General features: G+C 65.3%; 47 protein-coding genes (1 of these 47 running past the window's edge). 30 read left to right on the top strand and 17 right to left on the bottom strand.

Features of this window, described 5'->3' with window-relative positions; translation table 11 throughout:
* Positions 1-3,051: the 5' portion of a trifunctional transcriptional regulator/proline dehydrogenase/L-glutamate gamma-semialdehyde dehydrogenase gene (gene putA / locus V2B31_RS08225; RefSeq protein WP_328277291.1), read on the bottom strand. 543 nt of this gene lie to the left of the window's left edge; the window shows 3,051 of its 3,594 coding nt (coding positions 1-3,051); the start codon lies at positions 3,049-3,051; its stop codon lies beyond the left edge, outside the window.
* A gap of 98 nt (positions 3,052-3,149) precedes the next feature.
* Between putA and V2B31_RS08220 the strand changes: the two genes are divergently transcribed.
* On the top strand, positions 3,150-3,632 hold the full coding sequence (locus V2B31_RS08220; protein WP_328277289.1) for an Lrp/AsnC family transcriptional regulator: 483 nt from the start codon (positions 3,150-3,152) through the stop codon (positions 3,630-3,632).
* Positions 3,633-3,719: 87 nt separating this feature from the next.
* On the opposite strand, the gene V2B31_RS08215 is transcribed toward V2B31_RS08220, so the two are convergent.
* The 8 genes from V2B31_RS08215 to V2B31_RS08180 all read right to left on the bottom strand — a co-directional run bounded on the left by V2B31_RS08215 (position 3,720) and on the right by V2B31_RS08180 (position 18,471).
* A complete protein-coding gene (locus V2B31_RS08215) occupies positions 3,720-4,943 on the bottom strand; it encodes an SGNH/GDSL hydrolase family protein (RefSeq protein ID WP_328277287.1) in 1,224 nt (407 codons plus the stop codon).
* Positions 4,944-5,179: 236 nt separating this feature from the next.
* Complete coding sequence (locus V2B31_RS08210; protein ID WP_328277286.1) at positions 5,180-8,086, bottom strand: TonB-dependent receptor; 2,907 nt, start codon at positions 8,084-8,086, stop codon at positions 5,180-5,182.
* Between the two features lie 123 nt (positions 8,087-8,209).
* Positions 8,210-9,694: a mannitol dehydrogenase family protein gene (locus V2B31_RS08205; protein WP_328277285.1), complete on the bottom strand. Its 1,485-nt coding sequence runs from the start codon at positions 9,692-9,694 to the stop codon at positions 8,210-8,212.
* Positions 9,691-11,106, bottom strand: a complete 1,416-nt coding sequence (gene uxaC / locus V2B31_RS08200) for a glucuronate isomerase (protein ID WP_328277284.1) — start codon at positions 11,104-11,106, stop codon at positions 9,691-9,693. The genes V2B31_RS08205 and uxaC overlap by 4 nt, the downstream gene beginning before the upstream one ends.
* On the bottom strand, positions 11,103-12,383 hold the full coding sequence (locus V2B31_RS08195) for an MFS transporter (protein WP_328277283.1): 1,281 nt from the start codon (positions 12,381-12,383) through the stop codon (positions 11,103-11,105). The genes uxaC and V2B31_RS08195 overlap by 4 nt, the downstream gene beginning before the upstream one ends.
* Before the next feature lie 129 nt (positions 12,384-12,512).
* Entirely contained in the window at positions 12,513-13,724 is a 1,212-nt protein-coding gene (gene manD / locus V2B31_RS08190; RefSeq protein WP_328277281.1) for a D-mannonate dehydratase ManD, read from the bottom strand.
* Positions 13,725-13,738: 14 nt separating this feature from the next.
* The gene (locus V2B31_RS08185; protein WP_328277279.1) at positions 13,739-16,099 is read right to left on the bottom strand and encodes a glycoside hydrolase family 3 N-terminal domain-containing protein; all 2,361 of its coding nucleotides are present in this window, start codon (positions 16,097-16,099) and stop codon (positions 13,739-13,741) included.
* Entirely contained in the window at positions 16,096-18,471 is a 2,376-nt protein-coding gene (locus V2B31_RS08180; protein WP_328277276.1) for a glycoside hydrolase family 3 N-terminal domain-containing protein, read from the bottom strand. Before V2B31_RS08180 ends, V2B31_RS08185 begins: the two co-directional genes overlap by 4 nt.
* 164 nt (positions 18,472-18,635) lie before the next feature.
* On the opposite strand from V2B31_RS08180, the gene V2B31_RS08175 reads away from it, so the two are divergent.
* Together V2B31_RS08175 and V2B31_RS08170 are read left to right on the top strand one after the other, a co-directional pair.
* Positions 18,636-20,756 (top strand): alpha-glucuronidase family glycosyl hydrolase, encoded by a 2,121-nt coding sequence (locus V2B31_RS08175; RefSeq protein WP_422247317.1) that lies wholly within the window; start codon positions 18,636-18,638, stop codon positions 20,754-20,756.
* A 75-nt stretch (positions 20,757-20,831) separates the two neighbouring features.
* Positions 20,832-21,902 carry a LacI family DNA-binding transcriptional regulator gene (locus tag V2B31_RS08170; protein ID WP_328277271.1) on the top strand — a complete coding sequence of 357 codons (1,071 nt, stop codon included), beginning with the start codon at positions 20,832-20,834 and terminating at the stop codon, positions 21,900-21,902.
* 60 nt (positions 21,903-21,962) lie between these two features.
* Here the strand turns inward: V2B31_RS08170 and purB are convergent, their stop codons facing one another.
* Positions 21,963-23,279 carry an adenylosuccinate lyase gene (gene purB, locus V2B31_RS08165; RefSeq protein WP_328277267.1) on the bottom strand — a complete coding sequence of 439 codons (1,317 nt, stop codon included), beginning with the start codon at positions 23,277-23,279 and terminating at the stop codon, positions 21,963-21,965.
* Between the two features lie 263 nt (positions 23,280-23,542).
* On the opposite strand from purB, the gene V2B31_RS08160 reads away from it, so the two are divergent.
* Positions 23,543-23,959 (top strand): EF-hand domain-containing protein, encoded by a 417-nt coding sequence (locus V2B31_RS08160; protein ID WP_328277264.1) that lies wholly within the window; start codon positions 23,543-23,545, stop codon positions 23,957-23,959.
* 109 nt (positions 23,960-24,068) lie between these two features.
* On the opposite strand, the gene V2B31_RS08155 is transcribed toward V2B31_RS08160, so the two are convergent.
* Positions 24,069-24,281: a hypothetical protein gene (locus V2B31_RS08155; RefSeq protein WP_328277357.1), complete on the bottom strand. Its 213-nt coding sequence runs from the start codon at positions 24,279-24,281 to the stop codon at positions 24,069-24,071.
* Between the two features lie 162 nt (positions 24,282-24,443).
* Between V2B31_RS08155 and V2B31_RS08150 the strand changes: the two genes are divergently transcribed.
* The 9 genes from V2B31_RS08150 (at position 24,444) to V2B31_RS08110 (ending at position 33,397) form a co-directional block, all read left to right on the top strand.
* Positions 24,444-25,586 carry a fumarylacetoacetate hydrolase family protein gene (locus V2B31_RS08150; protein ID WP_328277353.1) on the top strand — a complete coding sequence of 381 codons (1,143 nt, stop codon included), beginning with the start codon at positions 24,444-24,446 and terminating at the stop codon, positions 25,584-25,586.
* Positions 25,583-26,341, top strand: a complete 759-nt coding sequence (locus tag V2B31_RS08145; RefSeq protein ID WP_328277262.1) for an SDR family NAD(P)-dependent oxidoreductase — start codon at positions 25,583-25,585, stop codon at positions 26,339-26,341. The genes V2B31_RS08150 and V2B31_RS08145 overlap by 4 nt, the downstream gene beginning before the upstream one ends.
* Positions 26,310-27,218 (top strand): SMP-30/gluconolactonase/LRE family protein, encoded by a 909-nt coding sequence (locus tag V2B31_RS08140; RefSeq protein ID WP_422247315.1) that lies wholly within the window; start codon positions 26,310-26,312, stop codon positions 27,216-27,218. Before V2B31_RS08145 ends, V2B31_RS08140 begins: the two co-directional genes overlap by 32 nt.
* A 27-nt stretch (positions 27,219-27,245) precedes the next feature.
* A complete protein-coding gene (locus V2B31_RS08135) occupies positions 27,246-28,658 on the top strand; it encodes a sugar porter family MFS transporter (RefSeq protein WP_328277260.1) in 1,413 nt (470 codons plus the stop codon).
* Positions 28,659-28,672: 14 nt separating this feature from the next.
* Entirely contained in the window at positions 28,673-29,545 is an 873-nt protein-coding gene (locus V2B31_RS08130; RefSeq protein ID WP_328277258.1) for an aldose 1-epimerase, read from the top strand.
* A 34-nt stretch (positions 29,546-29,579) separates the two neighbouring features.
* A complete protein-coding gene (locus V2B31_RS08125; RefSeq protein WP_328277255.1) occupies positions 29,580-29,942 on the top strand; it encodes a lipopolysaccharide assembly protein LapA domain-containing protein in 363 nt (120 codons plus the stop codon).
* The gene (gene pyrF / locus V2B31_RS08120) at positions 29,939-30,613 is read left to right on the top strand and encodes an orotidine-5'-phosphate decarboxylase (RefSeq protein ID WP_328277253.1); all 675 of its coding nucleotides are present in this window, start codon (positions 29,939-29,941) and stop codon (positions 30,611-30,613) included. The genes V2B31_RS08125 and pyrF overlap by 4 nt, the downstream gene beginning before the upstream one ends.
* 134 nt (positions 30,614-30,747) lie before the next feature.
* Positions 30,748-31,407, top strand: a complete 660-nt coding sequence (locus V2B31_RS08115; RefSeq protein WP_328277252.1) for a hydrolase — start codon at positions 30,748-30,750, stop codon at positions 31,405-31,407.
* 58 nt (positions 31,408-31,465) lie between these two features.
* Positions 31,466-33,397, top strand: a complete 1,932-nt coding sequence (locus tag V2B31_RS08110; protein WP_328277250.1) for an amidohydrolase — start codon at positions 31,466-31,468, stop codon at positions 33,395-33,397.
* A gap of 9 nt (positions 33,398-33,406) precedes the next feature.
* Here V2B31_RS08110 and V2B31_RS08105 read toward each other — a convergent pair whose 3' ends face one another.
* Positions 33,407-34,144: a Crp/Fnr family transcriptional regulator gene (locus tag V2B31_RS08105; RefSeq protein WP_328277248.1), complete on the bottom strand. Its 738-nt coding sequence runs from the start codon at positions 34,142-34,144 to the stop codon at positions 33,407-33,409.
* Between the two features lie 179 nt (positions 34,145-34,323).
* On the opposite strand from V2B31_RS08105, the gene V2B31_RS08100 reads away from it, so the two are divergent.
* The 9 genes from V2B31_RS08100 (at position 34,324) to V2B31_RS08060 (ending at position 43,364) form a co-directional block, all read left to right on the top strand.
* A complete protein-coding gene (locus V2B31_RS08100) occupies positions 34,324-35,265 on the top strand; it encodes a hypothetical protein (protein ID WP_328277246.1) in 942 nt (313 codons plus the stop codon).
* Positions 35,262-35,915: a HesA/MoeB/ThiF family protein gene (locus tag V2B31_RS08095; RefSeq protein WP_328277244.1), complete on the top strand. Its 654-nt coding sequence runs from the start codon at positions 35,262-35,264 to the stop codon at positions 35,913-35,915. The genes V2B31_RS08100 and V2B31_RS08095 overlap by 4 nt, the downstream gene beginning before the upstream one ends.
* A 318-nt stretch (positions 35,916-36,233) precedes the next feature.
* Positions 36,234-36,899 carry an ABC transporter ATP-binding protein gene (locus V2B31_RS08090; RefSeq protein ID WP_328277242.1) on the top strand — a complete coding sequence of 222 codons (666 nt, stop codon included), beginning with the start codon at positions 36,234-36,236 and terminating at the stop codon, positions 36,897-36,899.
* The gene (locus V2B31_RS08085; RefSeq protein WP_328277240.1) at positions 36,896-38,179 is read left to right on the top strand and encodes an ABC transporter permease; all 1,284 of its coding nucleotides are present in this window, start codon (positions 36,896-36,898) and stop codon (positions 38,177-38,179) included. The genes V2B31_RS08090 and V2B31_RS08085 overlap by 4 nt, the downstream gene beginning before the upstream one ends.
* A 13-nt stretch (positions 38,180-38,192) precedes the next feature.
* Positions 38,193-38,684, top strand: coding sequence for a DUF3299 domain-containing protein (locus V2B31_RS08080; RefSeq protein ID WP_328277238.1), 492 nt, complete (start codon positions 38,193-38,195; stop codon positions 38,682-38,684).
* Between the two features lie 120 nt (positions 38,685-38,804).
* Complete coding sequence (locus V2B31_RS08075) at positions 38,805-40,043, top strand: alkaline phosphatase PhoX (protein ID WP_328277236.1); 1,239 nt, start codon at positions 38,805-38,807, stop codon at positions 40,041-40,043.
* A 140-nt stretch (positions 40,044-40,183) separates the two neighbouring features.
* On the top strand, positions 40,184-40,645 hold the full coding sequence (locus V2B31_RS08070; RefSeq protein ID WP_328277234.1) for a DUF3299 domain-containing protein: 462 nt from the start codon (positions 40,184-40,186) through the stop codon (positions 40,643-40,645).
* A 24-nt stretch (positions 40,646-40,669) separates the two neighbouring features.
* Positions 40,670-40,954 (top strand): hypothetical protein, encoded by a 285-nt coding sequence (locus V2B31_RS08065; protein ID WP_328277232.1) that lies wholly within the window; start codon positions 40,670-40,672, stop codon positions 40,952-40,954.
* Positions 40,955-41,213: 259 nt separating this feature from the next.
* Positions 41,214-43,364 (top strand): TonB-dependent receptor, encoded by a 2,151-nt coding sequence (locus V2B31_RS08060; protein WP_328277231.1) that lies wholly within the window; start codon positions 41,214-41,216, stop codon positions 43,362-43,364.
* Between the two features lie 68 nt (positions 43,365-43,432).
* Here the strand turns inward: V2B31_RS08060 and V2B31_RS08055 are convergent, their stop codons facing one another.
* The gene (locus tag V2B31_RS08055; protein ID WP_328277230.1) at positions 43,433-43,912 is read right to left on the bottom strand and encodes a MerC domain-containing protein; all 480 of its coding nucleotides are present in this window, start codon (positions 43,910-43,912) and stop codon (positions 43,433-43,435) included.
* Here V2B31_RS08055 and V2B31_RS08050 point away from each other — a divergent pair.
* Both V2B31_RS08050 and V2B31_RS08045 read left to right on the top strand, forming a co-directional pair.
* Positions 43,911-44,576, top strand: coding sequence for a DUF1826 domain-containing protein (locus V2B31_RS08050; protein WP_328277228.1), 666 nt, complete (start codon positions 43,911-43,913; stop codon positions 44,574-44,576). The two genes, V2B31_RS08055 and V2B31_RS08050, sit on opposite strands and share 2 nt — an antisense overlap.
* Positions 44,564-45,001, top strand: coding sequence for a Fur family transcriptional regulator (locus V2B31_RS08045; protein WP_328277226.1), 438 nt, complete (start codon positions 44,564-44,566; stop codon positions 44,999-45,001). The genes V2B31_RS08050 and V2B31_RS08045 overlap by 13 nt, the downstream gene beginning before the upstream one ends.
* Here the strand turns inward: V2B31_RS08045 and V2B31_RS08040 are convergent.
* From V2B31_RS08040 to V2B31_RS08030, 3 genes are read right to left on the bottom strand one after another with little or no spacing between them, the layout of a single operon-like run.
* A complete protein-coding gene (locus V2B31_RS08040; RefSeq protein ID WP_328277224.1) occupies positions 44,984-46,249 on the bottom strand; it encodes a DUF3526 domain-containing protein in 1,266 nt (421 codons plus the stop codon). The genes V2B31_RS08045 and V2B31_RS08040 overlap by 18 nt on opposite strands.
* Entirely contained in the window at positions 46,249-47,685 is a 1,437-nt protein-coding gene (locus V2B31_RS08035) for an ABC transporter permease (RefSeq protein WP_328277223.1), read from the bottom strand. The genes V2B31_RS08040 and V2B31_RS08035 overlap by 1 nt, the downstream gene beginning before the upstream one ends.
* The gene (locus V2B31_RS08030; RefSeq protein ID WP_328277349.1) at positions 47,682-48,389 is read right to left on the bottom strand and encodes an ABC transporter ATP-binding protein; all 708 of its coding nucleotides are present in this window, start codon (positions 48,387-48,389) and stop codon (positions 47,682-47,684) included. Before V2B31_RS08030 ends, V2B31_RS08035 begins: the two co-directional genes overlap by 4 nt.
* A gap of 171 nt (positions 48,390-48,560) precedes the next feature.
* Here V2B31_RS08030 and V2B31_RS08025 point away from each other — a divergent pair, with 171 nt between their 5' ends.
* From V2B31_RS08025 to V2B31_RS08015, 3 genes are all read left to right on the top strand, one after another.
* Entirely contained in the window at positions 48,561-50,648 is a 2,088-nt protein-coding gene (locus tag V2B31_RS08025) for a TonB-dependent siderophore receptor (protein ID WP_328277221.1), read from the top strand.
* The gene (locus V2B31_RS08020; protein WP_328277219.1) at positions 50,642-52,558 is read left to right on the top strand and encodes a TonB-dependent receptor domain-containing protein; all 1,917 of its coding nucleotides are present in this window, start codon (positions 50,642-50,644) and stop codon (positions 52,556-52,558) included. Before V2B31_RS08025 ends, V2B31_RS08020 begins: the two co-directional genes overlap by 7 nt.
* A 67-nt stretch (positions 52,559-52,625) precedes the next feature.
* Positions 52,626-53,591 carry an alpha/beta fold hydrolase gene (locus tag V2B31_RS08015; RefSeq protein ID WP_328277218.1) on the top strand — a complete coding sequence of 322 codons (966 nt, stop codon included), beginning with the start codon at positions 52,626-52,628 and terminating at the stop codon, positions 53,589-53,591.
* A gap of 697 nt (positions 53,592-54,288) precedes the next feature.
* Here the strand turns inward: V2B31_RS08015 and V2B31_RS08010 are convergent.
* Entirely contained in the window at positions 54,289-54,573 is a 285-nt protein-coding gene (locus tag V2B31_RS08010) for a hypothetical protein (protein WP_328277216.1), read from the bottom strand.
* A 158-nt stretch (positions 54,574-54,731) separates the two neighbouring features.
* Between V2B31_RS08010 and V2B31_RS08005 the strand changes: the two genes are divergently transcribed.
* From V2B31_RS08005 to V2B31_RS07995, 3 genes are read left to right on the top strand one after another with little or no spacing between them, the layout of a single operon-like run.
* The gene (locus V2B31_RS08005) at positions 54,732-55,268 is read left to right on the top strand and encodes a DUF3489 domain-containing protein (protein WP_328277215.1); all 537 of its coding nucleotides are present in this window, start codon (positions 54,732-54,734) and stop codon (positions 55,266-55,268) included.
* Positions 55,268-55,723, top strand: a complete 456-nt coding sequence (locus V2B31_RS08000; RefSeq protein ID WP_328277213.1) for a DUF2924 domain-containing protein — start codon at positions 55,268-55,270, stop codon at positions 55,721-55,723. The genes V2B31_RS08005 and V2B31_RS08000 overlap by 1 nt, the downstream gene beginning before the upstream one ends.
* Positions 55,707-57,368, top strand: a complete 1,662-nt coding sequence (locus tag V2B31_RS07995; protein WP_328277211.1) for a recombinase family protein — start codon at positions 55,707-55,709, stop codon at positions 57,366-57,368. Before V2B31_RS08000 ends, V2B31_RS07995 begins: the two co-directional genes overlap by 17 nt.
* Positions 57,369-57,671 lie beyond the last annotated feature (303 nt).

Below are 57,671 nucleotides of genomic sequence, written 5' to 3'. Positions count from 1 at the left end.
CGGCGGATCAGTCACCAGCCGGCCGAGATAGAGCGGCCCGCCCGCTTTCGGCCCGGTACCCGACAGGCCGCAGCCGCCGAAGGGCTGAACCCCCACGATCGCGCCGATGACGTTGCGGTTGACGTAAATGTTGCCGACCTTCACACGGTCGGTCACGCGCGCGATGGTTTCGTCGAGGCGGGTGTGGAGGCCGAACGTCAGGCCGTAGCCGGTGGCGTTGATGGCGTCGACCAGCGCGTCCATCCGCTCGCGGCGGAAGCGCAGGACGTGCAGCACCGGGCCGAATATCTCGCGATCGAGGTCGGCGATGCTGTCGATCTCGATAATGGTGGGGGGCACGAAGGTGCCATGCGCGGCTTGGGGCGGGAGCGGGCTTTGGTCGATCCGGCGGCCGAGCGCCTCCATTGCGGCGATGTGCCGGTTGATGCCGTCGCGCGCCTCCGCGCTGATGACCGGACCGATATCGACCTTCAGCGCGTCGGTGCGGCCGATGCGGAGTTCGGCGAGCGCGCCCTTCAGCATCGTGAGCGTGCGACCCGCAATTTCCTCCTGAAGGCAGAGGATGCGAAGCGCCGAGCAGCGCTGGCCGGCGCTGTCGAAGGCGGAGGCGATAACGTCCGCCACCACCTGTTCGGCAAGCGCGCTGCTGTCCACGATCATCGCGTTCTGGCCGCCGGTTTCGGCGATCAGCGGGATCGGCTTGCCGGCGGGCGAGAGGCGGGTGGCGAGTTGCTTCTGGATGAGGCGGGCGACCTCGGTCGAGCCGGTGAACATCACCGCCTGCGTTTCCGGCGCGGCGACGAGGGCCGCGCCGATGCGGCCATCACCGGGGATCAGGTGCAGGGCGTCGGCTGGGACGCCCGCTTCGTGCAGCAGGCGCACCGCTTCGGCGGCGATCAGCGGGGTTTCCTCGGCGGGCTTGGCGAGGACGGCGTTGCCCGCGACCAAAGCAGCGGCGACCTGTCCGGTGAAGATCGCCAGCGGGAAATTCCAGGGCGAGATGCAGGTGACGACGCCCAAGGGCCGCTGCGCCGGGCCGAAGGTGGCGCGGGCCTGGGCGGCGTAATAGCGCAGGAAGTCGATCGCTTCGCGCACTTCGGCGATGGCGTTGGGGAGGGATTTGCCGGCTTCGCGGACGACGAGGCCGAGGAGGACCGGCATGCGCGCCTGCATCGCGTCGGCGGCGCGATCGAGCGCGGCGGCGCGATCGGCGATGGGCACATCGGCCCAGCGCGCGGCGGCGGCGCGGGCGGCGGCGGCATGGGCCTGTTCGGGCGAGGCTTCGGCGACATGGCCGACGATGTCGCGATGATCGGCGGGGTTGAGGACGGGGCGAGACTCCCCTGCCCCGCCTGCCGGCGCGGCGGTCCATGTCAGCGTCGCGCTATAGCGAAGGGATTCACCGAGGTCGGCTAGCGTCGCTTCGTTGCTGAGGTCGAGGCCCGCGGAGTTGCGGCGGTCGGGATAAAGGTCGGCGGGCAGCGCGATCTGGTCATGCTGATCGCCGGGATGCGGCATGGCGCGGACGATCTCGGCCGGGTCGGCGACGAGGTCCGCGATGGACACTTCGGGATCGGCGATGCGGTTGACGAAGCTGGAGTTCGCGCCATTTTCCAGCAGGCGGCGGACCAGATAGGCGAGCAAAGTCTCATGCGTGCCGACCGGCGCATAGATGCGGCAGGGGCGGTCCAGCTTTTCCGCGCCGACCACCTGCTCGTAGAGCGGCTCGCCCATGCCGTGCAGGCATTGGAACTCATAGTCGCCGACTGCGAAATCGGGGCCGGCGAGATGATGGATGGTCGCGAGCGTCTGGGCATTATGGGTGGCGAATTGCGGAAAGACCGCGTCGCGCGCGCCTAGCAGCTTCTGCGCGCAGGCAATGTAAGCGATGTCGGTGTGGAGCTTGCGGGTATAGACCGGGAAGCCTTCGAGCCCGTCGACCTGCGCGCGCTTGATCTCCGCATCCCAATAGGCGCCCTTGACCAGGCGGACCATGATGCGGCGGTTCGCGCGGCGAGCAAGGTCCACGATCCAGTCGATGACGAAGGGGCAGCGCTTGCCATAGGCCTGCACCACGAAGCCGAGGCCGTTCCAGCCGGCGAGATCGGGGTGAAGCGCGAGGCTTTCAAGCAGGTCGAGCGAGAGTTCGAGCCGGTCGGCTTCTTCGGCGTCGATGTTGAAGCCGATGTCATAGCCTTTGGCGAGCGCGGCGAGTTTTTTGACGGCGGGGAGCAGTTCGCTCATGACGCGACCGGCCTGCGCACGGCTGTAGCGGGGGTGGAGGGCGGAGAGCTTGATCGAGATTCCGGGGCCGGCATAGATGCCGCGACCGCCGGACGCTTTGCCGATCGCGTGGATGGCGTTCTCATAATCGGCATAATAGCGCGCGGCGTCGGCGGCGGTGGTCGCGGCCTCGCCCAGCATGTCATAGCTGTAGGAAAAGCCCTTCGCTTCCATGTCGCGGGCGCGCTTGAGCGCTTCGCCGATCGTCTCGCCGGTGACGAACTGTTCGCCCATCATCCGCATGGCGAGATCGACGCCGCGCCGGATGACCGGCTCGCCCGCGCGGGCGACGAGGCGGGTGAGCGCGGCGGTGAGGCCGCGATCATCGACGCTGCCGACCAGCTTGCCGGTGACGACGAGGCCCCAGGTGGCGGCGTTGACGAAGAGCGACTTGTCGCCACCCAGATGCGATCCCCAGTCGCCGTCGGCGATCTTGTCGCGGATGAGCGCGTCGCGGGTGGCGGTGTCCGGGATGCGGAGCAGCGCTTCGGCAAGGCACATGAGCGCCACGCCCTCCTGGCTGGAGAGCGCATATTCCTGCACCAGTCCTTCCACGCCGCTGCCCTTGCGGTTGGCGCGAAGCGTGGTGACGAGGCTGGTGGCGGTTTCGGCGATCGCCGCGCGAACCTTGGCCGGCAGGCTGGCGGAGCGGATCAGCGGGGCCATCGCCGCCGCCTCGTCTCGGCGATAGGCAGCGGTGATCGCGGCGCGCAGCGGGGTGGGCTGGCGGATGGCGGGGGCGAAGGCGGCGAAAGGCTGGTCGGTCATGCCCCTAGTATAAGCCAGGAGCGAGTGGCGTTCCGACTTATTGCGATATGTAAGGGAGGCGAAATGACTTATTCTTATACCCATGCTAGGCAGAGCGGATGGATAAAGCGCCCGATCTCGATGAATATGACCGCCGCATCATTGCCGCGCTGGTGGAGGACGGGCGCATGACCGTCACCGATCTGGCGGCAGCGGTGGGGCTGTCCAAGACGCCCTGTCAGGTGCGGCTGCGGCGCTTGCAGGACAGTGGGGTGATCCGCGGCTTTCGCGCGATCGTCGATCCGGCGAAGATGGGCATGGATCATGTCGCCTTCACCGAGGTGAAGCTGAGCGACACGCGCGAGGCGGCGCTGGAGGAATTCAACGCGGCGGTGCGGCGCATCCCCGAGGTCGAGGAATGCCATATGCTGGCGAGCAATTTCGACTATCTGCTGAAGGTTCGGACGGCCGACATCCGCCGCTATCGCGCGGTGCTGGGCGAGAAGATCAGCGCCCTGCCCCATGTCGCGAGCACATCGACCTTCGTCGCGATGGAGACGGTGCTGGAGGCGGGGAGCCGGCGGGTGCGGGGCGGGAAATAGCGACGTCCGTTCGTTTCGAGCGAAGTCGAGAAACGGGTGAGGCAGCGCTTTCCGTTTCTCGACAGGCTCGAAACGAACGGAGGTTTGTTAGTCGAACAGGCCGAGCGGGATCGCGTCGCCCATCGCGTTGTAGCCGGCCGGCGATGGGTGGAGAGCGTCGCCGACATCATAGGCGGGCAGCAGCCGGTCGGGGCGTGCGGGGTCGCGGGTGATGCGGTCGAAATCCACCACGGCGTCGAAATGGCCGGGTTCGCGGATCCAGGCGTTGACCGCCTGCCGATCGGCCTCATTCTGCGCGTCGGCGTGATAATAGTCGTTGCCGACGAAGGGCATGATGGTCGCGCCGATGACCTTGATGCCCTTCGCGCGGGCGCGGGCGATGATCTGGCGGTAGGCGCCGATGATGCGGGCGACATGGGCTTCATGCGCTTCTTTGCTAACGGGAGCCTCGCGGGTCAGGGTGCCGAGATCGTTGATGCCTTCGAGCAGGATGAGGTGGGTGACGCCGGGCTGGCCGAGCACGTCGCGGTCGAGGCGGGCGAGCGCGTTGGGGCCAAGGCCGTCGTCCAGCAGCCGGTTGCCGCCGATCCCTTGATTGACGATCGCGACGCCGCGCCGCTTGCGGTCGGCCTGGAGCCGCTGCGCGAGGCGATCGGTCCAGCGGTCATTGCCGTTGGTGGTGGAGCCGCGCCCGTCGGTGATGGAGTCGCCGAGCGCGACGATCAGTTTTGCCGGAGCGCACCGCTCGACCTCCAGCCCCGACAGGTGGAACCAGTGGTCGAAATGGCCCGCGTCGGCCATGGTGGCGTCGGCCAGATGATCGCCGGGCAGATGCCAGGATGTCGCGCGCGATCCGGGGTGCGAGGTCTGTTCTGGTTCGCCGTCATAGCGGATCGAGACGGCGATGTTCGCCAGCGCCGCGACCGGCATCGCGACCGGATCGGAGAGATAATCCGCGCCGGGCGGGACGATCACGTCCGCCTTGCCGTCGAAGCGGAGCGGGATGAGGCTGGCGGGGTCGATGGCGGGCGATGCGCTGCCCAGCGCCCGCGCGATGCTGGCGCCGGCGATGCGCAGCGGCTGGACGCCCGCGAGATTGGAGACGCGGACGCGCAGCCGGTCGCCTGCTACCGAAGGCCGGATGATCTGGCGAAGCGTCTGGTCCTTGAGCGTGCCGGGGGGCAGGACGGCGTCGTTGACCGGCTTATATTGCGCAGACGCCCAAGCGGCGACCCATGTTGGGGCGCAATGCTTCGCCTGCGCGGGCGCGGCGGCGAGGAGGGCCAGGGGCAGGAAGAGCAACGATCGCATAGCGGTTCCCGAGTGGAAGGGGCTTGTGCCGTTAATAGAGACTGCCGCCCTGTTCCCCGGCGAAGGCCGGGGTCCAGTTCAGGCCGTGGAACTGGACCCCGGCCTTCGCCGGGGAACAGCATCGTTCCCTTCAACGACGTTTGTATTCAACAGGTTCGACCCCAAGGGGCTTTCTGTCCAGACAGAAAAAGGGCCGGCGTTGCGGCCGGCCCTTCAAGGTGTCCTCAGGGGGAGGATCAGAAGTTCGCCCGGATGCCGGCCAGAACCTGGCGGCCGGGGTAGAAGATCGAATAGGGCGCGTTGTCGTAGGCGAAGATGGTGCGGATCGGCTCGTTGGTGATGTTGAGCACGTCCACCGTCAGGCGCAGCGCCTTGTTGAAGAAGGGCAGCTGATAGCCGGCCGACAGATCGAGCTGGCCGCGCGCATCATTGCCGAGGAACGCGCTGCTGATGCCGTTCTGCGGTCCGTTCTGGCCGATCGACTTGTCGTTCCAGACATAGTTCAGGCTGACCGACAGGCCGTGATTTTCGTAGAAGCCCTGAAGATTGTAGGACCATTTCGGCACGCCGGTCGCGACGAGACCCGATGCCGACGACTGCTTCAAATAGGTGCCGTTGGCCGAGAAGCCTAGGCCCTTCACCAGGAAGTCGAGCGGCTGCACCCAGGTCGCTTCGACGCCCTGGATCTTGAGCGACTGAAGATTGACCGGACGGTTGACCGTGATCGGCAGGTTCTCGACCGCGAGTCCCGTGGCGCGGGCGCGGTCGTTGAGCGCATTCTGCTGGGTCGACTGGAGGCTGGCGAAGGGGATGTTCAACGATCCGAACGTCACCTGGCTCTGCTGCGTCAGCGTGAAGCCCTGGATATTCTTCTGGAAGCCGGTTACGCCGATATAGCCGATGCCGCCGGTATAATATTCGCCGCCGATGTCGAGATTGTTCGACGTGAAGGGCTGAAGGTCCGGGTTGCCGGCGGACGCGACCAGCGCCGACGGATCGGAGAAGGTGATGCCCGGCAGGATGTTGCCCGCTTCCGGCCGCGTCATCGTCCGCGAGGCGGAGAAGCGCAGCTTGAGATTGTCCATCGCGCTCCAGGTGACGTTCAGAGCGGGCAGGAAATTCTCATAGGTCGAGTTGGCGACGATATCGACGATGGTCGTGCCGACCTGGCTTGGACCTATGACATTCTGCTTCGTGCGGGCGTAGCGCATACCGGCGTTCACATCGAGGTCGCGGCCGAGCAGCGTGGTGCGCCCGTTGACCTCGAAATAGGCGCCCCAGACCTTTTCATCGACATCGCCGGTCGCGCCGCCGGTGACCGCGCCGCGCGCTTCGGGGGCGTTGTCGCGGAACTGGTTGTAGTTGGTCGCGTCGATGATCTTCTGGAAGTCCGGCACGACGAAGGCGGTGTAGCCGACATTGCGGTTCGCCAGATGGCCGAAATTATCGACCGGGAAGGGCAGCAGATATTGCGGCACCTGCGCATTGGTGATGGTGCCGGTCTGGCCCGCGCAGCTCGCGCCGCATACCGTCAGCTGATAGGCCGAGCTATTGTCGAAGGCGCGCACGAAGCGCTTGGCGCGGTCATAGGCAGCGCCGACCTTGAAGTTCAGATAGTCGTCGCCATAGACGAGGTCGAGATGCGCGCCCTGCGTTTCGGTGCGGCGGCGGACATTCTGGACATTCTGGCGATACCATTGCCAGCCGGCCGCCGGGCTGTTGAGATCGATATTGGTCGTGATCTGCGGATAATAACCGTCCGTGTTGTCATAATAGACGTCCACGCCCGACTGCGGCGTCGTCTGGAACGCCCAGGTCGGCTGCTCGCGGAAGAAGCGGCTCTTCGACATGTTGAGATTGGCGACGACCTTGAGCTTGTCGGTCGGCTGCCACGTCACGCTGGGGTTGATGTTCCAGAAATGGGTGGTCTGCTTGAAGCGGCTCGCCTCCAGAAAGAAGGAGGAGTTGGCGAAGGTGCCGCTGGTGACGACATTGTTTTCGTCCACGGTGAGGTCGATCGGGATCATGCCGCCGGTCGACTGCGGGCTGGTGCCGGGGCCGGAATTGCGGACCTGCCAGTTCATGTTGACGCGGGTGAAGTCGCGGGTGGACTTGGCCCAGATGCCGTCGATCGCGAAGTGCAGCGCATCGCTCGGGCGCCATTCGACCGAGGCGAGCGCCGAGATGCGCGAGCGGTCGCCGGTGGTGAGCGCATTGCGGGCGAGGCGCGGGATCAGCGCGGTGCTGAGTTGGTCGCGGGTCAGGCCCGAGGTCGCGACGACATCGACCGGCTGGCCGGCGACAAGGCCATGGCCGGCATTGCGGGGAACGACCGAGGCCCAGGTGAAATTATTGCCGCCCGGATCGCCCGCGCCCAGATTGCCGTCGGTCCAGCCGACCGTGTCGAAGCCGTCGACGCGGGTCTTGGTCTTGACGCCGGCGACGCCGAGCAGGATGCCGAACGTGTCGGTGGTGTGGCTGGCGACCAGCGCGCCGCGCGGGCTGACCTTGTCATTGGTGTCGGTATATTGGCCCTGCGCGACCACGGTGACATGGGTGCCGGGCTTGTCGAAGGGGCGCGCGTTGCGGAGGTTGACGGTGCCGGCGATGCCGCCCTCGATCGTCGATGCCGTCGCCGACTTGGCGAGATCGAGCCGGGTGAACAGTTCGGACGGGAAGAAGTCGAGATCGACTTCGCGGTTGCCGCCGCCGCCGCCGGTGGTGCCGCCGTCCGACGCGACCGCGATCTGCGATCCGTTCAGCAGCACCTTCGAGAAGCTGGGACCAAGGCCGCGAATCGCGACCTGCGTGCCTTCGCCGGTGATGTCGCGGTTGAGGCGGACGCCCGGCATCCGGTTCAGCGTTTCGGCAAGGTTGGTGGCGGGCAGCTTGCCGATATCCTCGGCAAAGATCGCGTCGCCGAAAGCGACGGCGTTCTTCTTGGCATTGGTCGCGCTTTGCAGCGAGCCGCGAATGCCGGTGACGACGATGTCAGCGACTTCCTCCTCGGGTGCGGCGGCCGATTGGGGCGCTGCATCCTGCGGAGCGGCGTCCTGCGCCATGGTGACCTGAGACAGGCCGAGCGAACCCAGGGCGGACGCCGCAAACAGGGCGGCGCGAAAGGCGTGAATCTGAGCAGACATGGAAAAACCCTCTCCGAACCAGCGCACAGGGCTTTGTTGCAAGCCGACTGTTACCGCTATCAGTAGTTTGGGAATAACGCCATTTAGTGCTTTGTCAACAATTGTGCGTGAAAAATGGTAGCGTTACATTTTTCTGTGACAATCCTGCCGCAGGGCACCAAGCGCGGCCAGCGCGCCCTGCTGTTCGAGGATCGTCAGCCAGTGAGCGAGCGTGTCGCGCAAGCCGCTGTTATCGGCCAGTCCCGGCGGGACGACCGGGGCGAAGCCGAGGATCGCGTCCACCCGCTCGGCGGCGGTCCAGGCGGGCGCGAGCCGCTGCACGATCGGGCCGGCAAGCGGGTCATCGACCATGTGAGTCGCGCCCCGATCATCGCGCCCCGCCTGCCAGCGTATCCAGGCCGCGACCGCCAGCGCCAGCGCGGCGATCCCCTGCCCGCGCGCCAACCGATCGGCGATGGGCGCGAGCAGGCGCTGGGGCAGCTTCTGCGATCCGTCCATTGCGATCTGGCGCGTGCGGTGGCGCAGGGTCGGATTGTCGAACCGGGCCATGAGTGCGCGGCGATAGGCGGCGATGTCGAGTTCAGGGGGTGGCGAAAGCGTCGTTTGCGCCTCGTCCCAGAGCGCTTCGACAAAGTGGCGCGCGTTGGGCAGCGCCAGCACCTCATGGACATGGGCGATGCCGGCGAGGCCGCCCAGATAGGCGATGCCGCTATGCGCGCCGTTGAGCAGGCGCAGCTTGGCTTCCTCCCAGGGCGCGACAGCGGCGGTCAGTTGAACGCCGGGACCGAAATCGGGGCGCGGGCCGCAGAAGCGGTCCTCTATCACCCATTGGGCGAAAGGTTCGGTCTTGACCATCGCCCGGTCCTCGACGCCGAACCGCGATGCGAGGGCCGCGATATCCTCATCGGTCGTGGCGGGCACGATGCGGTCGACCATCGTCTGCGGGAAAGCGCCTTCGGCCGCAATCCAGTCGGCCAGCGCGGCGTCATGGCGGCGGGCGAGCGCGATCACGGAGTCGCGCAGCCGCGCACCATTGTGCGGCAGATTGTCGCAGCTGATCGCGGTGAAGGGGGGCAGGCCGGCGGCGCGGCGGCGGGCGAGCGCGGCGACGATGAAGCCGGGGGCGGTCCGGGGCCGGTCGAGCGCGGCGAGGTCGGCGGCGAGCTGCGGATCATCCGCGATCAGCGCGCCGGTGGCGGGATCGAGCTTATAGCCCTTCTCGGTCACGGTCAGCGTCACGATATGGGTGTCGGGCGAGGCCATCGCGGCGATCAGCGCTTCGGGCTCTTCGGGCGCGACGATGACTTGGCGGACCGCACCGATGATGCGCGCCTGCTCGGCCGCGCCGTCGCGCACGAGCATCGTGTAGAGACCATCCTGCGGTGCCATCTGGTCGCGCACGGCGGGCGAGCGGAGCGAGGCGGCGACGATGCCCCAGCGCAGGTCGCCCGCATTCAGCGCATCGTCGAAAAAGGCCGCCTGATGCGCGCGGTGGAAGGCGCCGATGCCCAGATGGACGACGCCGCAGCGGACGGCGGCGCGGTCATAGCCGGGGCGGATCACATCGTCCGGCAGGTCCGCCAGCGTGGCGGCCGACAGTCTTTTCACAGCTTATAGGCTTTCTTCACCAGATCGTAGCTGAGCGCATGGGCAAGGTCATGGGCCTCGTCCTCCTCCAGCCGATGCTCGGCGACGAGGCGCGCGAGAAAGGCGCAATCCATGCGGCGCGCGACATCGTGCCGCGCCGGGATAGACAGGAAGGCGCGGGTGTCGTCGTTGAAGCCGACCGTGTTGTAGAAACCAGCGGTCTCGGTCGCGCGCTCGCGGAAGCGGCGCATCCCTTCGGGGCTGTCATGGAACCACCAGGGCGGGCCGAGCCGAAGCGCTGGATAATGACCCGCGAGCGGGGCGAGTTCGCGCGAATAGACGTCCTCGTCCAGGGTGAAGAGGATGAGGGTGAGGCGCCGATCGTTGCCGTAAAGGTCGAGCAAGGGCTTCAATGCCTGCACGAATTCGCCGGAAAGCGGGATGTCGCCGCCCTTGTCGCGGCCGAAGCGAGCGAGCACGGCGGCATTGTGGCTGCGATGGACGCCGGGGTGGAGCTGCATCACCATGCCGTCCTCGATCGACATGCGCGCCATTTCGGTCAGCATATGGCCGCGGAACAGGCGGGCGTCGGCGGCGCTCACCGGGCCGCTGATCGCGCGCACGTAGAGCGCCTCGATCTCGGCGGGGGGAAGGTGGGCGGTGAAGGCGTCGGGATGGCCGTGATCGGTCGAGGTCGCGCCGGCCGCGCGGAAATCGGCGCGGCGCTTCTCATGCGCGCGCAGATAGGCGGCGAAGCTGCCGGCATCCTCGCCCGCCATGGCGCAGAAGGCGCGGACGCGCTCCGGGAAGCCGGCGATGTCGGGGTCCATTACAGGGTCCGGGCGATAGGCGGTGACCACCCTCCCCGCCCAGCCCGATGCGCGGATTGCGCGATGATGGTCGAGCGGGTCGAGCGGGCCTTCGGTGGTGGCGATGACTTCGATGTTGAAGCGATCGAACAAAGCGCGCGGGCGGAAGGCGTTGGTCTTGAGCGCGGCGTCGATGATGACGTAATAATGGTCCGCCGTCGCCGGCTCCAGCCGCACGTCGATACCGAACGCTTCCGCGAACACCCAGTCGAGCCACAGGCGCGAAGGCGTGCCCCGGAACAGGTGGTAATGAGCGGCGAAGCGGTGCCAGATGGCGCGCGGGTCGGTCTCGGTCGAGCTGCCGTCTATGGTCGGCACGCCCAGCTCCTCCAGCTTCACCCCCTGGCTGTAGAGCATCCGGAACACATAATGGTCCGGCACGATCAGCAGCTCGGCCGGGTTTGCGAAGGGCTGGTCGTAGGCGAACCAGCGCGGGTCGGTGTGGCCGTGCGGGCTGACGATCGGCAAATCCTTGACCGTGGCGTAGAGCGCGCGGGCGATGGCGCGGGTGGTGGGATCGGACGGGAACAGGCGATCGGGATGGAGACGCAAAGGCGTGGTCATGCGGCGCTTTCGGCAAGGGGTATCGCCACCGGCTGATAGCGGGGCAGGAGAAGATGAATGACGGCGAGCGCGACCAGATAGGCGACCGACGCGACGGCGAAGATCGGACCGTAGCTGCCGATCGTTTCGAGGATGACGCCGGCGAATTTCGCCATCAGCATGCCGCCGACCGCGCCGGAGAGGCCGCCCAGGCCCACCACCGATCCCGCCATCCAGCGCGGAAAGACATCGCCCGGCAGCGCATAGAGATTGGCCGAGAAGCCCTGATGCCCGGCGCAGGCGAGGCCGATCAGGCCGACCGCGACCCACATCGACGGCGCGCTCGTCGCAAAGGCGATCGGCACGGCGCAGAGCGCGGCGAGCAGCATCGCGCTCTTGCGGGCGCGGTTGACGCTCCAGCCCCGGCCCATGAGGCGCGAGGAGGTCCAGCCGCCGGCGATCGAACCGACATCCGCCAGCAGATAGACGGCGATCAGCGGCGGACCGAAGTCCAGCATCTTGACGCCATATTGCTTGTTGAAGAAATCCGGCAGCCAGAAGAGGAAGGTCCACCAGACCGGGTCGATCAGGAAGCGACCGAGCATATAGGCCCAGGTCTGGCGATGGCGGAACAGCGTGGCCCATTTGACCGGGCGCTGGGGTTCGACGGGATCAGTCTCGATCCACGCCAGTTCTTCGGGCGTCAGGCTCTTCTTCTCGCGCGGGCGGCGGTAGAAAGCGAGCCAGGCGGCGAGCCAGACGAGAGTCAGCAGGCCAGTGAGGATGAAGGCCCAGCGCCAGCCGAGCGACACCGCGATGATCGGCACGATCAGCGGCGTCAGAATCGCGCCGACATTCGACCCGGCGTTGAAGATGCCGATCGCGAAGGCGCGCTCCTTCTTGGGGAACCATTCGTTGGTGGCGGCGATGGCGGCGGGGAAGGTTCCCGCCTCCCCGATGGCCAGCGGGATGCGGGCGAGCAGCATTCCGGCGGTCGAGGTGAAGAAAATGTGCGCGACGTGGCCGATCGTCCACAGCGTCACCGCAAGCGCATAGCCCGCCCGCGCGCCGATCCGGTCGATCAGCCGGCCGAAAAAGACATAGGCGATGCCGTAACCCGCCTGGAACCAGATGGCGAGATCGGCATAGCCGCTCTCGCTCCAGCCATAGCGCGCCTGCAGATCGGGCTTCAGCGTCGGCAGCACGAGGCGATCGACATAGCTCAGCACCACCGCCGCGAAGAGCAGGCCGCAGACGATCCAGCGGATTTTGCCGGAGGGTTTGGGGATGGTAGTCATTGCAAACCCACTCTTGTCATTCCCGCGCAGGCGGGAATCCATCTCCCACCTCGGCGGTTGGGGAGAAGGACGGAGATGGATCCCCGCCTTCGCGGGGATGACGATGATGTGGATGCCGCGTTCATCGGCTCACCAGTTGAACAGCGTGCCGTCCTCCAGCCGGTTCACCGGCAGGAAGGCGCGCTGATACTCGTAGCCGGCGGCCAGTTGCTCGTCGATGTCGACGCCCAGGCCCGGCGCGTCGCCCGGATGCATCATGCCGTCCTCGAACGTATAGGCATGGGGGAAGACCGCGTCGGTCTCGGGCGTGTGGCGCATATATTCCTGGACGCCAAAATTGGGCACGCTGATGTCGAAATGCAGTGCGGCCGCCATGCAGACCGGCGACAGGTCGGTCGCGCCATGGCAGCCGGTCTTGACCTGATAGAGGTCGGCGAGCGCGGCGATGCGGCGCAGGTGGGTGATGCCGCCGGCATGGACCACGGTGGCTCGGATATAGTCGATCAGCTGGTTCTGGATCAGATCCTTGGCGTCCCAGATCGAATTGAAGATTTCGCCCACCGCGAGCGGCGCGGTGGTGTGCTGGCGGATCAGCTTGAACGCCTCCTGATTCTCGGCGGGGGTCGCGTCCTCCAGCCAGAAGGGGCGGTAGGGTTCGAGATCCTTGCCCAGACGGCCGGCCTCGATCGGGGTCAGGCGGTGGTGGATGTCGTGCAGCAGATGCACATCCCAGCCCAGAGCCTCCCGCGCAGCCTTGAACAGTTCGGGGACGATGCGCAGATATTTGCTGGTGTTCCAGACATTTTCGGTCGGCAGGTCAGCGTCCGCCGGCTCGTAGAAATAGCGGTCCTTGCTGACGCCATAGGTGGACGCCATGCCCGGCACACCGCACTGGATGCGGATCGCCTTGTAGCCCTGCTTCTGGTAGTCGAGCGCAGCCTCGATCGTGTCCTCGATCGACGTGCCGTTGGCATGGCCATAGACCATCACGCCCTCGCGGCTCGCGCCGCCCAGCAGCTGATAAACCGGCAGGCCCGCGATCTTGCCCTTGATGTCCCACAGCGCCATGTCGACCGCCGCGATCGCGGTCATGGTGACAGGGCCGCGCCGCCAATAGGCGCCCTTGTAGAGATATTGCCAGATATCCTCGATCCGGTGCGCGTCCCGGCCGATGAGGCAGGGGACGACATGGTCGGTGAGGTAGCTGGCGACCGACAGTTCGCGGCCGTTGAGCGTCGCGTCGCCGACGCCGGTGGTGCCGTCGTCGCAGATGATCTTGAGGGTGACGAAATTGCGGCCGGGACAGGTGATGATGACCTTGGTGTCAACGATTTTAGGCATTTGGGAAATCCTGTTCAGATGACTTCGAGCGGGATGGTCTGCAGATTTTCGCTGTCCGGCCCGACCATGATGTCGAAGAGGCCGGGTTCGACCACCTCCTCCATGTCGAGATTCCAGAGCGAGAAGGCGGAAGGGCCGAGCGTGATGCGGACGGTTTTCGTTTCGCCGGGCGCGAGAGAGACGCGCTTGAACCCCTTCAATTGCTTGATCGGGCGGGTGACGCTGGCGGTCTGATCGCGGACGTAGAGCTGGACGACCTCGTCCCCTGCCCTCTGGCCGGTATTGCGCACGTCGACTTCGACCGTCACTTCGCCGCCTGTGCCGATGCGGGGAGAAGAAAGCCGTGGCTTTCCGAACTCGAATGTCGTGTAGCTGAGGCCATATCCGAAGGGGTAGAGCGGCGTTATGTCCTCGAACACATAGCCGCGCCGCGCCGAGGGTTTGCGGTTGTAAAAGACCGGCACCTGGCCCGCGTCGCGCGCGACGGTGACGGGCAGCTTGGCGCCGGGATTGACCTCGCCGAACAATATGTCGGCCATGGCCGTGCCGCCCTCCTGCCCCGGATACCAGCATTCGAGCAGCGCGTTCGCGCCCTCCGCGACAGTGGGGTAGCTGGGCGGGCGGCCGTTGATCGCGCAGACGATGACGGGCCTGCCGGTCGCCTTCATCGCGAGGAACAGGTCGTTCTGCTCACCCAAAAGGTCGAGGCTGGTGCGGTCGCCGAGATGGTTCTTGGCGAAGCCCTCGCGGCTGGTCTGTTCGGTGTCGCCGATGGCGAGGATGACGATGTCGGCCGACTTCGCCACCTCGACCGCCTCCGCGATCAGCGCGCGGTTTTTCGCCGGGTCGGCCAGCAGCACCTCATTAGCCGAGCGATCCTCGCTCTGGGTGATGAACACGCCCTGGGCATGGACGACCTCCGCCTTGCCCTTGAGCTTGACCTGCACCCCTTCGAGCAGCGAGACAGTCTGGCGCGGCACGCTCGAATAGCCGCCGAGGCGGGCGATGGCGGCGTTGGGACCGATCACCGCCACCCGCTTCTGCGCGCCGGGGGTGAGCGGCAAGGTGCCGTCATTTTTGAGCAGCACGATCGAGCGATGCGCGGCCTTGAGCGCCAGCGCGCGGGCTTCCTTGTTGCCGGTGAGCGCCGCATGATCCTTGCGCGGCCAGGGATTTTCGAACAGGCCCGCGCGGAATTTCAGCGTCAACATGCGTGTGCAGGCGATGTCGACCGCTTCTTGAGGGACTTTTCCGCTGCGGACCTGTTCCACGAGCGTCCGATAGCTGGTCCCGTCGGGCAGCTCGCAATCCACTCCGGCGCGAAGAGCCGCGCGCGCGGCTGCCTGCGGGTCGGGCTGGACATGGTGGATGGTGTCGAGTTCGTGGACCGCGCCATAGTCGCTGACCACCGCGCCGTCGAAACCCCATTCGCCGCGCAAAATGTCGTTTAGCAGCCAGCGGTTCTGGTGGCTGGGGACGCCGTCAATCTCGTTATAGCTGGGCATGACGGCGGCGATGCCGGTGCGATTCACGACTTCACGGAAGGGCGGGAAGAAATTTTCGCGCAATTCCCGCTCGCTGATCGGCGCAGGGGCGATATTCTCGCCGGCCTGCGGCTGGCCGTGGCCGGTCATATGCTTCAACGTCGCCATGACCTTGTCGGGGCCGAGTTGCCTGCTTTCGCCCTGAAGGCCAAGGACGGCGGCGACGCCCATCTCGCCGCAGAGATAGGGGTCTTCGCCGAACGTCTCCTCGATCCGGCCCCAGCGCGGATCGCGGGCGATGTCGACCACGGGCGAGAGCGCCAGATGGACGCCGCGGGCGCGGACCTCGCGGGCGATGACGGACTGGACCTCGCGCATCAGGTCGCGGTCGAAGCTGCCGGCGAGGCCGATCGCCATCGGGAACATGGTCGCTTCCGTCGCCATATAGCCGTGGAGCGATTCCTCGTGGAACAGGACGGGGATGCCGAGGCGGGTTTCCTCGATCGCCCATTTCTGGACGGCGGCGACGAAATCGACCGTCTCCTGCGGCGTGCGCCAGCGCGCGCCGACGCCGCCCGCCTGGTTGGCGTCGCCCGCCACGCCGCGCTTGTCGGACGGGCGGGTGATCTGGCCGAAGCTGTGCGGATAGGCGGCGCTCGCCTTGGCGGGGGAGAAGGCGATGCCGTCCATCACCTCCGCCTTGGTCGCCCAGAGCGCGATGATCTGCGCGACCTTCTCCTCCAGCGTCATGCGGGCGAGGAGATCGCGGACGCGCAGGTCGATGGGCGCGGATGCGTCCTTGTAGAGCGGGCCGCTGCGCGCCTTCGCCAGCGCCGGGGTGGCGGCGGTGGAGGCGAGCAGGCCGAGGGCGTGGCGGCGCGACAGGCTCATGGCGTCACCGTCAGCGTCGTGGACTGGAGCGCGACCGAGCTATTGCCGGTCATGATCTCGAATTCGCCCGGCTCGACCACGCGCTCCATCCGGCCGTTCCACATCTGGAGGCTTTCGGGCGTGATCGCGAAGCTGACGGTGCGGGTTTCGCCGGGTTTCAAGGTCACGCGCTGGAAGCCCTTCAGCTCCTTGATCGGGCGGGTGACCGAGCTGACCTTGTCGCGGATGTAGAGCTGGACCACCTCATCGCCTTCGCGCGCGCCGCTGTTGCGAACAGCGAGTGAGACAGTTGTTTGACCGCCCACGCCGATACGGCTCACCGCCAGCTTCGGCTGGGACAGCTCGAATGTCGTGTAGCTGAGGCCGTAGCCGAACGGGTAGAGCGGGTCGGTCGTGTCGAACAGATAGCCGCGCCGCGCCGATGGCTTGGCGTTGTAGAAGATGGGCAACTGGCCGACCGAGCGGGGGATGGTGACGGGCAGCTTGCCGCCCGGATTGACGTCGCCGAACAGGACGTCGGCGACGGCATTGCCGCCCTGTTCGCCCAGATACCAGCCTTCCAGGATCGCGTTGGCCTGCTCGCTGATCTTGACGGTCGAGGCGGGGCGGCCGTTGATGAGGATGACGGTGATCGGCTTGCCGAGCGCCTTCAGCGCATCGAACAATTCCTGCTGTTCGCCGACGAGATCGAGGCTGGGGCGGTCGCCGAGATGGCTGCTGGCCCAGCCTTCGCGGCTCGATTGCTCAGTGTCGCCCAAGGTAAGGATGATGCGGTCGACGTTGCGGGCCGCCTCCACCGCCTGCGCGATCAGCCGGCGGTTTTCGGCCGGGTCGGACTTGACCACCTTGTCCTCCCACCAGTCGTCATTGTCGGTAATCTTGACGCCTTGGGCAAAGACGATGCTGGCGCGTTTGCCGACCTTCGCCCTGATGCCGTCGAGGATGGAGACCTTGTGCGGCGGCTCGCCATAATAGCCGCCGAGGCGCGCGACGGCGGCGCTGGGGCCGATGATCGCTATGCTGCCTTCGGGCTTCAGCGGCAACATGCCGTCATTCTTGAGCAGGGTTATCGAGCGTTGCGCGGCGGTGAGCGCCAGCGCGCGCGCTTCGGCATTATTGGTGATCTTTTCCGAGGCGGCGGCATCGGCATAGGGGTTCTCGAACAAGCCGGCGCGGAATTTCAGGTCCAGCATCCGACGCACCGCCTGGTCGACCTTCGCCTCGCTGACCTTGCCTTCGCGGACCAGCTTGCCGAGCTTTGCGTAGGAGATGCCGTCGGGCAGGTCGGCGTCCACGCCCGCGTCGAGCGCGCGGATCGCCGCGCCCTCCAGGTCGGGGGCGATATGGTGGATGCTCATGAGCTGGTCGACCGCCGAATAGTCTGAGACGACCGCGCCCTTGAAGCCCCATTCGCGGCGGAGCACATCCTCCAGCAGCCAGCGGTTGGCGTGGCTGGGAACGCCGTCGATCTCGTTATAGGAGGCCATGACCGCCTCTATGCCGGTGCGCTTCACCACCTGCTCGAAGGGCGGGAAGAAATTCTCGCGCAGTTCGCGTTCCGAATAGGGCGCGGGGCCGACATTGGTGCCGCTTTCGGGCTGGCCATGGCCGGTCAGATGCTTGAGCGTGGCGAATACCTTGCCGGGGCGAAGCTGGCGAGCGCGGCCTTCCCCCTGCAAGCCTTCGACGGCGGCGACGCCCATCTCGCCGGCGAGATAGGGGTCTTCGCCGAACGTCTCCTCGATCCGGCCCCAGCGCGGATCGCGGGCGATGTCCACGACCGGCGAGAGGACGAGGCTGACGCCGCGCGAGCGGATTTCGCGGGCAATGACTTGGTTCACCTCCCGCAGCATCGCGGGATCGAAGGAGGAGGCCATGGCGATGGCCTGGGGGAAGCTGGTCGCGCCGACGGCCGCATAGCCGTGCAGCCCTTCCTCATGGAAGAGGATCGGGATGCCGAGGCGCGTTTCCGTCATCGCCCATTTTTGCAGGGCGTTGACGAGCGCGACCGTCTGGCGCGGTGTGCGTCCTGGTGCGACCCGAGGACTCACGCCCGCCTTCGCGTCGGAAGGACGGGCAAAATGGCCGAGGCCCGCCGGATAGGCGGCCCGGAGCTTGGCGAGGTCGAGCTGGAGCCGGTCGTCGAAGAGCGCGACCTTGCCCTCCCAGACCGTGGTGATCTGCGCGATCTTTTCGTCCAGCGTCATGCGGGCGAGCAGATCGTCGACGCGCGATTCGACAGGAGCCGACGCATCCTTGTAGAGCGGGCGGGCGCTGGCGGAGGCAGGCGCGGCAGCGGCCGGGGCGACGGGCGCGACCATGCTGAGCGCCAGCGCGGTCGACAGGCCCAGGATTTTGCCGGGATGGATCATGGTGGAAGCCCCCTCCATTTTTGACCGGCCGGCGCTTTTCGCTTGCAGCGCCGACTGATACCGTTACCATTGGTCGGACAAGACATGCTTGTCAATGCCGTTTAAGCGGCCGGCAAGGATCGCATCAAGGAGAGGGATGAGTGATAGCGCGCCTGGGTTTCTGGATGATGAGCCTCGCCTGCCTGGCACTGTCGCCGATGGCGCGGGCTGAGGACGGCTATGATCTGTGGCTGCGCTATGCCCGCGCCGACGAAAGCCGCGCCGCCGCTGTTTCCGCCCATGCGAGCGCTATCGTGGCGGCCGGAAGCAGCGCGACGCTGAAAGCCGCGACCGACGAACTGCAACGCGGCGTCGCCGGCATGACCGGGCGCGCGCCTGCCCTGGCAACCGAGCCGCAGGCCGGCGCACTGTGGCTGGCGACACCGGCCACGACCCCTGCCCTGCCGGTCAAGACCGGCGCGCTGGGGCAGGAAGGCTATGCCATCCGGTCGATCCAGCAGGGTGGCAAGGCCATGACGCTGATCGCCGCCAACAGCGATATCGGCCTGCTGCACGGCGCCTATCATTGGCTGCGGCTGGCGCAGACCGGGGCGCGACTCGATGCGCTCGACATCGTCAGCGCGCCGAAGATCGGGCTGCGGCTGCTCAATCACTGGGACAATCTGGATGGCACGGTGGAGCGCGGCTATGCCGGGCAGTCGATCTGGGACTGGTGGCGGCTGCCCGACTATAAGGGGCCGCGCTATACCGATTATGCCCGCGCCAACGCCTCGATCGGCATCAACGGCACGGTCCTCAACAATGTGAATGCCAAGGCCGACAGCCTGACCGCGTCCTATATCGCCAAGGCGGCGGCGCTGGCGGATATGCTCCGGCCCTATGGCATCCGCGTCTATCTGTCGGTCAGATGGACCGCGCCGATGGAGTTGGACGGCCTTAAGACCGCCGATCCGCTCGACCCGCAAGTCGCCGCCTGGTGGAAGGCGAAGGCCGACGAAATCTATCGCGCCATCCCCGACTTCGGCGGCTTCCTGGTGAAGGCCAATAGCGAGGGCCAGCCGGGACCGCAGGATTATAAGCGCACCCATGCCGATGGCGCGAACATGCTTGCCGGCGCGGTGAAGCCGCATGGCGGGATCGTGATGTGGCGCGCTTTCGTCTACGCCCATGACAATCCCGACGATCGCGCGAAGCAAGCTTTCACCGACTTCAAGCCGCTGGACGGCCAGTTCGCCGACAATGTCATCGTGCAGGTGAAGAATGGCGCGATCGACTTCCAGCCGCGCGAGCCCTTCCATCCGCTGTTCGGCGCAATGCCCAGGACGCCGCTGATGATGGAATTCCAGATCACCAAGGAATATCTCGGCCAGTCGACCCACCTTACCTATCTGGGGCCATTGTTCGAGGAGGTGCTGGACGCCGACACCTATGCGAAGGGCAAGGGTTCGACCGTCGCCAGGGTGATCGACGGGTCGCTCGACGGGCACAGGCTGACCGGGATCGCCGGGGTCGCCAATATCGGGGTCGATCGCGACTGGAGCGGGTCGATCTTCAACCAGGCGGACTGGTACGCCTTTGGTCGTATGGCGTGGGACACCAGCCTGTCGGCGGAAGCAGTCGCGCGCGAATGGGCGGCGATGACGTTCTCGCCCGACCCGCGCGTGGTTGCGCCGGTCGTCGCCATGATGATGGGATCGCGCGAGGCGGCGGTCGACTATATGACGCCGCTCGGCCTCGCCCATGTCATGGGCACCGGCCATCATTATGGCCCCGCCCCCTGGGTGTCGGACCTGGCGCGGCCCGAATGGAACCCGGTCTATTATCACAAGGCGGACGCCGCCGGCATCGGCTTCGACCGGACGAAGACCGGCAGCGACGCCATCGCCCAATATGCGCCGCAGATCGCAAAAATTCTTGGCAGTCCAAGGACTACGCCGGAACGCGACCTGCTATGGTTCCATCATGTTCCATGGGATTATCGCCTGAAATCGGGCGAGACATTGTGGGACGGGATGGTCCGTCAATATGATCGCGGGGTCGCTTACGTCGCCGACATGCAGCGGACATGGGAGGGGCTTCGCCCGCTGGTGGACGCCGAACGCTTCGCGCAGACGGAGAGCTTCCTCGCCATCCAGCGGCGCGAAGCGACATGGTGGCGCGACGCCAGCATCGCCTATTTCCAGTCGACCAATCGCCTGCCCCTGCCCGCCGGCGCGGCCGCTCCGGCGCATGACCTCAATTGGTACAAAGCGCAGCGCTTTCCCTATGCGCCCGGCCATCACTGATTTTTCACTTATGTTGCGCGGCGGATGACGCTACCATTTCGGAAACGACATCATACGCACGAAAGCCCGACCCCGTTGAGCGACACAAGAACCTCGCGCCGCCAGCGCAACGCGCCGACCATCAACGACGTGGCGCGCCATGCGGGGGTGTCGCCGATGACGGTGTCGCGGGTCATCAATTCAGAACAGGTAGTGCGCGCCGCGACGCGGGAGAAGGTGGAGGCGGCGATCGCGGCGCTCAACTATGCGCCGAGCGCCGCCGCGCGCACGCTGGCGGGCGGGGACGAGACGCGGATCGGCCTTCTCTACTCCAACCCTTCCTCTTCCTATCTCAGCGAGTTTCTGGTCGGGAGCCTCGATCAGGCGAGCCGCAGCGGCGTGCATCTGGTCGTCGAGAAATGGGACGAGGCGATGTCGATCAAGGCGGTGGTCGACCATCTCCAGCGCGGCCGGGTGGATGGCGTCATCCTGCCGCCGCCGCTGTGCGACATGTCCGATCTGGTGAAGGCGCTGGAGAAGGCCGGCATGCCGGCGGTGGCGGTGGCGACAGGGCTGCCGCTGCCAGACCTCGCCGCCGTGACGATCGACGACCGCCATGCCGCCTATGAGATGACGCGGCACCTGATCGCGCTCGGCCATGACCGGATCGGCTTCATCAAGGGCAACCCGAACCAGAGCGCCAGCACCAAGCGGTTCGAGGGCTATGTCGAGGCGTTGCAGCAGGCCGGCCTGCCAGTGCAGGATGAGCTGATCGCGCAGGGCTATTTCACCTATCGGTCGGGGCTGGACGCAGCCGAACATATCCTCTCGCTGCTCGACCCGCCGACCGCGATCTTCGCCAGCAACGACGATATGGCGGCCGCGACCGTCGCCATTGCGCATCGCACCGGGCTGGACGTGCCGGGCGACCTTACCGTCTGCGGGTTCGACGATACGTCGCTCGCGACCACGATCTGGCCGGAACTGACCACGATCCGCCAGCCGATCAGCGCCATGGCGCGCGCGGCGGTGGAGGTGCTGGTGCGCGAACTGCGCGCGCGGCACGGGCGCGACGGCGAGGCCGAGCATCTGGTGCTCGACTATGAACTGATCCGGCGGCAATCCGACGCCGCGCCCCGGATGCGGCCGAGGATGGGGGTGCGGTAAGCCTGGGCTCTGCTCACCAATGGACGAAGATATAGGCTCCCCGGCGCAGGCTTTATCAGATCACGCTTCGCCGAACACCCGGCGGAAGATCGTGTCCACCTGCTTGAAGTGATAATCGAGGTTGAACTTTTCCTCGATCTCCTGCGCGGGGAGCGCGGCGGTGACATCCGGGTCGGCCTTCAGCAGTTCCAGCAGCGACAACACGCCGTCCGATTCCCAGACCTTCATCGCGTTGCGCTGAACGTAGCGGTAGCTGTCCTCGCGGCTCACGCCCGCCTGGGTCAGCGCCAGCAGCACGCGCTGCGAGTGGACGAGGCCGCCCATCTTGTCGAGATTCTTCATCATCCGTTCGGGATAGACGAGCAGCTTGTCGATAACGCCGGTCAGGCGGGCCAGCGCGAAGTCGAGGGTGATGGTGGCGTCGGGGCCGATATAGCGCTCGACCGAGCTGTGGCTGATGTCGCGCTCATGCCAGAGGGCCACATTCTCCATCGCGGGGAGCGCATAGGCGCGGACCATGCGCGCGAGGCCGGTCAGATTTTCGGTCAGCACCGGGTTGCGCTTGTGCGGCATGGCGCTGCTGCCCTTCTGCCCGGGCGAGAAATATTCCTCCGCCTCCAGCACTTCGGTGCGCTGGAGGTGGCGGACCTCGACCGCGAGCCGCTCGATCGAGCTGGCGATGACGCCGAGCGTCGCGAAGAACATGGCGTGGCGGTCGCGCGGAATGACCTGCGTGGAGACGGGTTCGACGGCGAGGCCGAGCTTTGCCGCGACATGCTCCTCGACGCGGGGGTCGATATTGGCGAAGGTGCCGACCGCGCCGGAAATGGCGCAGGTGGCGACTTCGGCGCGGGCGGCGATCAGGCGCGCCTTGCACCGGCTGAATTCGGCATAGGCTTCGGCCATCTTGAGTCCGAAGGTCACGGGTTCGGCATGGATGCCGTGGCTGCGGCCGATGGTCGGGGTCAGCTTATGCTCGAAGGCGCGGCGCTTGATGACGTCGAGCAGCCTGTCGAGATCCTCGATGAGGATGTCGGCGGCGCGGGTGAGCTGGACGGCAAGGCACGTATCGAGCACGTCGGACGAGGTCATGCCCTGGTGCATGAAGCGGGCTTCGTCGCCCACCTGTTCGGCCACCCAGGTCAGGAAGGCGATGACGTCATGCTTGGTCACCGCCTCGATCGCGTCGATCGCGGGCACGTCGATCGCGGGGTTGGTCGCCCACCAGTCCCACAGCGCCTGTGCCGCCGACGGAGGCACGACGCCCAGCTCGCCCAGCTTCTCGGTCGCGTGCGCTTCGATCTCGAACCAGATTTTGAAGCGCGCTTCCGGTTCCCAGAGGGCGGTCATTGCGGGGCGGGCGTAGCGGGGGACCATGGCGAATCCTGAAGGCTGGAGGGGAAAAGATGCGCGCCGCCTAGCAGCGTCGGCGCAGCGGGGCAAATCGCGGGCGCCTTTCGAGTCAAGGCGAGATGCGCGGCAAATATTCGCGACGAGGCGAACCAATATTCAAGACGAATATGGCGAGATGAACGGATGTTCAGGAACATTGACCCAGGTTCATTCATTATTGCTTCAGTTAAAATGCTGGACTGGAACCAACCTCATCCAGGCCGATCATATGGCAAAAGGAGTTTGTGATGTTCTGCACTATATTGCTCAGCACGGCTTTGGCCGTGACAGCACCGGCGATGGCGCAGACCGCCCCCGATCAGAGCGCCAGCCCCGCCGCGCCGCAACCGGCCGCTCCGGCACAGCCCGCCGCCGCCCAGCCGCAGGCAGCGACACCCGCCAACCCGGCCGCCAGCGTGGCGGCGATCGTGGACAGCGAGTTTCCGGCCTATGACGCGAACAAGGACGGGGCGCTGGATCAGTCGGAATTTTCCCGCTGGATGGTGGCGCTCAAGGATCAGGAAATGAAGGCGACCGGCGCGACCCTGGCGCCCGAGCAGGTGACCGCCTGGGCCAATGGCGCATTCACCACCGCCGACAAGGACAAAAGCGTCTCCGTCAGCAAGCCCGAGCTTATCAGCTATCTGAGCGGCGGCGCGGGCTGACGCCGAGCTGACACGACCCGGATCATCCGGGCCTATAAGAGCCTGCCGGGTCGCACCGGAGGGCGGCATGGAGCGAAGGCCATGCCGCCCTTTTTTTCGCGCCGCAGCCTCAGCTCTTGCGACGGTAATAGAGGAGGGCCGCGACGATCGCGGCGGAGCCGATGCCGACGGCCGTGCCCATCCACACGCCCTTTCCGGCCGACTTGCGGGCGGCATCGGCAAGAGGCGTGTCGCCGGGCGGATTGGCGGTGGCGTCGGGAGCGGGCATGTCAGGCTCGGCAGTTGCGGCCGGAGACGGCGGCATGTCTTTGGCTTTGCTCATAGTCACGCCCTTATGGCGCAAAGCCGGGCCGACGGAAAGACGCAGAAGCGTTCGCACTCAATCTGGATCAGCGGTTCGGTTTTCGGCAAAGCGCCTCTTGACTTCGCTGCCATATAGATGTTGGTAGCGCTATCAAAGACAAGCATCCAATAGGAGTTGATGATGCCGGGGGACGCCGCCTTGTCCGATTGCCTTCCGTCCGATTGGCGGGAGGGCCTTTTCCTTGGCCGCGTGCAGACCGCCGCCGGCCCCAGCCCCATATTGGTCGCGCAGGGCGTCGCCTATGACATGAGCCGAGTCGCGCCCACGGTCGCGCAACTGGCCGACCTGCTGCCGTTGTCGCCGGAGGGTGGCGAGGCGCTTGGCCCGCTCGATGAACTCGCCCTGCCGCTGCTGAGCCCGGTCGACCTGCAATGCGTCAAGGCGTGCGGCGTCACCTTCGCCGTGTCGGCGCTGGAGCGCGTGATCGAGGAAGGCGCGCGCGGGGACGCTTCGCGGGCGGTGGAGATTCGCGGTCGGCTGGAGGAACGGGTCGGTGGATCGATCCGCAGCGTGGTGCCGGGCACGCCTGAAGCCGCTGCGCTCAAGGCCGCGCTGATCGAGGACGGGCTGTGGTCGCAATATCTGGAAGTCGCGATCGGCCCCGACGCGGAGGTGTTCACCAAATCGCCGATCCTCTCCACCGTGGGCGTTGGCGCGGAGATCGGCATCCGGTCCGATTCCACCTGGAACAACCCGGAGCCGGAAATCGTGCTGGTGGTCGACAGCGCTGGCAATACGGTCGGCGCGACGCTGGGCAACGACGTCAACCTCCGCGATTTCGAGGGCCGCTCGGCGCTGCTGCTGGGCAAGGCGAAGGATAATAACGCCTCCTGCTCGCTCGGTCCGCTGATCCGCCTGTTCGACGACGGCTTCACCATCGACGATGTGCGCAACGCCGAAGTCGCGCTGACCATCGACGGACCGGAAGGCTATCGACTGGACGGCGTCAGCAGCATGAACCAGATCAGCCGCGATCCGCTCGATCTGGTGCGCCAGACGCTGTCGCAGCACCAATATCCCGACGGGTTCGCGCTGTTCCTGGGCACATTGTTCGCGCCGGTGCAGGATCGGGACGAGCCGGGTCGCGGCTTCACCCACAAGGTCGGCGATATTGTCACCATCTCAACCCAGCGCCTCGGCAAGCTGGTGAACAAGGTCGTGACGTCGAAGGATGCGGCGCCCTGGACCTTCGGCGTTGCCGCCCTGATGACCAATCTGGCCGTGCGCGGCCTGCTGAATGTGAAAGAGAAAGAACACGCATGAACCGCGCCATCTATCCCAGCTTGAAGGACAAGCGGGTTTTCATTTCCGGCGGCGGTAGCGGTATCGGAGAGGGTCTGGTCGAAGCATTTGCCCGGCAGGGCGCACGGGTCGCCTTCTGCGACATCGCCGTGGCGGAAAGCGAGGCGCTGGTCGCGCGGCTCGCCGACGCGCCGGTCGCGCCTATTTTCCATGCCATCGACCTGCGTGACATCGACGCGGTGCAGGCTATGATAGGGTCCGTCGAGCAGCAGCTGGGCGGGATCGACATCGTCATCAACAATGCAGCCAATGACGATCGCCACAGCATCGAGGAGGTCACGCCCGCTTATTGGGACGAGCGGATGGCGGTGAACCTGCGCCACCTCTTCTTCGTCGCGCAGGCGGCGGCGCCGGCGATGAAACGCGCGGGCGGCGGCGTGATCCTGAATTTCGGGTCGATCAGCTGGCACCTCGCTCTGCCCGACCTGGTGCTCTACCAGACCGCCAAGGCGGCGATCGAAGGGCTGACCCGCAGCCTCGCCCGCGACCTTGGCCGCGAGAATATCCGCGTCAACACCATCATCCCCGGCAATGTGAAAACGCCGCGCCAAGAGAAATGGTACACGCCCGAGGGCGAGGCGGAGATCGTCGCCGCCCAGTGTCTCGACGGACGCATCCTGCCGGTCGATGTCGCCGCGCTGGCGATGTTCCTGGCGTCGGACGATGCGCGCTATTGCACCGGCCATGACTATTTCATCGACGCCGGGTGGCGCTGAAATGGCGGGCGGGCAGCCGGTGAGTGTGCTCGGCGTCGGCGCGACGCTGGGCGAAGGGCCGGTCTGGGTCGCGCGCGACGCGGCGCTCTGGTTCGTCGATATCAAGGCGCATCGCGTCCACCGCTATGATCCTGCGTTGAACGCGGGGCGGAGCTGGGCCGCACCGGGGCAGGTCGGCTGGATCTTGCCGACCGACGACGGGCTGTTCGCCGCCGGGCTGCAATCGGGCGTGAATCGTTTCGATCCGGCGGACGGCAGCTTCACGCTTCTCCACGCGCCCGAGGCGCATCTGCCCGGCAATCGCCAGAATGACGCGACCGTCGCGCCCGATGGCGCGATCTGGTTCGGGACGATGGACGATAGCGAGGAGCAGACAAGCGGCCGCTTCTACCGCTTCCACAAGGGCGTGTGCGCCGACGCAGGATTGCCGCCCTTCTCCATCACCAACGGCCCTGCCCTTTCGCCCGATGGGCGCATCCTCTATCACACCGACACGCTGGGCAAGCGCATCTGGCAATGCGCGCTGCACGAGGGGAAAGTGATCGACCGCCCGACCATCTTCGCCACGATCGAGGACGGCGCGGGCTGGCCCGACGGCCCGACTGTCGATGCCGAAGGCTGCGTGTGGACCGGGCTGTTCGGCGGCTGGGCGGTGCGGCGCTATGATCCGGCGGGCACGCTGATGCGGGAAATCCGCTTTCCGGTCGCCAACATCACCAAGATCGCCTTCGGCGGCGAAGGCCTGACCACCGCCTATGCGACGACCGCGCGCAAGGGATTGGACATGACAGCGTTGACAGAACAGCCTTTGGCAGGCGATCTGTTCGCCTTCGATGCCGGGGTTGCCGGGCTGCCGGGGATCGTGGCGACGATATAAACGACAAAAGACTGGAAGGACGGGCGAATGAGCGAGGGGAGCGCGGGCAAGGTCAACATGGCCTTCATTGCGGCCATCGTCGCGGTGGCGACGATCGGCGGATTCATGTTCGGCTATGATTCGGGGGTCATCAACGGCACTCAGAAGGGGCTGGAAAGCGCCTTCGATCTTGGCGAACTGGGCATCGGCATCAATGTCGGCGCGATCCTGATCGGGTCGTCGATCGGCGCGTTCGGCGCGGGGCGAATGGCCGACATCATCGGCCGGCGCGGCGTCATGATGCTCTCCGCCATCCTCTTCCTGGTGAGCGCGCTGCTCGCCGGCGCGGCCGATTCGTCCGCGATCTTCATCATCGCCCGCATCATCGGCGGCCTGGGCGTGGGCGCGGCGAGCGTGATCTCGCCCGTCTATATTTCCGAAGTCACCCCCGCCAATGTGCGCGGACGGCTGTCGTCGGTGCAGCAGGTCATGATTATCTCCGGCCTGACCGGCGCGTTCGTCGCCAATTTCGTGCTGGCGCGCTATGCGGGCGGATCGACCGCGCCGCTGTGGCTCGACTATCCGGCGTGGCGCTGGATGTTCTGGCTCCAGGCGATTCCCGCCGCCATCTACTTCCTCGCGCTGTTGGTGATCCCGGAAAGCCCCCGCTATCTGGTGGCGCGCGGGCAGGAAGAGCGCGCCCATGCGGTGCTGACCCGGCTGTTCGGCGAGGCCGAAGCGACGCGCAAGGTGGCGGAGATCCGCGCGAGCCTGGCCGCCGACCATCATCGCCCCAAACTGTCCGACCTCATCGACAAGACGAGTGGCAAGATCCGCCCGATCGTGTGGACCGGCATCGGCCTTGCCGTGTTCCAGCAGTTCGTCGGCATCAACGTCGTCTTCTATTATGGCGCGACTTTGTGGGAAGCGGTCGGCTTTTCCGAGGATTATGCGCTCCAGACCAATATCCTGTCGGGCGTGCTGTCGATCGGCGCGTGCCTCGCCACGATCGCGCTGGTCGACAAGATCGGTCGCAAGCCGCTGCTGCTGATCGGGTCGGCCGGCATGGCGGTGACGCTGGCGACGGTCGCCTACGCCTTCTCCACCGCCGTCACCGGCGCGGACGGCGCGGTGTCGCTGCCGGGGAATAACGGCATCATCGCGCTGGTCGCGGCGAACCTCTACGTGATCTTCTTCAACTTGAGCTGGGGACCGATCATGTGGGTGATGCTGGGCGAGATGTTCCCGAACCAGATACGCGGGTCGGGGCTGGCGGTCGCCGGCTTTGCCCAGTGGATCGCCAACGCGATCGTCTCGGTCAGCTTCCCGTCGCTGGTCGTCTCGCCGGGTCTCGCCACCGCCTATGTCGGCTATGCAATCTTCGCGCTCATATCCTACTTCTTCGTGCGCGCCATGGTGAACGAAACGAAGGGGCGCGAGCTTGAGGATATGGTCGGCTGAGCGAGGGGACGATCATGCTGCGGGCGGGAGGGCTGGAGGCAGCGCTCTCGCCCGCCATCGGAGGTGCGCTGCTGCGCCTTTCGCTGGATGGGGCGGACCTGCTGCGGCCGACGCCGGCGGGGGCGACCGATCCGCTCGCGATGGCGAGCTTTCCGCTAGTGCCCTATGCCAATCGTATCGCGCATGGGCGCTATGCGGTGGAGGGGCAGCGCTATCAGTTGCCGCTGAATTTCGGCGATCATCCGCACAGCATCCATGGCTTTGGCTGGCAGGCGCCGTGGGCGGTGAGCGAAACGACCGGAGCGGAGACCCGGCTGATCCAGGACCATAATGGTGACGCTGGCTGGCCTTGGCCTGACCGGGCCGAGCAGCATGTGGCGCTCAGCCCGTCCGAGCTGTCGCTTTCGCTATCCCTGACCAACAAGGGTGAGAGCGCCATGCCGGCGGGGCTTGGCTTCCACCCCTATTTCGTCGCGGATGCCGACACCCGGCTCCAGTTCGATGCGCAGAGCCTGCTGCTTTCCACCGCCGACATGCTGCCCGAGCGGGAGGTCGCGGCCGACGCGCTGGGAGACTGGTCGCAGCCCTGCGGGATCGCGGGTGACAGCCTGATCGACAATGCCTATGGCGGCTGGAGCGGGGTCGCGACCATCCTGCGCGGCGACGGCATCGCGATCACGATGCGCGCGGCGGGTGCCCCCTGGCTGCATCTCTATCGTCCGCCCGGCGAAGCCTTTTTCTGCCTGGAGCCGGTCAGCCACAGCCCCGACGCGATCAACCGTGGCGGCATGGATATGCTGCCGCCGGGAGGGACCGCGACGCTCGCCATGACCCTCTCCATCGGCAAAATCGAACCGGCGCTTCCGAAATCGGCTGCAATCGCCTAAGCTCGCGCGGCAAGCAGCAGCGAGGGACCAGCCTATGCAATTTTTGCGGACCGCCTTCTGGGTCGTCGTCGCCGTCGCGCTCGCCTTCTTCTGCATGGCGAACTACAAGGATGTGGAGGTCACCCTCTGGGGCGATCTGGTCATGGAAACCAAGCTGCCGGTGCTGCTGATCGGCGCGTTCCTGCTGGGCGCCCTGCCCTTCTGGATCATGGCGCGGGCGACACGCTGGCGGATGCGCCGACGGCTGACCAGCGCGGAGCGGGCGCTGGCCGCCGCGACCGCTGCTGCCGCGCCGCCGCCTTCGCCCGCGCTTGCCGATGCGCCGGCGCTGCCCGTCATCGAACCCGCCCCCGTTACGCCCACGCCAACCCCGACCGCTCCGACAGGATTGCCATGACCAGCCCGCTCTACGTCGCCATCGACACGCCCGACCTCGCCAAGGCGCAGCGCCTGGCGGAACAGGTGCGACGGCATGTCGGCGGCCTCAAGCTCGGCCTCGAATTTTTCTGCGCCAACGGCCATCATGGCGTGCATGAAATGATGAAGGTCGGCCTGCCGATCTTCCTCGACCTGAAGCTGCACGACATTCCGAACACCGTCGCCAAGGCGATCCAGGCGCTGCACCTGCTGGAGCCGGCGATCCTGACGGTCCATGCCGCCGGCGGGCGCGCCATGCTGGAGGATGCCAAGGCGGCGGCGGGGGTCAATACGAAGGTCGTGGCGGTCACGGTGCTGACCAGCCTGGACGACGCCGACCTGCTCGATATCGGCGTCGGCGGGAAAGCGGAGGATCAGGTCCGCCGCCTCGCCGATCTGGCGCAGAGCGCGGGGCTGGACGGCATCGTCTGTTCCGGCGAGGAAGTGGCAATGGCGAAGAAGGCCTGGAGCGACGGCTTCTTCGTGGTGCCGGGCGTGCGACCGGCGGGCGGCGCGATGGGCGACCAGAAGCGCGCCGTCACCCCGCGCGAGGCGCTGGACCGGGGCGCGTCGATCCTGGTGGTCGGGCGGCCGATCAGCCTGGCCGACGATCCCGACCTTGCCGCGCGCGAGATAGAGGCGACGCTGTAGAAGGCCGCCTTTTCTATTTTCCTGAACAATTGGGATGATTTAATCAGGATTTTCGGCTGTAAGTGGTTGCCCTACTTCTCGCCTCAGCCCGGACGCCCCGGCACCCACCACGGTTTTTGAGAGGAGTTACCGCCATGACGATCACCGCTACCCCCACGCCCGCCAAGGCGCTGCTGTCGCCCGCCAACCATGCGCTGGTGCTGATCGATTTCCAGTCGCAAATGGCCTTCGCCACCAAGTCGATCGCGCCCGAACTGCTGCGCAACAATGCCGCGCTGGTCGCGAACGCCGCCGCCGGCTTTAAGGTGCCGACAATCCTGACGACGGTCGCCGAAAAGACATTTTCCGGGCCGATGTTCAGCGAAATCACCGACGCCTTTCCCGACCAGCCGATGCTCGACCGCACCAGCATGAACACATGGGAGGACGCCGCCGTCATCGAGGAGGTCAACCGCATCGGCCAGGAGCGGCTGGTGTTCGCGGGCCTGTGGACCAGCGTCTGCATTGTGGGGCCGGTCCTTTCGGCGCTGGAGCAGGGCTTCGACGTCTATGTCATCACCGACGCGAGCGGCGACATCAGCGAGGAAGCGCATGAGCGCGCGGTCGCGCGGATGGTGCAGGCGGGCGCGAAGCCGATCACGGCGCTGCAATATCTGCTGGAGCTGCAACGCGACTGGGCGCGCGCAGAGACCTATGATCTGACGACCGGCATCGCCCGCAAATGGGGCGGCGCCTATGGCCTGGGCATCACCTATGCCAAGACCATGTTCAACGCCTCCGAAGGCGCGCACTGAGCAAGCGGACAGGAGCGCGCGCCGCTCCCGTCCAGCCCCTTCGGAAAGGTCAGCCGCCATGTCCGCCCTCACCCGCCGCCAGGCGCTTGCCAGCGCCGCGTCCCTCCCCCTGCTGACCGCCACGGAGAGCTTCGCCATGCCCGACCCCGATCTCGTCATCGTCAATGCGAAGGTGACGACGCTGGATCGGGAAAATCCGGTGGCGCAGGCGGTGGCGATGCGCGGCGGCAGGTTTCTCGCCGTAGGCAGCGAGCAGGAGGTGCGCGCCGCCGCCGGGCCGGGCGCGCGCGTGATCGACGCCAGGGGACGGCGGCTGATCCCCGGTCTGATCGACAGCCACATCCATGTCATCCGCGGCGGGCTGAACTATAATATGGAACTGCGCTGGGACGGCGTGCCGACCCTGGCCGACGCGATGGCGATGCTGAAGCGTCAGGCGCAGATCACGCCGCCGCCGCAATGGGTGCGCGTGGTGGGCGGCTTTACCGAGCATCAGTTCGCCGAAAAGCGGCTGCCGACGCTGGACGAGATCAACGCCGCAGCGCCGGACACGCCCGTCTTCATCCTCCACCTCTATGATCGCGCGCTGCTGAATGCCGCAGCGCTGCGGGCGGTGGGCTATACCAAGGACACGCCCAACCCGCCGGGCGGCGAGATCGTCCGCGACGCGGCGGGCAATCCGACCGGCCTGCTGCTGGCCCAGCCCAATGCAACGATCCTCTATGCGACGCTCGCCAAGGGGCCGAAGCTGCCGCAGGAGTATCAGCTCAATTCCACCAGGCACTTCATGCGCGAACTGAATGCGCTCGGCGTCACCAGCGTGATCGACGCGGGCGGCGGCTACCAAAATTATCCCGACGATTATGCGGTCATCGACAGACTGCACAAGGATGGCGCGCTGACGCTGCGGATCGCCTATAATCTTTTCACCCAGAAGCCCAAGGAAGAGCTGAAGGATTTCGCCACCTGGTCGACGCAGATCAAGCCGGGCGACGGCGACGACACCTATCGCCACAATGGCGCGGGCGAGATGCTGGTCTATTCGGCCGCCGATTTCGAGGATTTCCGCGTCGCCCGGCCCGACATGCCGCCCAATATGGAGAGCGATCTGGAGCCGGTCGTCCGCCTGCTCGCCGAGCGGCGCTGGCCCTGGCGGCTGCACGCGACTTACGACCAGACGATCGGGCGGGCGCTTGACGTGTTCGAGACGGTCAACCGGGACATTCCGCTGCAAGGGCTCAACTGGTTCTTCGACCATGCCGAAACGATCAGCGAGCGGAATATCGACCGGATCGCCGCGCTGGGCGGCGGCATCGCGGTGCAGCATCGCATGGCGTTCCAGGGGGAATATTTCGTCGAGCGTTATGGCGCGAAGGCGGCCGAGGCGACGCCGCCGATCAAGCGGATGATGGCGGCCGGCCTGCCGGTCGGCGCTGGCACCGATGCGACCCGTGTCGCGAGCTACAATCCCTGGGTGTCCTTAAGCTGGCTGGTGACGTCGAAAACGGTGGGCGGGCTGGCGCTCTATCCGGTTCGCAACCGGCTGGACCGCGAAACGGCGCTGCGGCTGTGGACGGAGAAGAACACATGGTTCTCCAGCGAAGTCGGCAAGAAGGGGCAGATCAAGGCCGGGCAGCTGGCCGACCTGGCGCTGCTGTCGGACGACTATTTCGGCGTGCCGGAGGATCAGATCGCCCATCTGCGATCGGTGCTGACCGTGCTGGGCGGGAAGATCGTCTATGGCGAGGGCGATTATGCGCCGCTCGCCCCCGCCGCGCCGAAGGCGATGCCCGACTGGTCGCCGGTCGCGACCTTTGGCGGCTATTATCGTCAGCCCGAAACGGCGCAGAAGCTGGCGGCGGCCTGCGGATGCCATGCGGCCTGTTCGGTCCATGGCCACGATCATGCCGCCGCGCTGGGCGCAACCGCGCCCGCCGCCGATGTGCAGAGCTTCTGGGGCGCGCTGGGCTGCGGCTGCTGGGCGGTGTGAGGCGCCCCTTTAGCCCATAGCGGGATTGAGCCGCTCCCACGCCTGATGCCCGGCGCCGACCGGGATGCGGTTCGCCGCCAGTTCCTTCAGCCCTGCCATGTCCGTGATGCGAAACATGTTGCGCCCGCGCTCGATAAGCCCGCTTCGATCGAGCCGCTTCATGATGCGGTTCATGTGCACCACGCTGACGCCGATGACCTCGGCGATCTGATGCTGTCGCACCGGAAAGTCGAAGCGGCCGTTCGTCACAAGGCCTGCCGCATCGAGCCGGTTGTGGATGTCGATAAGGAAGGCGACGAACCGCTCATAGGCTTCGGTCGCGCCCAGCCATGACAGGGCGTGCATCAGCGCGACCCGCTCCTTCTGCGAACTGAGTAGCATTGCGGCCGCCACGCGCGGGGCCTGAGCGAACACCGCGCCGAGGCGCCCGGCCGGGATATGCGCGACGGTCGCGTTACTGACCGCCTCCAGCGTCTCGACGGCCCGCGCCATGGCGAGGCTGGGAAAACCCAGCATGTCGCCGCACAGGTGAACCTTGACGATCTGCCGCTGGCCGTTCTTCAGCATGACCGACGACGCCACCCAGCCGTCGAGCAGGAAATAGACCCCGTCGACCTCACGCCCCTCCGAACGGATCGTTTGCCCTTTCGCTACCGGGTAGGGTTGCGACATGCACTGCCGCATCATTTCGACATCCGACGCGGTCAGCGGGACGAATTCTACCAGGCGGTGATAGGGCGGCCGCATCTCATGCTCCATCGCGGCAGCTCTACAGCGACGCCCAGACCTGCATCATTAACATTTGTTGCGATTGAAACACAGAGGATGAAGCATGGGGGGGCGGACGGCAGCGCATGGCGGTCCCGCGCAGCGACGGGTTCTAGACTGTTAATTCTTCTGCGATACGGAGCCCATGAGGGGGAGACATGATCGTCCTGCTGCGTGCGATGAAAGATGGGCATATGAAGGTGCGCTTCCATGCGAGCGCCGCCCATCATGTGCATATCTACGAGAGGCCGGGCGAATGGATGCCGGCCGATCAACTGGCGGCGCTGATCGCCGACTGCCGCACGGTCGTGCGCGCCTGCCTGTCCGGCCGCGACCTCGATTATGGATTGTTCGATCCCGCGACGCATGCATGGTCCCGGTCAGTCATCACGCTGGTCCGGCGACGCGACGACGGCAGGCCGGTGGCGTTCAACGCCATGCCCCTGCTGGCGGTCAGCCGCGCCGGGCGGCAGGAGGAGGTGCTGCATCTGGGCCTGGTGATGGTCGATCCGGCCGAACGCAGCGGCGGACTGTCCTGGATCCTCTATGGCCTCACCTGTTTCGCGCTGTTCCTGCGGCGGCGGATGCGTCCGCTATGGATCAGCAGCGTGACGCAGGTGCCCGCTGTCGTCGGCATGGTGGCCGAGACGTTCGGCAATGTCTTTCCGGCGCAGGCGGGAACGCGCCAGAGCTTCGCGCACCGGCATCTGGCGCACCAGATCATGCGCCACCATCGCGCCGCATTCGGCGTAGGCGCGGAGGCCGGCTTCGACCTCGACCGTCAGGTCATCACCGACGCCTATACCGGCGGGTCCGACAATCTGAAGAAGCGGTTCGACATGGCGGCGGCGCATCGCGACCCGCGCTACAATGATTTCTGCCGGCGCGCGCTGGATTATGACCGGGGCGACGACCTGTTGCAGATCGGGATGATCGACCTTGGCGCGGGGCATCGTTTCCTCAAACGATCCGTGCCGCGCGCCGCGCTGCCGCAACTGCTGCTCCAGGCGATGGTCGTCGCGACCGGCGCGCTGGTCGTGCCGCTGCTGCAATGGCTCGACGCCGGCAAACCCCTCAACCGCCTGAGGCCCACCCGATGACCCCATTCAGCTATGCCGAGATGACGACCCGCAACCGCGGCTTCGTCAGCGAAACCGAACAGGCGCGGTTGCGCGACGCCCATGTGTTCATTCCCGGCGTGGGCGGCATGGGCGGCGCGGCCTTCATGGCCCTGCTGCGCGCCGGCGTCGGGCGGTTCACCATCGCGGACATCGATATATTCGAAACCTCCAACCTCAACCGCCAGCTGTTCTGCACGGCCGACAGCATCGGCCAGCCCAAGGCGCAGGCCGCGCGCGACCTGGCTCTGCGGATCAATCCCGAAGCGCGGATCGATCTGCTCGGCGCGGAATGGACCGACGCGCTGGACCGCATATTGCCGACCGTCGACGTCGCGATCAACGGCACGGACGATGCAGCGGCGGGCGCGCAATATTATCGCAAGGCGCGCGAGCATGGCTGCACGCTGATCGATGCCTATGCCTCCCCCCTGCCCTCCGTCACGGTGGTGCGGCCGGCCGATCCCCGGCTGGAGGACCGGCTGGGCTATCCGACCCAGGGCGTCCCCTGGACGCAAATAACACGGGACATGGCGGTCGAGTGCCTGATGCGCGAGATCGCATATGTGCTGACGCACAGTTCCTCCCATAAATATGTGGATCCAAGCGGACGTTCTCGTTGTCATAGATAGCTTACCATGGGCACCACTCCCGCGCAGCGGGTTCGTGCACCGACCCTTTGTCGCCATTCAGGCACCATTTTTGCAACCCCATGTCTGGACCTTCCGGTAACCAACAGGTCGCGACCAACATACGCCGTGCACAGGCCAAGCCTTGAGCGACCGCTTACGTCAGAAGCTGCAGATCGAGCTTCCGGTGCCGCTGCTGCGCACACAGTCGCTGTCCATGCGGAGCCCTCCATATTCTAGAAATGCCGACCTTGCTCCCTATTCGTGTTATGATACATCGTCTCTGCTGCTTTACATGGCAGCGGCTCGGAGTTCGAAATAATGTCTGCAGATCCTATCCTTGCCATAAGAGGGCTGGGACATAGCTATGATGGACGACCTGTTCTCTCGAAAATGGCTTTTGAGCTGAGCGAGGGCCAGCACCATTTGCTCCTGGGCCCTTCTGGATCGGGCAAGACCACGTTAATCCACGCGATTTCCGGATTGTTAGAACCCGTTCAGGGTAGCATCACCATCGATGGCGAGCCGATGACCGGACGGAGCGCGGCCGCTCGCGATCGACTGAGGCGGGACAAGATTGGGCTCATCTTCCAGTCACTGAGGCTAGTTTCCGCGCTGACTGTCCGCGAAAATCTGCGCCTTGCCGGCCGTTTGAGCGGGCATTCCGCTACCGATGACAGCATCGACGCGCTGCTGGGTCAGGTCGGGATCGGCCACCGCGCATCGGCCAAGCCGCGTCAACTGAGCCAGGGCGAGGCGCAGCGGGCGGCGATCGCACGCGCGCTGGTCGGCAAGCCCCGGCTGCTGATCGCGGACGAGCCGACATCGGCGCTGGATGACGAAAATGCCCACCGTGTCGGCGCGTTGCTGATCGAGACGGCGGACCGCAACGGATCGACCCTGCTCATCGCCACGCATGACCAGCGGCTCAAGCCGCTCATCCCGCGCGCCGTCAGCCTCGTGCCGACAGTGGCGACCATGCAATGATCCGCCTTGCCCTCGCCTATCTGCGCGACCGTCCGCTGATGACGGCGCTCAACGTCCTGCTGCTGGCGCTCTCGGTGGCCACGCTGGTCATGCTGCTGTCGGTCTCGACTCAGCTTGGCGAGCGGTTCGAACGGGATGCGCAAGGGATCGACCTGGTGGTCGGCGCCAAGGGGTCGCCGCTCCAGCTGATCCTCTCCAGCATCTACCAGATGGATACGCCTACGGGGAATATCCCGCTGGAGAGCATCGCTCTGCTTCGCCGCGATCCTTCGGTGCGGCAGGCGATCCCGCTTGCCATGGGCGACAATTTCCGCGGCTATCGTATCGTCGGCACGGAGCCTGCCTATCTGACGCTCAAAAATGCGCAACCGGTTAGAGGCCGCCTGTTCGCTAGGGCGCGAGAGGTGGTGATCGGCGCGCGCGTGGCCGAAGAGCTGGGCATGGGTCTCGGCCAGCGCTTCGTCGGATCGCACGGGCTGGTCGCGGACGAGTCGGCTGGAGAGCATGAGCATTCGCCCTTCACCACGGTCGGCGTTCTGGCGCCCACCGGATCGGTCGTGGACCGGTTGATCCTTACCCCGGTCGAGAGCGTCTGGGAGGCGCATGGCATCGACCATGATCATCATGGCGCGGAAGCGCATGGCGATCAGGATGCGGACCACCATGAAGCCGAAGCGCATCATGACGAGCACGAGCATGAAGCCGTCAGCCTGACCGAGCGCGAGGAGTTGAAGCCGGAGATCACGGCGCTGCTCGTGTCCTACAAGTCCGCCTTCGGCGCCGTACGCATCCCGTCCATGATCAACCGCCAGACCAACATGCAGGCGGCGGTGCCGGCGGTAGAGACGGCGCGCTTGCTCTCGCTGCTGGGTGTCGGCATCGACGGCGCGCGGCTGTTCGCCTGGTTGCTGGCAGCGACCGGAGGACTCTCCATCTTTGTCGCGCTGTTGGCAGCGGCATCGGCGCGTGAGGGCGATCTGGCCTTGCTACGGATCATGGGCGCGAGCCGGGTGCAGGTGTTCGGCACTATCATCGTTGAAGGACTGCTCATCGCTGCAATCGGAGCCATCGCTGGCCTCGTCCTAGGTCACGGTGTTCTAGGGCTCGCTCGCGCCAATTTCGAGCAGCTCAGGGACTTCGGCTTCGATCCGCTCACGATGCTGCCGGGCGAATGGGCCATCGTGGTCGCGGTGCTCGGCATCGGCCTCGTCGCGGCGCTGATCCCCGCCATTCGCGTGTTCCGCCTCAATCTGGCGGACACACTTGCCCGATCGAGCTAGGAGCCGACCGTCCATGCGCCTGCCGCTCTTGGCCACAATCCTGGTCGCTACGGCCATTCCCGCCAGCGCCGCGATGCAGCTGGGCAAGCAGGCGCCGGCGAAGGATGTCTGGCAACCGGCGAAGACCCCGCCGGGCGGCACGCCCTGGTCCCTGTTGCAGCAGACCAAGCTCAACGATCGCAAGGACGAAGCGACGATGACGATCTTCACGAAGCCGACCTTCCCGGCGGCGGTGAAGGCGCTCAACGGCAAACAGGTCAAGGTCGCCGGTTGGATGATGCCGCTGGAAAACGGTCGCCAGCAGAAACATTGGGTGCTGCTCGGCTACCCCCCGGGCTGTCCGTTCCACATGCACGCCTTGCCGAACCAGTTCATGGAGATCAAAGCCGCGGTCCCTTTTCCGACCGACGAGAGCAAGGTGCATGTGGTTACTGGCACACTGGAGCTGACTGGCTATGATGAAAGCGGCATCTTCTATCGTCTCGTCAATGCGCGGCCCGGCTGAGCCATGATGGATCGGCGCGACTTTAGCAGAGGGCTCGCGGCGCTTGCCTTTGCCGGCCTTTCCGCCTGCGTACACCGCCGGACTGGGACGCCAGTTGCAGCTGCGTGGCCAGGCGCGCTAGTGCCCGATCCGGCCGGCCTTCTGGACCTGCCGGAGGGCTTTTCCTATCGGGTGATCTCAAAACTGGACGACGTGATGGACGATGGCCATGTCGTCGGCGACCGCGCCGATGGCATGGGGTGCTTTGCCGTGGCGCCGGGATTGGTCGCACTCGTCCGCAACCATGAACTGTCACCTGGACACCGCAGCAAAGGGCCATTCCGCGGCCGGCAGGTTACCCATTCCTATGACCGGGACAGGGACGGTCATCCCCTGCCGGGCGGTACGTCGACCATCATCTATGACCTGCGGCGGCAGGCGGTGGTCCGCCAATATGCAAGTCTCGCCGGCACGATCCGCAATTGCGCGGGCGGAACGACGCCCTGGGGCAGCTGGCTGACCTGCGAGGAGGATGTGTCAAGGGCAGGCGCGGCGCTCACCCAGGATCATGGCTGGGTGTTCGAGGTGCCGGTCGGCGCGCACGGACTGGTCGATCCCGTGCCGCTGCGCGCGATGGGCCGCTTCAATCATGAGGCGGCGGCGGTCGATCCGCGCACGGGGATTGTTTATCTTACCGAGGACCGCGACAATGGCCTGCTCTACCGCTTCCTGCCGAACGTCAAAGGCAAGTTGGCGAAGGGTGGTCGCTTGCAGGCGCTGGCAGCGCCGGGTCTCAACGATATGCGCAACTGGACGGAGGCGGCGTTTGCGGCGCGCAGGGCGGTACCGGTTCGCTGGATCGACCTCAATGGCGTCGACAGTCCCGACGATGATCTGCGCCAGCGCGGCCATGCGGCGGGGGCGACGCTGTTCGCGCGTGGCGAGGGCATCCACTTCGGCGCAGGGGAATTCTTCTTCACCTGCACATCCGGCGGCGCGGCCAAGCTCGGACAGGTCTTTCGGTATCGACCAAGTCGTTTCGAAGGGCAGGCAGTCGAGGTGAATAATCCGGGCATGTTGGAGAATTTCCTTGAATCCGCAGATCCGAACGCGTTCAACTTCGGCGACAATCTGACGGTAGCGCCCTACGGGCATCTCGTCGTCTGCGAGGATCAATATACGGACGTGGTCGACAATCACCTTCGAGGTGTCGCGCCGGACGGCCGACCCTATGCGCTTGGGCGCTGCCGGCTTCAGACCGAGCTGGCCGGCGCCTGCTTCTCGCCCGATGGATCGACCCTGTTCGTGAACCTCTACAGCCCCGCCCGGACGCTGGCGATCTCCGGACCATGGCCGAACGCGCAGCCCGCCGCTGCGTAATCAACGCTTGGGAGTGCGGAAGCCCGATCGCGGCGAATGGCGGTAACGCAGCTTGACTTCGTCATGCCGGAATATCACGTTATCTCATATCTGACTGGAGACGTCCGTTGCGAGCTGCGGCTCTGTCCTTTTGCCATGCCATGGTGGCCGCGACCCTGATCGCGCCGGGGGCGATCGCGCAGCGTCCCGACAACTTGAAGCCGTCCGAATCGATCTGGAAGCCGGCCGCGGCGCCGCCGGGCGGCATATCCTGGACGGTGCTTGAATCGACCAAGGAAATCCAGCGGCGCCAGGCCGGCACGATCTATTCGAAGCCCGCTTTCTCGCCGAAGGTCAAAGCGCTCAAGGGCAAGCGGATCAAAGTCAGCGGTTATGTCATGCCACTCCAGAACAGCCCCAAGCAGACGCATTTCGTGCTGCTCGCTTATCCACCCGACTGCCCTTTCCACCTGAACCCGGCACCCAACCAGTTCATCGAGATCAGGACAAACTCGCCCATCGCGGTCCGATCGGGCGTGCAGTCCTTCGAAGGACAGCTGGTCCTCAGCGGAGAGGACGAGAGCGGGATCTTCTACACGATGCGCGAAAGCCGCGAGATCTGATCGCAGCCTCGAAAGGACTTGACCATGCGCCTGTTTATTCCAGCCCTTCTCGCCGCTGCGTCCGGTGCCTCGCTGCTGATCGCCGCGCCGGCCGCCGCCTGCGACATGCACGGCTTTGGCTTCGGCGAGGCAGATATTTTAGCAGCTATAGACTACACCGGCATGACCTATAACCAGCAGCTCGCCGCCCAGGAGGAAGCGCTTGCGCGGTACGAGCGCGAGAAGGCTGCCGAGCTGGAGCGCGCGAAAGCCGCCTTCGCATCCAGATTCAAGGTCGATCCCGCGCCCGCCGAGGTCGCACAGCACTAGAACCGATCAATAATTGTAGCTGTTGGTTCAAGCGCCTCGTGTGCGATGAACCCTCTGTCGTGTCCGCAGGCGACACTCACGCCCTCTCTCCGCCCCACACCTCGGCTCACCGCCTTGAATGGCAACATTTCGAAACAACTGACAGTATGTTATATTGTAACGTCCGATAAATGAGCGTAGAGCGACTGCCGCAGGGGTGAGCGCCACAGGCGCCATGAGAGAGGATCCGAACGGCTCGGATTGGCAAAAGGGTGGTTTCATGCGCATCAGCTTTCTCCTCTCGACCTGCTCGGCGGTCGCCGTGCTCACGTCCGCTCAGCCCGCGCTGGCCCAGCGGGCGCCCGCTTCGCAAGGGACGGGTAACCATCATGAGCAGCGGTCCGCCGACATCATCGTGACGGCTCCGTTCGAGCGCGAGCGCACCGACATCCTGTCCGGCGCATCGGTGCTCCAGGGGAGCGCGCTGACCCAGGCCCTGCGCCCCTCGATCGGCGAGACGCTGCAACATACCCCCGGAGTGTCCGCGACCTCCTTCGGCCCGAGCGCGTCGCGACCGGTGCTCCGCGGCCTGCAGGGCGAGCGTGTGCGGGTGCTGGTCGACGGCATCGGATCGATCGACGTGTCGAACACCAGCGTCGATCACGCGCCGGTCGTGAACCCGCTGCTCGCCGAGCGCATCGAGGTGCTGCGCGGCCCTCAGTCGCTGCTTTACGGGGCCTCGGCGATAGGCGGCGTGGTCAACGTGATCGACAAGCGCATCCCTCGCGTGGTTCCCGACGAGCCCGTCCATGTCGACGCGATCGCCACTTATGGCAGCGCCGCTGACGAGCGCAGCGGCAGCGCATCGGTCGACGTGCCGCTGGGTGACAAGTTCGTGGTGCATGCCGACGGCAGCTATTTGAAGTTCAACAATTTGCGGATCGGCGGCTATGCGCTTTCGCCGCAGGCGCGGGCTCAGGCGCTCGCTTCGAGCCTGTTACCTCCGGAAGAAGAAGTCGTCGCCACCGAAGAAGAGGGCGAGGAAGAAGAGCCGATCGATTTCGCGGCCAATGCGGCGATCAGGGGCAAGCTGCCCAACAGCCAGTCCAAGACCTGGACCGCCGGCGTAGGCGGGGCGCTGATCACCGAGACCGGCAATCTTGGCATTTCCTACAGCCATTATGACAGCCTCTATGGCGTGCCGGTCCGCTATGCGACGCTGCCCGGACAGGAGCAGGAGGCGCCCCGGCTCGACCTGGCGCAGGATCGCGTCGACCTGCGCGGCGAGGTCGAGACCGGCGGCACGGTCCTCAAGAGCATCCGCGTCCGCGCGGGCTATGCCGACTATCGCCATTTCGAGCTGGAGGAGAGCGGCGAGGTTGGCACCGCCTTCTACAGCAAGGGCATGGAAGGCCGTATCGAGCTGGTGCAGGCCGATCACGGGCCCTGGAAAGGCGCCAGCGGTGTCCAGTATTTCTCGCGCGACTTCAACGTCATCGGCGAGGAGGCCTTCCTCCCGAAGAACAGCACGCAGCAGTTCGGCGTCTTCACCCTCCAGACGCTCGACTATGGCGCGCTCAAGCTGGAGGCGGGCGCCCGCTACGAGCATAGCGAAGTGGAGGCCAGGCCGTTCGAGGACCAGCCGCAATTTTTCTCCGGCAAGCGGACCTTCGACACGCTCTCGCTGTCGGGTGGCGCATCCTATGGCCTCAGCGACAGCTGGCGCCTGGGCGTCAACGTCTCGCGATCGGTGCGTGCGCCCTCGGCCGAAGAGCTGTTCGCCAATGGCCCGCATGCGGGCACGCAGGCATTCGAGGTCGGCAATCCCGACTTCAAGACCGAACGCGCCGTCGGCGTCGAGGCGGTGCTGCGCGGCAAGGGCGAGGGGTACAGCTTCGAAGCCTCGGCCTATCACAACTGGTTCTCCAACTTCATCTATGAAGGGCTGACCGGCGAGGAGGAGGACGGCCTGCCCGTCTATCAGTTCTCCCAGGCCAAGGCGCGCTATTACGGGTTCGAGGCTCAGGGGTCGGTGACGCTCGCGAGGTTCGGCGACATGAACCTCATTGCCGACGCGCTGGGTGACTATGTGCACGCGCGGATCGTCGGCTCAGGGCCGGCGCCGCGCATCCCGCCGCTTCGCCTGCTCGGCGGCCTCAGCGTCACGAGCCCCAAGGTCGATGTGCGCGGCGAGGTGGAATGGACCGACGACCAGAAGCGCATTTCGGCGTTCGAAACGCGGACCGAAGGCTTCACGCTCGTCAATGCGGAAGTGAACGTCCGTCCCTGGGGGAGCGAACGGCCGCTGAGCTTCGCGTTGTCGGCCAACAACATCTTCGATGTGGTCGCCCGCCGCCACGCGTCCTTCCTCAAGGACTTCGCGCCGCTATCCGGCCGCGACATCCGCATCACCGCCCGGGCGAGCTTCTAAGCGAGTGCGTCCCGCCGGGAGTGAGCGTCCGGCGGGACGGCTGAATGGATGAACAGCGACGGGGCTGATCAATGCCGATGCTGTGCGTGACGCAAGCGCCAGTTCGCGACATGCGCGACCGCCAATGCAAGGCTGCCGACGACCGTGACCGGCAGTTCCAGCGGAGTCAGTTCGAAGAAGAGCGTGGCGATGGTGAGGCACGCAAGACCAGCCATCCCGACTAGCAATGGCCATAGCCGGCCATGTCGAGTCCGGCCCATGAGGAGCGCGACGCCACTTGAGGGAATAGCAATCAACAGCATCAGGAGGTGAAAGCTTTCGGGGATGGCCAGCAGCCGCGAAAGCGCCGGCAAGGCGGCAATAAGGAGCGGCAACGCCAGGCAATGGAGCAGGCAGAGAAGGGAGGCGCCAACCGCGACACGTTCCAGCCAGTCTTCCGTGTGTCCGGGGGATGCAGGACCGGCCGAACCGACAAACTCTTTGTTGCGCGACATGAACATCGTGATGTAATGATACAACGTTACCTGACTCGCAAGGCTTTTCTCCATGTTCGTCGATACCTCATCCAGGTTGAAGTCGCTTTCGGGCGCGTTGGTCGTGAGAGGTTCCTCTCCGTCGATCTGGGCTCATGTCAAAGCACCCGAGACGGCGCTTGCGATATGGGAGCGAGCCCTGCCGCCGGCTCTGTCGGAACTCCAGCGCGTTCCAGTCGCCTGTGATATCAACGTATTGTGCGCGGTTCAGGACTTCAGGTGCGACTTTATAAACATGATGGACGATGCCGGCTACGAAGCTGGAGCGGCCCGTGAAGCACTGACCGACGACGTCACAATGTTGGTCGAAGGATTCTCGTCTATATTGATGCTGGACCTTGTCCGGGTTCGGTTGGAGTGGATCACCGGCGACGCTTGCCGGAAATTTCACGCCGATTTTGTCACGGCGCGCGTAATCTGTACCTATGTGGGTCGGGGCACTGAATGGATATATGGAAGGACCGCCCCACTCGATGCGGCGGGTGTCACCATCCATCACCTTGGCGCCGGGGATGCGGCGCTGTTCAAGGGGAAGCTGAACAATCCAGGCATCCCCCTCCTCCACCGCTCTCCACCGATCGCAGGAACCGGCGAAAGACGCCTGCTGCTGGTGATCAGTCCGCCGCCCACTTCGGATGAAACAAGGTTGGAGCAGAATAGCGGCGGTTGCGCTCGCTGATCATGCGATCGCTTACATCTCCACGTCCCAAGCGAAATCCTGACGCCATCGAGGTTCTTGTTGTCGATGCCTTGCGGACATCCGGAACGCCGCTCAGCGCCTATCAGCTCAGCGATGTTCTAGCTTCCTCCGGCCATAAGCTCAGCGCCAGCCAGGCCTATCGCACGCTCGCGCGTCTCATGGACCGAGACATAGTGCAGAGGATCGAGACGCTCTCGGCTTATGTCGCCAAGGACGAGGAGTCGGACATTGTGCTGGTCTGCGGCCGCTGCCACGCTGTCCAGCGACTGAAGCAGCCGCGGCTGAAGGCTCATCTTGAAAACATCGCCGCATCGCATGCTTTCGCAATCGATGCCTTCGTCCTGGAAGTCACGGGCCACTGCACGACTTGCCGCGACTCCCTGCCTTCATCCCCGATCGAGTGAGGCCGCATCGAATTTTGGCGCACGCCCAAAATCATCTTTGCCGAACGGACGGTCGGTAAAGAGATAGCCATAATAGAATTCGCGCAGGCGCCGATGGAAACTTCGGATGCGGTCCTGATAAGCGAGCTGCGCCTGAAGATCGGTGTCCGCCAGACGTGTCAGCAGCGCCTGAAGGCCGACCGATGGCAGCACCCAGCCGAGCGCCCGCGCCGCGCGGTCGCGCCGCTCCAGCCCGGCGCGATAGGCGCGTACCCTGTCGGCGACGCTTTCATCGCCCACCTGGTGAAAAGCGAGATACCATTTATAGTGAAAGTCGGGTCCGAGCGGCGGCGAGTTCGCCCAGTGCGGGTGCGTCGCATAGAAACGGCGCATCGTCTCTTCGCGCGGGATCTCCCAGGCATGATTGACGATCTCGCGCTGGGCGAGGACAATTTCGGCGCCCTGATCGACCGGCACGGAACGGTTGATCACAACATGCGCCAGGGTCGGCAGCACCAACGTCAGCACGAGCCAGCAGGCGGCGAGCGTCGCGGCATTGGTCACCGAACTCCAACCGAGCCGACCGACCAGCAGCGTCACCATGATCCAGAACAGGAGATAGAGCGCGGCAGCGCCCAGAATGGCGAGCACCGAGCCGATCACTACACCGGAAAGAACCGCGCCGACAGCAAACGGCAGTGCAAGCGTCAGGAACAGAAGGGCAAAGCGGAGTGTCGCCCGGCGGGCCCAGGTTCGGTTCGCACCTGGCAGGGCCAAGAGCATACGCGCTCGCCCCGCTTCCCGCTCTCCCGACACAAGATCGTGAAACAGGGCGATCACGAACAGTGGCGTCAGGAATATGAGCACGAACGCGAAGTCGAAGCGGCCGGGCAAGGCCAGTTCGGGATTGAAGATGTCGCCGTCATAGATCTGCGCCTCCAGTCCTAGCGCCCGGACGCGCAGGATGTATGGCGACACGTCGCGCATTCCGATGGCGGCGAAGGCGAGCGGCGAGGGCGCATCCCAGGTCGGATGAAAGCTGTAATAGGCGGCGCTACCCGCATCCTTGCTCTTATCCACCCAGGCCGCAATGGCGGCGATGTCCTGCGTCTGCGGCGCCGCGATGGCAGCGATCGCTGCCCGTTGCCGGCTAATCTCGGCCATGCCGGCCACGATGGAGGCGATGCTTAGAGCGCCCAGGAGGATGAGCGCGGTGAGCGCCAGGCGCGCGCGCAGCAGCAGCCGTATCTCGTGCATCCAGATGCGCATCAACGGGCTCCCAGGCGGCGCGTGACGAGCGCGAGCGCTCCGGCGGCGAGCGCAAGCCAAAATATGAGGACCGCAAGACCTGGCAAGGCGGCGGCAGCCAGCGATGACCCGTCCGGCTGACGGAAGGTGAAGTCAGGCATCTTCTGCCAATATCCCGCTGAAACCCGTTTGCGGCGATCGGCCTCCGGGTCTTCCGCTGTGTCATCAGCATAGCTGACGGCGTCGGCCTGAAGCCGGTTGAGCCGCTGCACGAGGTCGTAGCGATAGGCCTCGGCCTGCTCCAAGAAGCGTCGATGGCCTGCAAAGTCCGTCCCGGCCGCGGCCATCGACATAGCCCGCAGCGCGATGGCCGGGCTCAACAAGCCGACGCCATGCACCAGCGCGTTCTGACGTTCCTGCGCATCGAAGCTCTGCGCCGCATAGCGGTCGAAGAGCGCGGAGGTCATTCGTTCCCCCTCCATCCCAAGCAGGCCCTTATAGTTCACCGGCAGGTCCTCGACCCGCGCTACGCCATAGCGTGCCAGGACGGACTGCTTGAACTGAGCGAAATGCGGATCGTCCGGATTATGGCTGTCCCCCATCGTCCGCAGATCGCGCGCCACCGCGACATCGGTCTGCATACGGTTGCCGAGCGGCACTGCCGCGCTCGCGATGTCCGGCGCCACACGCGGCAGCAGCACGACGAGCACGGCCCAGAGCGCGAGCAGCGCCAGCAGGGCGTCACGGCTTCGGTGCACGAGCGCGGACGTCAGCAGGATCAGCACGGCCCAGAGCGCGAGATAGGCGGCATAGCCGAGCGCGATCACCAGCATCGGCAAGCCTTGCGCGCCGGGCTGCCCCGCTATCAGCGCGAAGCCGAGCATTGCCGGAAGGCCCGCCAGCAGCGCAACTAGCCCTAACGCGCCGAATTTCCCAGCGACGATCTGCCCGCGCGAGGCCCCCTGCACCATGAGCGGGCGCAAGGTGCCGCGCTCCCGCTCGCGCGCGATCGCGCCATAGCCGAGGAAAATGAGCAGCAGCGGGGCGACGGCTTGCAGCACGAACGCAGGCGTGAGCTGACCGAAGCGGATCAGCAGGGAGCTTTGCCGCACGTCGCCGAAATTGGCGGTGTTCTGGCGATGGCCTTCCAGGAACATGCTATTGCCGGTGAACGCATCTACGCCTGGGTCGAAAGCGGCGAGCGGTCCCAGCGGACGGAATATAAAATGTCCATAATGCACCACGCGATGCGGATGGCGGTTGGGCTGCGTGTCGAACGCCTTTTCGGCCGCCGCCTGATGACGCTGTCGCAGATCCGCGATGCTCTGGCGATGACTCCAGGACGTGACCACCGCCGCAAGCGTCAGCAATAGCAGCAGCACGAACGCGACCATCGCGACCCTGTTGCGGCGCATCAGCCGGATTTCGTCGCGGGCGATGAGATAGGCGGGGCTCATGCCGAAACCATCTCCTCGCGCGCGAAACGGGCGTGCAGCGCGCGCAGATCGAAGCGCTCTGTTCCCTCCGCCGCCACGTCGTCGACGATGCGACCTCCATCGATGAACCCGATCCGGTCGGCGACATCCAGGGCGCTCATCAGGTCGTGCGTCACCATCAGCACGGCGGTGCCGCGCGCGCGGACCGTCATGACCAGTGCGTTGAAATCGGCTGTCGCACGTGGATCGAGCCCCGACGTCGGCTCGTCAAGCAGCAGCACTGGCACCTCGCGCAGCAGCGCCACCGCGATCGCGACCTTCTGCCGCATGCCCTTGGAAAAGCCACCCAATCGCTGGTCCCAGGCCCCCTCCTGCAAGCCAGCTGCATCGAACGCCGCGACGATGGCGGCGCGCGCTTTCGGTTCGCCCGACAGCGCCAGCAGATAGTCGGCATTCTCGATCGCGGTGAGATGTTCGTAGAGGGCGACATTTTCGGGGAGATAAGCGATCTTGCGCCGCGCATGGTCCGCCTCGGCGATAGGGTCGATTCCTGCGACGCGCACCGTGCCGCTTTCGGGTGGTGCGAAGCCGGGCAATACCGAAAGGGTGGTTGATTTGCCCGCGCCATTGCCGCCGAGCAGCGCGTAGATGCTGCTCGCCTCCACATGAAGGTCGAGACCGTTCAGCACGCGGTGCGCGCCGTAGGATAGCGTGACGCCATTCATCTCGATCGGAGCCGAAAGGGTTTCGTGCACGGGTGATCCTCCTGTTGCTGTGCGGCCTGTGTCGTCACCGGACACAGTCCTGTCAAGAGAGACGATGTAACATTGCATTGACGGCGGCAGGCGGCGTGACTAGTCGAGGATACATCATATCATGAACAGGGGGAAATGACGATGATAACGACCACGCGCGTGCGCTGGATGATGATGAGTGCGCTGGTGATTCCGGCCCAGGCCTGGGGGCAAGCGGCCGGGGATGAACCGGCCGAACAAATCGTGGTCACCGGCTCGCGGGAAGCCAATGCCAGCATCAACGGCCTGGTGGTCGATCCTCTGCTGCTGCCGCAGAATGTGCGGCTGCTCGACGACCAGCTGATCGAACGCACCGGCTTTACCGACCTGTCGCAGCTATTCGATCTGGCCGGCGGCATGGCGCGGCAGAACAGCTTCGGCGGCGCGTGGGATGCCTATGCAATTCGCGGCTTTTCCGGCGACATCAACCAGGGTCCGGACCTGCTGGTAAACCGCTTCACCTCCAACCGTGGTTTCAACGCGCGGCGCGACGTGGCGACAGTAGAGAGCTTCCAGGTGCTCAAAGGCCCTGCGTCCGCGCTGTCGGGCAAGGGCGAACCGGGCGGCTCGATTAACATCGTGACCAAGGCGCCGCTCGGTCATTTTCATGCTTCGGCTGAAGCGTCCTACGCCAGCTTCGACACCTGGCGGACGGCGGTCGATTTCGGCGGCCCTGCTACAGCCGGCCTGTCGGCACGCATGATCGGCGTCTATCAGCAGGGCGACAGCTTCCGCGACTACAGTCGCAGCGATCGGCTGCTGCTGGCCCCGTCAATCGGCTGGCAATGGGGCGAGCGTGTCCGCCTCCTTTATCAGCTCGAATATAATCTCGTTCACTTCACGCATGACCGCGGCCTGGTCGCGGTCAACGGAGACGGCAAGGCGCTGCCCCGAAGCCGCTTCCTAGGCGAGCCCAATGACGGCCAGATTACCCAGCGCACGAGCCAGCACCAGGGAACGCTCTATGTCGATCTGGCCGAAGGGATCGCGCTCGAGGCCGGCGCTCAATATCGCGACGGCTTGATGAAAGGCCAATCGACGCACAATTCGACACTGGTCGGCACCAGGCTGCGCCGCCAGCTGCGCATTCACGATTATGACTGGCAGGATGTGTCGGGTCGTGTCGAACTGAGCGCGAACGGCAGCCTGTTGGGCATCCAGCATCAGTTCCGGGTCGGCGCTGACGCTTTCCGCTACGACCAGCGGCGCGTCTTCTACCGCTTCAGTCCGACGGCGGCTGCACCCTACGACATCGACATCTTCAACCCCGTCTATGGCCAGCCCAAGCCGGTGGCGCCGCTGAACCAGAACCTGCTGGAAAAGCTGCGCGGCGAGAGCGTTTATGCACAGGATCTGCTGACGCTCGACGACAGATTTTCGTTGCTGCTGGGCATTCGGCACGACTGGATCAGGCAGGCCAATATCAACTACCGCACCAGCCGCACCGACCGCCAGCGCCCGTCCGCCACGTCGCCGCGCGCCGCCTTCACCTTTGCGCCGACCGACAAAGTCTCAGCCTATATCAGCTGGGGCAAGTCGTTCCGCTTTAACCAGGGCGTCGATTTCTTCTCCAATCCCTTCGCGCCGGAACGCGGAGAGGCTTGGGAAGGCGGCGTCAAATATGCGCTGATGGACAAAAAGCTGACCGGCACAGTCTCGCTGTTCCGCATCACCAAGGACAATGTCCTGGTGAACGATCCCGATCCCGCCCATAGCGGCTTCACCATCGCTGCCGGCCGGGCGCGCAGCAAGGGCGTGGAAGCGGACCTCAATCTCGCCATCTACGCACGGTTCAACCTGACGGCCGTCTATGCCTATACCGACGCCAAGGTGATCGAAGACACCCGCTCCGCATTGCTGGGCAGCGGACTTTCAAACATCCCCAGGCACAGCGGCGCAATCTACGGCTTCTGGCAGTCCAACGGAGAGGAAGCCGGGTCGATCGGCATCGGCGCGGGCTTCACCTATGTCGGCGAACGGCCAGGCGACGACATCGCCAGCGGCTTCCGCCTGCCTGACTATGTGACGGCGCGATTGAACCTTTCCTATCGCCCGATCAAACGCGTGTCGCTGCACCTCGACGCCGAAAATCTGTTCGACGCCTATTATCTCGAAAGCTCCTACAGCAATGTCTGGATCACGCCCGGCGCGCCGCGCACGGTCAGAGGCCGGATTACGCTGGCATGGTGACGCGGCTCGGGACGACATTGCTGCTCATCTGGGGTCTCAGCCAAGCGCCGGCTGAGGCCCAGCGCACCCAGGAGAATACCGCGCGCGAAGCCGAGGACGGGTTCGGCAAGAGCGTCGGCAACGAGTCGATCGGCATCTATGCCAACGGCGAGGTGCGCGGATTCAGCGCCACGGCCGCAGGCAACAACCGGATCGAGGGGCTCTATTTCGACCGGCAGGGCGCCGTCACCGACACGATCGTGCGCGGGTCGACGGTTCGGCTCGGACTCACAGCGTTCGGTTACCCGTTGCCCGCGCCCACTGGCATAGTCGATCTCGATCTTCGCCGCGCAGGCAGCGATCCGGTTGCCAGCGTACAACTGACCAGCGGCGAATATCTTGGCGCCGACCTCATCACCGACGTCGCGCTGCCGGTGAGCGATCGGCTCGGCGTCAACATCGACTTTGGCCTCTATGACGACGAATATGTAAGCGGCGCCAGCGCATGGTTCGTCAGCTATGGCGGCGTAGCGCGCTGGCGACCGATCGACAAGGTCGAGCTCACCGGCTTTTTCGGCCGCTATGACTATGGGGACGAGGAGCAAGGGCCGACGATCTTCACCGCCGGCGCCTACCTGCCGCCCCGCATCGAACGCCGCCGGTTCTTCGGCCAGCAATGGGCGCAATGGGCGGGCCACTCGCAAAATTACGGCGCATTTGTGAAGGCGGACCTTGGTGCGTGGCAGATCGCGGCAGGCGCTTTCAACAGCCGCTTCACGCGTGACGACTATGCCTCGGCCTATTATGCCGGCGTGGACAGAAACGGTCTCGGCCAATCGTTCATCATCAATGGCGAGGACCAGCGCGCGGCCTCCACCTCCGGCGAGTTGCGTGTGAGCCGTACCTTCGCCGAAGGACCCCGGCGCCATCGGCTGCTGGCTGCCTTTCGCGGCAGGGCAGTCGAGACCGACTATGGCGGCTTTGTGCTGACCGATCTCGGCTCGGCGCGGATCGGCGTGCCCGCTCCGGCACCCGCGCCTGATTTCCGCCTCGGCGCGCTCACCCGCGACCATGTCCGGCAGCTGAGCTATGCTATCGCCTATGAAATGCGTTGGCCGAACATCGGCGAGTTGAACCTGGGGCTGACCCGTAGCCATTACCGCAAGCGGGTGACGCAGCCCGGTCTTGCCGAGACGATGGAGCGCGATCGGCCATGGTTGTGGAACGCCGCCTTGGCGCTGACACTCACGAATCGCTTCACTGTCTATGGCGCAACGACCCGCGGCCTTGAGGAGAGCGGTGTCGCGCCCAGCAATGCGATCAATCGAGGCGAGGCGCTGCCTGCGTTACGCACGCGTCAATATGAGGTCGGCGCCCGCTATGCGCTTGGGACGTGGCGGCTGGTTGCCGCCGCGTTCGACATTGCCAAGCCCTATTTTGAGATCGACCGGACCGACGGCGCCTATCGCCAGCTCGGATCGGTCACGCATCGGGGGTTCGAGGCGTCGATGTCCGGCAAGCCCGTGCCGAACCTCAGCATCGTTGCCGGTGCCGTGGCGCTACGCCCGCGCGTCAGCGGCCAGGCCGTGGTGGACGGGCGCCTGGGCCGGCGACCGATTGGCCGAACAGGCCTGCTCATCGACACGGCCATAGATTATCAGTTGCCCTTCGCGTCCGGCCTCTCAGTCGATACGCGCATCGTACACGAGGGCCGTCGCGTCGCCGATGCCGCGGATACCCTCGCTTTGCCCGCCCGCACCATCGTCGATCTGGGCGCGCGTTATCGCAGCCGCATCGGCGGTGTGCCGGTGCTGCTCCGGGCGCAACTGCGCAACGCGGGGAACGTCTATGGCTGGCGCGTTTCGAGCGGCGGGGGCTTCACTCTGCTGCAGGGCAGGCGCGCCGTGATCTCTGTGACCGCAGACTTGTGAGATGTGGCAGGACGGCAGGAGGCATATGAAAAGAGCAATTTCATGGCTGGCGTGTTTACACTTATCGTTGCTCGCATCCCTGGCCGAGGCTCAGGATGCGCGGTCCACGAGCTATGACCGCTATCTCAAGCCGGGCGAGCTTATCGAGATCGCTCCGGGCCGACGCCTGAACCTGCGCTGCGAGGGCAGCGGCAGTCCCACGGTCATCCTCGAAGCCGGTCATGCCTTCCCCAGCCTCAGCTGGCGCGATGTCCAGCCGGCGCTCGCACGCATCACGTGTACATGCGCCTATGATCGCGCGGGGCTCGGTTTCAGCGATCCGGGGCCGATGCCGCGCTCCGCCGACGCGATTGTCGATGACCTCGCCGCGCTGCTCGTCAAGGCGCATCTGCCAGGGCCTTACATCCTCGTCGGCAGTTCGCTGGGCGGGCAGACGGTTCGCCTGTTCGCTTTCCGCTATCCTGCGCGCGTTGCCGGTCTGGTCCTGGTCGATCCCTATGTGGAAGGCCAGTTCTCGGCCTTCGCCGCAATTGATCCATCCATCGGTGAAGAGGTCGAGCAGGGATTGCGCGAAGAGGCGACTTGCGTGGATGCGCTGCGCAAAGGTGCGTTGACGCCGGCACAGGCCGAAAAACAAGGCTGTATCGCCGGCTCGAACCCGCGCTTTTCGCCAACACTCAACGAAATGCTCCAGAGGCAGCGTATGAGACCCGCCTGGTTCGAAGCAGCCCGTTCCGAATCACTCATGCTCGACACCGACAATGAGCAGCAGATCGCACGCGCGAAACGTCACCTGGGCGACATGCCGCTGATCGTGCTCAGCGCGGCCCGGAACTTCGACGACCCGATCTATGCCAAGCATCGCAGCGCGCTGCGGGCCGAGCAGATGCGACTGCATGGAGGGCTGGCGGCGCTATCGCGAAGCGGCGAAGTTCGCCTGATCGAGGCCGATCATGTGATCCAGTCGGACAGTCCGAACGAGGTCATAAAGGCCGTTCGCGACATGATCGCTCGCTCCCGTCCGGGTAAGTAGGAGACCGTTGCTGCGTCTTACATCCGGTGGCGCCATACCGGCGAAAACCTGGGCCACCACGGAGCGGATAGGATGCCGACCAAGGGTGACCACGGTATTTGGGCAATCGCTGTACGTCGGCTGATTCAAGGAACACTGCCCTCAAGCCCATCAGTTTGAATGGCAGGATTGTCCCAACATTTGTCTTCCAAAGCTGACGCCCACAACATTGCCAACGTCTGCTTCTTTATGCCGGTCTCTCCAGACAGGACAGACCGCAAAGTCCCAAAGTCAGCCGTTATGGGTTCAGCCATGATAGCTGACGGCTTGCAATGGATGCTCCTCCTGAGCAGATGCTGATGCGACTGCTCAGGTTCAAGAATGGCGTTCCGCCTTATGCACAGTGAACGGTTTCTCGGTGATCTCCCCACTCGGCGCGGCCTGTACGCGCTGACAGCGAACCATGGGTATGTTGTGGTCGTACCATATGGTCGTGGCCACCTTGAACGCCTGATCATGCCTGCGCGCAAAATTGCGCGCGCTCGACAGGATCGAAGGTCGCCGTGCCGATTCGCTTTCCGAGCCCAGGACACATCCCATGTCGTCAGGGGTATCGAAATAGTCTCCCACCTCGGCCATATCTTCGAAAGGATAGACGGCACGCGGTCGCCTTATCGAACGCGACTTCTTTACCGTGAATGTTTGGGGCATGCTGTTCTCACAATGTCCGTTGTTCTGTTTGGCTGCGGCCGACGACCTCACACGCATGGAGCAGGATCATGACGCGTCGCGCATGGTCGTGCAGCGTGCCAATCAGTTGAGCCATATCCACGCCTCGCGGAACCTGCCCCTCTACCGCTAGACCCGCGCCGTCTTCAAACGCGGCGGTGACGAGAGTCATCATCTCTCCGATGAGCTTATCGATATCATCTTTGTTCACAAAGGCACCTCCTGTCGTCAGGAAGCCGGCAATTGCCTCCACAGTCCATATCCAGCTTTGCATGCCTTCACTTTCCGCTCGACTTCGCGGTCGGACAGAGCGAACGCTGTCCTTACTGAATCGCGGCCCATGAAGACGGCCGCCGCCCCGCTGGCGCGATCCACGGGGCTCTGGGTGGTGGAAGCGGCACGGTGCCGCTCACCTGATGAAGGACATCACCCATGACCAAACTCACTGACATGCAACTCGTGCTGCTGAGCACCGCGGCTTCCCGCCTCGACGGCAATCTCTTGCCCCCGGCCGGGAGCCTGGGCCGCTATGGCGAGCGCATCCGCCGCTCGGTCGAAAGCCTGATCAAGAAGGCTTTCGCCATCGAGGTGCCGGTCAATGCCAAGGAACAATCATGGCGCGAAGACGCCGACCAGCTCTTCGGCGTCAGCATCACCGATCTGGGCCGCACCGCGATCAACGGGGACGCCCCTGAAGAATGCCCTCCTCCACCCGGCGCCACGAAGGAGGTCGGTGGAGCCGACGCCTTTGCAGAGCATGTGGTCCCTCGCAACGGCAGCAAGGTCGCGACCGTCCTCGCGCTTCTTCAGCGCGAGCAGGGCGCAACCCTAACGGAGCTCGTCGATGCCACCGGCTGGCTGCCCCACACGACGCGGGCCGCGCTCACAAGCCTGCGCAAAAAGGGCCATGTAATTGCCAAGGGCAAGCGTGACGACGTGACCTGCTACAGCATCTTGGTGGCGGGATAATGAAGCGCCTGGACGATCAACTGACGCGGCTGGCGACGATGTCGTCAGCCGCCCTGCGCGCAGAATGGCGCCAGCTCTATAAACAGTCCGCTCCTGACATATCCGCTGACCTGCTTCGGCGTGGCATCGCCTGGCGATTGCAGGAACGGGCATCAGGCGGGCTGGCACCATCGCTGCAGCGGGAGATCGCGCGGCTGATGGGTGAGGTCGAGCGTACGGGCGAAGCGGTGCCGCAGGCCAGCAACCGGATCAAGGCCGGAACCTGGCTCGTGCGCGACTGGGGTGGAGCAAGCCACCATGTGCTGATCCTCGACGACGGCTATCTTTATCGCGAACAGCGCTATCGCTCGCTCACGACCATCGCCGTCGAGATCACCGGCACGCGCTGGTCAGGACCGCGCTTCTTCGGCCTCAAGACAAGAAAGAAGGAGAAGGCCGTTGGCCAAGCCGCGTGACGCTGCGCGGGGCATCCGCTGCGCCATCTACACCCGCAAATCCACCGAGGAAGGACTGGAGCAGAGTTTCAACTCACTCGATGCCCAGCGCGAAGCCTGCACCGCCTATATATTGAGCCAGCGGCATGAAGGCTGGACGCTGGTGCCCGACTATTATGACGACGGTGGCTACTCCGGTGGCAATATGGACCGCCCCGCCCTCAAGGCGCTGCTCGACGAGGTTGCCGCCGGACGCGTCGATGTCATCGTGGTCTACAAGGTCGATCGGCTGACCCGCAGCCTGTCGGACTTCGCCCGCATCGTCGATGTGCTCGATAAGGCCGGGGCGAGTTTCGTGTCCGTCACCCAATCCTTTAACACGACCAGCAGCATGGGTCGGCTGACCCTCAATGTCCTTCTATCCTTCGCTCAGTTCGAACGCGAGGTCACCGGCGAGCGCATCCGCGACAAGATCGCGGCGTCGAAGGCAAAGGGCATGTGGATGGGTGGGCCGGTGCCGCTCGGCTACCGACTGGAAAATCGAGTGCTCCATATCGAGCCGATCGAGGCGGAGTTGATCCGGCACATCTTCCAGCGCTATCTCGATCTTGGATCAGGACGACTGGTGGTTGCCGAACTCGATCGGGACGGGCATCGCAGCAAGGCCCGGATCAACCGCCATGGGCGCGCTTATGGCCGGCAGCCGATCAGTCGTGGCGCGCTCTATGCCATCCTGCAGAACCGGCTCTACATCGGTGAGGTCGTTTATAAGGAGCATATCTATCCCGGTCAGCATGCACCGATCATTGACATCGAGACGTTCGAGGGGGTGCAGAGCCGGATTGCCCTTGGCCGCAATGAGCGGCGGTTGGGTACCAAGGCCGCCTGCCCAAGCCTTCTGGCCGGGCTGCTATGGGATGGCCGTGGTCGGCGTATGACACCGTCGCATGCAGTGAAGCAGCATAAGCGCTATCGCTATTATGTATCGCAGACCGAGAGCCATGATGATGTCACCACGCCTGCCTGGCGGATATCGGCGAGCGAATTGGAAGCCCTGGTTGTCGACGAGATCAAGGCCGCGATCAGCGCAGCGCCACAGAACGCCGTGGCCCGATGCACCATAAACAGCGATGCGCTGGAGGTGCTGCGTGACCGATGCGGTGCCGCGATCGATACGCTATCATCCAGCAGCATCGCTCAACAACGAAACTGTTTGCTGGACCTCATTCGGCGCATCGACATCGGCGATGGCACGCTCGCCGTCGGCTTCTCGCTGGAAGCCATCGACCCCCATCTGGCCGGGGAGCAGGTACGCGAGGTCACCATCAACATGGTGCGCACAGGTCGCCAGACCAAGATCGTCATTCCTCCACCGACAACACAATCGGCTAAGCCCAATCCCTCGCTGCTCAAGCTGATCGCGCAGGCCTTTGTCGCCAGAGCAGAGATGGACAAAGGTGGCAGCTTCCTTGAGATCGCTGCCCGCCTGGGATGCGGTCGAGAGTATCTCGCCGACCTGCTGCGAGCCAGCTATCTATCACCGGCGATCATCAAGGCCATCCTCGAAGGACGTCAGCCACCCGATCTCAGCCGCAAGCAGCTGATGCAGACCAGCCGCATCCCGCTGGACTGGAGAGGTCAGGAGACAATGTTCGGGTTCGGCTGAGTCTCGCCGACCATATCAAGCAAAGAGCGGGGCCGATCGGCCCCGCCTCTCATTCCGGGCCAAGGCATTTCGGGTCCACCAAAATGGCTCAGGAAGATATGGTGCCAAATTGCGCCGCCCGACGCGTCCAGATTGGTCTCCCGGTTGCGGCGTATATTCCGCAAGCCGGCAAGTCTCGGAAATGACGGCATATTTCTGCCTACGCCGAGAGCGTCTCCGGTCAACCGATATATGTAGGAGAGAGTGGTGCCCCAAGGCGGACGAAAGCGATGAATATGAATCGCCGCTTCTACTACCCTAGAG

This window comes from Sphingobium sp. (assembly GCF_036170395.1).
Lineage (GTDB): Bacteria > Pseudomonadota > Alphaproteobacteria > Sphingomonadales > Sphingomonadaceae > Sphingobium.
The sequence above is the reverse complement of the archived record's forward strand: the minus strand, read 5'-3'. Positions and strand labels throughout refer to the sequence as shown.

Coding starts and splice junctions, on each gene's coding strand:
- manD (WP_328277281.1), bottom strand. CDS start 13,724: ATGCCTAAAATCGTTGACACCAAGGTCATCATCACCTGTCCCGGCCGC.
- V2B31_RS08085 (WP_328277240.1), top strand. CDS start 36,896: ATGATCCGCCTTGCCCTCGCCTATCTGCGCGACCGTCCGCTGATGACG.
- V2B31_RS08095 (WP_328277244.1), top strand. CDS start 35,262: ATGACCCCATTCAGCTATGCCGAGATGACGACCCGCAACCGCGGCTTC.
- V2B31_RS08050 (WP_328277228.1), top strand. CDS start 43,911: ATGTTCGTCGATACCTCATCCAGGTTGAAGTCGCTTTCGGGCGCGTTG.
- V2B31_RS08110 (WP_328277250.1), top strand. CDS start 31,466: ATGTCCGCCCTCACCCGCCGCCAGGCGCTTGCCAGCGCCGCGTCCCTC.
- V2B31_RS08055 (WP_328277230.1), bottom strand. CDS start 43,912: ATGGAGAAAAGCCTTGCGAGTCAGGTAACGTTGTATCATTACATCACG.
- V2B31_RS08130 (WP_328277258.1), top strand. CDS start 28,673: ATGCTGCGGGCGGGAGGGCTGGAGGCAGCGCTCTCGCCCGCCATCGGA.
- V2B31_RS08195 (WP_328277283.1), bottom strand. CDS start 12,383: ATGACTACCATCCCCAAACCCTCCGGCAAAATCCGCTGGATCGTCTGC.
- V2B31_RS08140 (WP_422247315.1), top strand. CDS start 26,310: ATGACTATTTCATCGACGCCGGGTGGCGCTGAAATGGCGGGCGGGCAG.
- uxaC (WP_328277284.1), bottom strand. CDS start 11,106: ATGACCACGCCTTTGCGTCTCCATCCCGATCGCCTGTTCCCGTCCGAT.
- V2B31_RS08100 (WP_328277246.1), top strand. CDS start 34,324: ATGATCGTCCTGCTGCGTGCGATGAAAGATGGGCATATGAAGGTGCGC.
- V2B31_RS08185 (WP_328277279.1), bottom strand. CDS start 16,099: ATGAGCCTGTCGCGCCGCCACGCCCTCGGCCTGCTCGCCTCCACCGCC.
- V2B31_RS08215 (WP_328277287.1), bottom strand. CDS start 4,943: ATGCGATCGTTGCTCTTCCTGCCCCTGGCCCTCCTCGCCGCCGCGCCC.
- V2B31_RS08035 (WP_328277223.1), bottom strand. CDS start 47,685: ATGAGCCCCGCCTATCTCATCGCCCGCGACGAAATCCGGCTGATGCGC.
- V2B31_RS08030 (WP_328277349.1), bottom strand. CDS start 48,389: ATGAATGGCGTCACGCTATCCTACGGCGCGCACCGCGTGCTGAACGGT.
- purB (WP_328277267.1), bottom strand. CDS start 23,279: ATGGTCCCCCGCTACGCCCGCCCCGCAATGACCGCCCTCTGGGAACCG.
- V2B31_RS08025 (WP_328277221.1), top strand. CDS start 48,561: ATGATAACGACCACGCGCGTGCGCTGGATGATGATGAGTGCGCTGGTG.
- V2B31_RS08180 (WP_328277276.1), bottom strand. CDS start 18,471: ATGATCCATCCCGGCAAAATCCTGGGCCTGTCGACCGCGCTGGCGCTC.
- V2B31_RS08155 (WP_328277357.1), bottom strand. CDS start 24,281: ATGAGCAAAGCCAAAGACATGCCGCCGTCTCCGGCCGCAACTGCCGAG.
- V2B31_RS08090 (WP_328277242.1), top strand. CDS start 36,234: ATGTCTGCAGATCCTATCCTTGCCATAAGAGGGCTGGGACATAGCTAT.
- V2B31_RS08060 (WP_328277231.1), top strand. CDS start 41,214: ATGCGCATCAGCTTTCTCCTCTCGACCTGCTCGGCGGTCGCCGTGCTC.
- V2B31_RS08040 (WP_328277224.1), bottom strand. CDS start 46,249: ATGCGCATCTGGATGCACGAGATACGGCTGCTGCTGCGCGCGCGCCTG.
- V2B31_RS08010 (WP_328277216.1), bottom strand. CDS start 54,573: ATGCAAAGCTGGATATGGACTGTGGAGGCAATTGCCGGCTTCCTGACG.
- V2B31_RS08220 (WP_328277289.1), top strand. CDS start 3,150: ATGGATAAAGCGCCCGATCTCGATGAATATGACCGCCGCATCATTGCC.
- V2B31_RS08020 (WP_328277219.1), top strand. CDS start 50,642: ATGGTGACGCGGCTCGGGACGACATTGCTGCTCATCTGGGGTCTCAGC.
- V2B31_RS08150 (WP_328277353.1), top strand. CDS start 24,444: ATGCCGGGGGACGCCGCCTTGTCCGATTGCCTTCCGTCCGATTGGCGG.
- V2B31_RS08115 (WP_328277252.1), top strand. CDS start 30,748: ATGACGATCACCGCTACCCCCACGCCCGCCAAGGCGCTGCTGTCGCCC.
- V2B31_RS08080 (WP_328277238.1), top strand. CDS start 38,193: ATGCGCCTGCCGCTCTTGGCCACAATCCTGGTCGCTACGGCCATTCCC.
- V2B31_RS08125 (WP_328277255.1), top strand. CDS start 29,580: ATGCAATTTTTGCGGACCGCCTTCTGGGTCGTCGTCGCCGTCGCGCTC.
- V2B31_RS08135 (WP_328277260.1), top strand. CDS start 27,246: ATGAGCGAGGGGAGCGCGGGCAAGGTCAACATGGCCTTCATTGCGGCC.
- V2B31_RS08000 (WP_328277213.1), top strand. CDS start 55,268: ATGAAGCGCCTGGACGATCAACTGACGCGGCTGGCGACGATGTCGTCA.
- V2B31_RS08145 (WP_328277262.1), top strand. CDS start 25,583: ATGAACCGCGCCATCTATCCCAGCTTGAAGGACAAGCGGGTTTTCATT.
- V2B31_RS08065 (WP_328277232.1), top strand. CDS start 40,670: ATGCGCCTGTTTATTCCAGCCCTTCTCGCCGCTGCGTCCGGTGCCTCG.
- V2B31_RS08175 (WP_422247317.1), top strand. CDS start 18,636: ATGATGAGCCTCGCCTGCCTGGCACTGTCGCCGATGGCGCGGGCTGAG.
- V2B31_RS08105 (WP_328277248.1), bottom strand. CDS start 34,144: ATGCGGCCGCCCTATCACCGCCTGGTAGAATTCGTCCCGCTGACCGCG.
- V2B31_RS08070 (WP_328277234.1), top strand. CDS start 40,184: ATGGTGGCCGCGACCCTGATCGCGCCGGGGGCGATCGCGCAGCGTCCC.
- V2B31_RS08160 (WP_328277264.1), top strand. CDS start 23,543: ATGTTCTGCACTATATTGCTCAGCACGGCTTTGGCCGTGACAGCACCG.
- V2B31_RS08210 (WP_328277286.1), bottom strand. CDS start 8,086: ATGTCTGCTCAGATTCACGCCTTTCGCGCCGCCCTGTTTGCGGCGTCC.
- V2B31_RS08005 (WP_328277215.1), top strand. CDS start 54,732: ATGACCAAACTCACTGACATGCAACTCGTGCTGCTGAGCACCGCGGCT.
- pyrF (WP_328277253.1), top strand. CDS start 29,939: ATGACCAGCCCGCTCTACGTCGCCATCGACACGCCCGACCTCGCCAAG.